Source organism: Pantoea phytobeneficialis (genome assembly GCF_009728735.1).
Lineage (GTDB): Bacteria > Pseudomonadota > Gammaproteobacteria > Enterobacterales > Enterobacteriaceae > Pantoea > Pantoea phytobeneficialis.
In genome coordinates this window covers 2,348,307-2,405,737 of sequence record NZ_CP024636.1, presented here as the reverse complement: position 1 = coordinate 2,405,737, position 57,431 = coordinate 2,348,307, and the positions used below count along the sequence as shown (strand labels likewise).

The window sequence follows — 57,431 nt, the reverse complement described above, 5'->3', positions numbered from 1 at the left end:
GGAACAGTTGCTGGTCAATGATCACCGCGACAATGGCAAAAAATACCGCCAGCAATGCAGTAAAGGGCAGAGCTTCGGTAAAGGCCTGGCCGAGAGTATGTTCATCGGTAAACCCGCACAGCGAGGTGGCGAGAATAATCACAGAAAGGCCGATCAACCCAACTTCGGCGAGATGAAAGGCGAGGGCGATAATTAGCCAAACGCCGATCAAAGCCTGCACCCACAATCTCAGCGTATCCTGGCGGGTGCGCTGCTCACTGGCCTGACGGTCGCTCTCCAGTAAAATCGCGCGTACGGCCTCAGGTAGCGTTTCACCGTAGCCAAACACCCGGAAGCGTTCCACCAGAATGCTGGTGATAATCCCACACAACAACACCGGAACGGTAACCGGCGCCATGCGCAGGAAAAACTCTGTGAAGTTCCACCCTGCGGCATGGGCAATGATCAGGTTCTGTGGTTCGCCGACCATTGTCATTACACCGCCAAGTGCGGTGCCGACACCGGCCTGCATCATCAGGCTGCGCAAAAAGGCGCGAAATTTTTCCAGGGTTTCCCGCTGGACAACTTCTTCATGGTGCGGCAGCCCGGACGAAGCCACGCGATGATAAATATCATAAAAACCCATCGCCACGCTGATCACCACCGCCAGTACGGTCAGCGCATCGAGGAAGGCGGAGAGAAACGCAGCGGCAAGACAGAAGGTCAGGCCGAGCAGCACTTTGCTGCGGATCGACAGCAAAATACGGGTGAATACGAATAACAGCAGTTGTTTCATAAAGAAGATCCCCGCCACCATAAAAATCAGCAGCAGCAACACTTCAATATTCCCGGCCAGTTCAGTTTTCACCTGTTCAGCACTGGCCATGCCAATGGCAATTGCCTCGACAGCCAACAAGCCACCGGGCAGCAGTGGGTGGCACTTTAACGCCATGCCAAGGGTAAAAATAAACTCGGCGACCAACACCCAACCCGCCAAAAACGGGCTGACAAAAAAGAACAACAGCGGATTGATGACCAGAAAAGTAATCAGTGTCAGTTTGTACCACTCGGGTGATTGCCCGAGAAAATTGCGTCTGAAGGCCTGCGCGTAGCTGAGTTCCATCGACTCTCCCTGAGATCTTGCATGTTATAAATTTTGCCAAGGGTAATGCGTCTCCAGGTGCTACGCAAATGGAGATCGTGTGGGTATTAAATGATATGGAAATTTGCGGCAGCGTGCGCTTTTAATCGGTTGCCAGGCTATATCCGCTATAGCCCCTCTGGTATGATGAGTCCAATTACGATAAAGAAAGCAACGAGAAATAAATGCTATGGTGATTAAGGCGCAAAGCCCCGCAGGATTTGCTGAAGAGTATATTATTGAAAGCATCTGGAACAGTCGTTTTCCGCCGGGGTCAATTCTACCTGCCGAACGTGAGCTTTCTGAATTGATCGGGGTGACCCGTACTACGCTGCGTGAAGTTTTACAGCGCCTGGCGCGTGATGGCTGGCTGACCATCCAGCACGGTAAACCTACGCGGGTGAATGATTTTTGGGAAACATCAGGTTTAAACATTCTCGAAACTCTGGCAAGGCTCGATCATGATAGCGTGCCGCAGCTGATTGATAATCTGTTGTCGGTACGAACCAATATTGCCTCTATCTTTATCAGCCGTGCCTTACGTCATCATCCGGACAAAGCGCGCGATGTGCTGGAAACGGCGCTGAATTCTGAGGATCAGGCAGATGCCTACACTGAGCTGGACTATCGTGTATTCCGTGGTCTGGCATTTGCTTCCGGTAACCCGATCTACGGTTTGATCCTCAATGGACTGAAAGGTCTGTATACCCGCGTTGGCCGCCACTACTTCTCCAATCCGGAAGCGCGTGAGTTGGCTCGCAGTTTCTACCGTCAACTGGCGGATCTGTGTGGGGTTAAACCGACGCAGGAGCAGATTGTCGATTGCGTGCGTGATTATGGTCGCCGCAGCGGTGAAATCTGGCATGGCATGCAGAAAAGTATGCCGGATGATTTGGGGACTAAGCGTTAATTCAACCTGCCTTTTGTCCAATAAAAAGCCGCCATCAACATGATGGCGGCTTTTTTGTGACCTTTACAGCGCCGGACCGCGTGCCGGGCTGCGATCCAGCAGTTCTACGCTGCCATCTTCATTCTGTTGTTCAAGGATGACATCAAAGCCCCACAGGCGATGTACGTGCTTCAGGACTTCGCGGCGGCTTTTATCTAACGGCGCACGTTGCTGCGGTACGTAACGCAGCGTCAGCGAGCGATCCCCGCGCAGATCGACGTTGTAAACCTGAATGTTGGGTTCCAGATTACTCAGGTTGTACTGCGCCGACAGCTGCTGGCGGATTGCCCGATAACCGGCTTCGTCATGAATCGCGGCAATTTCCAGATAGTTGTTACGATCATCATCCAGCACGGTGAACAAGCGGAAATCGCGCATTACTTTCGGCGACAGGAACTGGCTGATAAAGCTTTCATCCTTGAATTCCCGCATCGCGAAGTGCAACGTCTTTAACCAATCTGAACCGGCGATATCCGGGAACCAGTAACGATCTTCCTCAGTCGGGGACTGACAAATACGTTTGATATCCTGGAACATCGCAAAACCGAGAGCATAAGGGTTAATGCCGTTATACCACGGGCTGTTATAGGGCGGCTGGAAAACCACGTTGGTATGGCTATGCAAAAACTCCATCATGAAGCGTTCCGACACTTTCCCCTCGTCATACATATGGTTGAGGATGGTGTAATGCCAGAACGTTGCCCAGCCTTCGTTCATTACCTGGGTTTGCTTTTGTGGATAGAAGTACTGGCTAACCTTACGCACAATGCGCAACACCTCACGCTGCCAGGGTTCCAGCAACGGGGCATTCTTCTCCATAAAATAAAGCAAATTCTCTTGTGGCTCAGAGGGATAGCGAGCGGCTTCAACCTGTACCGACTCTTTCTCTTTACGCGGCAGGGTACGCCACAACGTATTGACCTGACTTTGTAGATACTCTTCACGGCTTTTTTGCCGCGCTTTCTCTTCCTGTAAGGAGATTTTTTGCGGGCGTTTATAACGATCCACGCCGTAGTTCATCAGGGCATGGCAGGAGTCGAGCAACCGCTCAACTTCCTCTACACCGTAACGTTCTTCACAGTCGGAGATGTAATTACGGGCAAACAGCAGGTAATCGACAATCGAACTGGCATCGGTCCAACTGCGGAACAGGTAATTATTTTTGAAGAAAGAGTTGTGACCATAGCAGGCATGCGCCATAACCAGCGCCTGCATCGTCATGGTGTTCTCTTCCATCAGATAGGCGATACAGGGGTTGGAGTTAATCACGATCTCATAAGCCAGGCCTTGTTGCCCGTGCTTATAGCGTTGCTCAGTCTCAATAAATTTCTTGCCGAAGGACCAGTGGGCATAGTTGATCGGCATACCCACGCTGGAGTAGGCGTCCATCATCTGCTCAGAGGTGATTACTTCAATTTGGTGCGGATAGGTATCCAGCCCATAGAGTTTGGCTACACGGTCAATTTCTGCCAGATAGACATCAAGCAACTCGAATGTCCAGTCAGGCCCGTCACTGAGTCGTTTACTGTTCCTGGTTGGCTCGTCAAAGATTGTCGTCATAGCGCACCTCTGTTTTGCAGAGTGGCAGGTAACGGAATGTCACCTGTCACGAACGTTTAAGGCTTCATCCTGAGAAAGACAGCCCAAAAAAACTGAGCGAACACATCAATGATAGTCCACTGTCGCTTATCCGAAACCGGAACTCAAACGAATTCTTTTGGCACAAAATCATTCAAAAAATCCTCGCAGCTGATTTCATAATTTCAAATATGGATTTGGTTTTATTTTGCAGAATATTATTCTGATTATAAGTGCATTGTATGACTGCGGCGCTTTCTCCTGAAAAAAGTGAAAATGACTGATTCCCGCATCATAAATTGCTGATTTATGACTTTTCAGCATAAAAAATCCTGATTTTGTCGTGATGGCATGATTTTAGTTACCAGAAAGGTAAAAAACATGTGAAATGATACTGTCAGATGTGAGGTGGTTTCCGGTGTCTGGTTATGCTGTGCCAGGCTTAATATATGGTCAATTATGCTTTTGTGGTGGTGGCGAGGGTCTTATGCGCGTAGTGATTCTGGGAAGTGGTGTGGTCGGCGTCGCAAGCGCCTGGTACCTGGCGCAGGCCGGGCATGAGGTTACCGTCATTGATCGTCAGCCGGGGGCAGCGCTGGAGACCAGCGCAGGTAATGCCGGACAAATTTCTCCCGGCTATGCTGCCCCCTGGGCCGCACCGGGTGTACCACTCAAAGCGGTTAAATGGATGTTCCAGCGTCATGCGCCATTGGCTATCCGCCTCGATGGCAGTCGCTTCCAACTGGAGTGGATGTGGAACATGCTGCGCAACTGCGATATGCGCCACTATCAGGAAAACAAAAGTCGCATGGTGCGGATTGCGGAATACAGCCGTGACTGCCTGAAAGCCTTGCGTGAATCGACCGGGATAGCTTACGAGGGACGTCAGGGCGGCACCCTGCAACTGTTTCGCACCCGCCAGCAATTCGAAAGCGCCAGCAAAGATATTGCGGTGCTGAAAGAAGCGGGAGTGCCTTACCAACTGCTGGAGTCCCACCAACTGGCGAGTGTTGAACCGGCGCTGGCGACAACGGCCCACAAACTGACCGGTGGTTTGCGTCTGCCAAACGATGAAACTGGCGATTGCCAGCTATTTACCCAGCGCCTCGCGGCGATGGCTGCCGCCGCTGGCGTCACCTTCCGCTTCGATACGCCGGTTGATCACCTGCTACGTGAAGGTAACCGTATCTACGGTGTGAAATGTGGGGATGAAGTGATCAAAGCCGATGCTTACGTGGTGGCGTTTGGTTCTTACTCGACCGCGCTGCTGAAAGATATTGTCAGCATTCCGGTGTATCCGTTGAAAGGTTATTCGCTGACGATTCCGATTAAAAACCCGGATGCGGCGCCGGTCTCTACCATTCTGGATGAAACCTATAAAGTGGCTGTCACACGCTTTGATGATCGTATCCGCGTGGGCGGCATGGCGGAAATTGTTGGTTTTAACACCAAACTGTTGCCAGCACGTCGTGAAACGCTGGAGATGGTGGTCAGCGATCTCTATCCTGAAGGCGGTTATGTTGAACAGGCCACGTTCTGGAGCGGATTGCGTCCGATGACGCCGGACGGCACGCCAATTGTTGGCCGTACGCCGCTCTCTAATCTCTATCTTAATACCGGTCATGGTACGCTGGGATGGACGATGGCCTGCGGTTCTGGCCAGTTGCTGGCCGATCTGATTTCCGGGAAGAAACCGGCCATCGCTTCTGACGATTTGTCAGTGCTGCGTTATTTACCCGGTTTTGAGCCAAACACATCGCCGTTGCGTAACGCTAACGTAACGCGTTGAGCATTCAGGGAGAGCAAGAGCATGTCACGTCCGATTGTCGCCACCATTAATCAACAGGCGCTGCGACATAATCTCACCGTCGTTCGTCAGGCGGCACCCGCATCACGCGTTTGGTCCGTGGTAAAGGCTAACGCTTATGGGCACGGTATCCGCCGCGTCTGGCAGAACCTGGCCGAAACCGACGGTTTCGCGTTACTGAACATGGAAGAAGCCATCCTGCTGCGTGAGCAGGGGTGGAAAAAACCGATTCTGCTGCTGGAAGGTTTTTTCCATGCAGAAGATCTGCAACTGATCGACCGCTATCGCCTGACGACCAGCGTGCACAGCAACTGGCAGATTCAGGCGCTGGCGCAGGTGCAACTCTCTGCGCCGATCGATATCTATGTGAAGGTGAACAGCGGCATGAATCGCCTCGGCTTCCGTCCTGAGCAGGTGAATGCCGCCTGGCAGGCGTTGCGGGCGTTACCCAATGTCGGCGAGATGACGCTGATGGCACACTTCGCTGATGCCGAGAATCCGCAGGGAATTATCGAGCCGATGAAGCGCATTGAACTGGCAGCAGAAGGGCTGAACTGCCCACGCTCGCTGTCGAATTCGGCGGCTACGTTGTGGCACCCGGAAGCGCATTTCGACTGGGTCCGTCCCGGCATTGTGTTGTACGGTGCCTCGCCGAGCGGTAACTGGCAGGATATCGCCAGCACCGGTCTTAAACCGGTGATGACCCTGACCAGCGAAATCATTGGTATTCAACAATTACAGGCGGGTGATGGTGTGGGCTACGGTTATCGCTATCACGCATCTGCCGCTCAGCGTATCGGTGTGGTGGCCTGCGGTTACGCCGATGGTTATCCGCGCCATGCGCCGACCGGGACACCGGTAAGTGTCAATGGAGTGATGACGCGAACCGTCGGCGCGATTTCGATGGATATGATTATGATTGATCTCGAACCTTGCCCGCAGGCCGGAATTGGTTCGAAAGTGGAACTGTGGGGCGAACAGGTGAAAATCGATGACGTGGCAAAAGCAGCCGGAACGGTGGGCTACGAGTTGATGTGCGCCCTGGCACCACGCGTTCCGGTGGAAATCATTTAACCGCGGTGAGTGAACCGTGCATACGTTTACTGCAGCGCCAGGCGATAAGCGCCAGCGCTGCACCTACCAGCATCATCAGTGCCAGCGCGGATTTCTCCGCCAGCGGTAAGGCCACCACCAACAGGCTGCCGCCTGCACCACAGGCCATCTGAATAAATCCCTGTAATGCCGCAGCAACGCCCGCCTGCTGTTGGTACGGTTCCAACGCATAGCTGGTGGCCGGGCCAACGGTAAAAGCCAGTCCGGCGACGGAGATGGCGACCGGGATCATGTACAACGCCCAATGCGTTTGCCAGGCCGCAGGTAACAGCGCCATTCCGCCGGTGAGCAGCAGCGCACCGACTAACATAGCGACAAAACCCATCGCCAGACAAAATGGCCGACCGGCTTTGCGGATGGTTTTATTCACAAAAGCACTCACCAGCATGATCCAGAACCCATTGGCACCAAAGGCAAAAGAGAACTGGAGTGGTGTCAGACCGCCTTCGGTCATCAGTACATGGGGGGCCAGCGACACATAGGTCAGCACCATGCCGAGTGCGCCTGCATTGGCAAAGGCGAATGCCAGAAAACGTGGCTCCCGCGCGATGGCGAGATATTGTCCCAGCGGTAATCCTGAGACACGCAGGGTATTGGCCGGGCGGGTTTCTGGCAGCCACAGCAGCACCACCGCAGTGATCACCACGGCATAGGCCGACAGAAACCAGAAGGGGGCACGCCAGCCCCAGGCATCGGCTAACAGGCCACCCAGCAACGGTGCCAGTGCGGGGACGATATTCAGTGCGCCATTGAGAAAACCGTAAGCGCGAGCAGCGGCATCACCGCTCAGTCGGTCGCGTACGCCGCTGAATGCCACCACCGCGGTGCAACATACCGCACAGCCCTGAATTAAGCGTGCCAGCATAAATATCGGCCAGACGCTGGCGGTGGCCGCTACGGCGCTACCGATGATGTAGAGCGCCAGCCCGATCAACGCGATGGGTTTACGGCCAAAATTATCGACCAATGGCCCGGTGATCAGTTGACCGATCCCCATTACCAGTAAAAACAGTGGGATGGTGGTCTGAATCAGACTCACCGGGCTGTTTAGCCCCTCGGCAATTTGCGGTAGCGTTGGCAGGTAGAGATCAATGCCGAGCGGTGCCAGCAGCACCAGGCTTAAAAGCAGCAGGGTAAATTTTTGCATCACAAACCAGAAACATCCTGTTAATCGAGCGGGAAGGGTAATGATTCAGAGGGCAAAAGGAAAGGATTAAAAAAGGCGATGTCTGCCAGACTGCAACAGACATCGCGTCGAGGGTATCAGTAGGCACCGTCGCGGCGCAGAACCACACCAGCGGTCTTGAACAGGATGGCGATGTCTGTCCATAACGCCCAGTTTTTCACGTACCAGGAGTCAAAATAGACGCGGGTATCGTAGTCGATATCGTTACGGCCGCTCACCTGCCATAACCCGGTCATGCCTGGTTTCGCCATCAGGTAGTAGTCCACATCTCCGGCATAACGCTCCAGTTCGGCCTCAATCACCGGTCGTGGTCCCACCAGACTCATTTCACCGCGAATCACGTTCCATAGCTGAGGTAATTCATCGAGGCTGGTTTTACGCAGGAAGCCCCCGATTTTGGTGATGCGCGGATCGTTTTTCAGCTTAAAGTCGCGGTCCCATTCGGCTCGCGCTTCCTCACTGGTCGCCAGCAGGTTTTGCAGCACTTCCTGTGAATTGGTCACCATCGAACGGAATTTCAGACAGTGAAACTTCTTGCCTTCGAAACCGACGCGCTCATGACCATAGATGGCGTTGCCGCCGTCACGTTTCACCATCCAGCACAGCAGCGCAAATACCGGGGCGAGGAACAGCAACAGCAATGAAGCGACGATAATGTCGAAGCTACGCTTAAGGAAGCGCGAAGAGCGTTTTGCCAGGTTGTTGCTGACGCGCAGGATCATCACTTCATGACTGAAGATAAACGACATATCCGTGCCGTACAGCGGCACACCGCGCAGTGTCGGGATAACGGAAACCGAACGGCATTGCATTTTGGAAAGGAACTTCAACCATTTATCCCGCACCACCTGCTGTTCGAACTCAGTGGCGACAATAAATTGGGTGTTATCACGATCAATGGTTTGCCAGTTAATATCTTCCCAGGTAATCACTGGCACGCCATTGACATGCTCCGGGTGCTTGTCGCTATCAAGGGCAATAAACGCCTGCACGTTATAGCCAAGAATCTCTTCACTTTGCAGGGCTGCATAGGCTTCCAGCGCATTTTTACCGGAACCGATAATAATGGTTTCTTTTTGCCATTGACCGGCGCGATTAATGGCTCGCTTCACTCCGGCACGCATCAGCGGCAGCAGCAGCAGGGCATAGCTCCAGCTAAACACCCACACCATGCGCGAGAAGTCCCATTTCGAGAAGGCAATCAGTGCCAGGTCGAGTAGGGAGAAAACGAAAAGGGTTTTGACGATCTCTTTCAGTTCAAACCAGAAAGGCTTGCGGTAGGTGTAATGACGGAGGCGCACCCAAAACCATAAAGTGCAAAGTAGTGAAAGGCCTAACTGCGCAACGAAGCGATATTCAATTTGATGCGGAGGAATAAAGGTGTCCAGTTCTCCCCAAATCCCCTGGATGGTGGCGGCGGATAAAAAAAGTGCCAGATTCAGTGCAATTAAATCAGAAATGCTTAGGGCTATTTTCGCAATAATGTTTTTTCGCAAGCCGCTCCATGAGCGGGCTGCATTATTTATTACCAATGTACTTGCCATAAAACCTGCTCTCTTTTCTTAAGTAAAAGATGGCCTGACCAGAATCAAGTACGCGCTCAGGTGTGGACCGCCGAAAGAAGAAGGCTTTTTATTTCAGCGAGATATAAATCAGCATTGCCATAAGCGCTGCACGATAAGGACCGTTTGTGGCGTGATTTTCGTCACAAAATAATGCAGCAACGTTTATGAGTATGCAGGAGATATTTGATGGCGTTAATATGGACATAGTCTGAAAAGAAAAGAATTGCCTGTGGAAGCGCCCATTTAACGTATTGAATAGAATGGATAAAATCAAAAAAACATCAGATATAGCGCTTGATTTTAAGACTGCTTTTAGGAATAACCGCCATATGAGCTGCATGGCGGTAATAAATTAACTCAGGCGGGTTTCTTTAATACCCAACGGTCTTGCTGTTTGTCATAGTGTCCGATCTCCAAATCGACGGGTTGGCCGTCAATCCACGCCGGTACACTGGTTTCATGATCCCAGCCGTCGAGCTGATAACTCAGGCCGGGATTGGTCAGGCAGGGAATGCTGACGGTTTCGAGCTTTCCCGCGTTCAATTCCGCATCGATGATCTCGTAACGACCAATCTTAACCACATGTCCCATCGTATTCTCCCGTTTCAGCAGGGTGGAATAGTGATCATAGTCGGTCCAGCGGGCTTTACTAATCGAATGCGCTCGGATTATTCCTTCTCTTCTGTCGGTCGCACACCAATTTTCAGGATATGGTTGTCCTCTTTCTCCGCCACCGTCCAGGTAAGCTGGTTCCATTCAACCTGGTCACCGACCACCGGCGTGCTGCCCAGCAACGACATCACCAACTGCCCCAGGGATTGTTGATCGTTGGTTTCTTCATCGAGATCCAACCCGTAAATTTGCGCCACATCGCGCAACCGGGCGTCAGCATCCAGGATAAAGTCACCAAAGAAACGTTGGTCGAGCGCCACCGGCGGTGACTGGCTGAACATCTTGCCGAGGGCAGGGAGATCGCGCTCGCGACCAATCACGCATAACACGTCACCTTCCTTCAGGCGCGTGCTGCCGTTGGGGTGCATCAAAACGTTGTCACGGAATAACGCCGCGATGCGGGTTTCGCGCGGCATTTGTAAGTCTCGCAGGGCGGCACCAATACACCATTTATCGGCGCTCAGCTGATACACGAACTGCTCCCACGGGTTCTCAGGATGAATATCCAGTCCAACCCGGCTGATTGGTGAGGCCGTCGGTGGAACCACCACTTTGGCTTTTCGCGCGGCGAAACCCAGTGACGTCCCCTGCAACATCAGCGATACCAGCACCACGAAGAAGGCGATATTAAAGTACAGCGATGAGTTCTCCAGCCCGGCCATCATCGGGAACACCGCCAGGATGATCGGCACCGCACCGCGTAATCCAACCCAACTAATAAAAATGCGTTCACGTCCGGTAAAGCCCTTAAATGGCAACAGGCCGACCAGAATCGACAACGGACGCGCCACCAGAATCAGCCACAGCGACAGCAGCATCGCCGGAATGGCGATATGCCACAAATCGGATGGCGTCACCAGCAGACCCAGCACAATGAACATGCCAATCTGGCTCAACCATGCCATACCATCGAAGGTTTGCAGAATGCCATGACGGTTGCGAATTGGGCTGTTACCCAACAGGAAACCACATAGATACACCGCCAAAATGCCGCTACCTTCCATCACCGTGGTCAGGGCAAACACGATGATACCGCCACTCAATGCCAGCAGGGGATAAAGTCCCTGCGCCAGATTGATGCGGTTAATCAGTTGCTGCAACGCCCAACCACCGCCCAGCCCCAGCACGATGCCCAGACCAAATTGCTGCACCAGATGCACGATAAACATCCAACTCAGCCCCGTTTGTCCCTGTTGAATCATGTCGATCAGGGTGATGGTCAGAAACACCGCCATCGGGTCATTGCTGCCGGATTCGATTTCCAACGTTGCGCTGACACGTTCGTTTAACCCTTTATCGCCGAGCAGAGAGAATACCGCAGCAGCATCGGTGGAGCCGATAATGGCGCCAATCAGAAAGCCCTGCATCAAATCGAGGTGGAACAGCCAGGCAGCGGCCAGACCGGTCAGACCGGCGGTGATCATCACCCCAACCGTTGCCAGCGACAACGCCGGGCCAAGCGCCACTTTGAATGAGCTGGCCTTGGTGCGCATACCGCCGTCAAGCAGGATAATCGCCAGCGCCAGGTTGGATACCAGGTAGGCCACCGGATAGTTATCAAAAGCGATACCGCCGATACCATCGACCCCGGTTAGCATCCCGAGCGCGAGGAAGATCACCAAAATTGGTATGCCCAGGCGCGAGGAAAAGGAGCTTAGCAGAATGCTTGCTGCAACCAGCACTGAACCAATAATGAATAAACTGTAAACCATGCTGGCATTCAACGGCGTTCTCCTGCGGCGGGTGGTGATCCAGGTGTAGTGTGTAAGCTTCACGCGAACAAAGACAAAAGATAATGCCTTATCAATAGCTTGTCAGCGGAAAATAACATATTTTTTTATATCGGCAGGTGTTGAGGCATCTGTAGTTAAATTTGCCAACAAAATCTGTATGGTGCAGAGGGTTTTAGCGGAAAGCAGAGAGTAAAAAGCCGGTCAGTGACCGGCTGCTTTTATCAGGATTCTGCCACTTGTTTGTGGAAAAGCTCCCTAAATACCGGGTAAATATCTTCCGGCTCGCGGATGTGCTGAATAGCGAAGTTATCAAACATCACCTGCAAATGCTCATACTCACGCCACAGGGTTTGGTGCGCGCGGCGAGTTATCTCGATATAGCTGTAATAACGCACCACCGGCAGGATATTTTTCGCCAGAATCTCGTGGCAGAGCGGGGAGTCATCCGCCCAGTTATCACCATCCGATGCCTGGGCAGCATAGATGTTCCACTGCGTCGGGTCATAACGCTCTTTTACCACCTCATCCATCAGCTTCAGGGCACTGGAGACAATGGTGCCGCCTGTTTCCTGTGAGTAGAAGAACTCCTGTTCGTCTACCTCTTTCGCCTGAGTATGGTGACGGATATAAACCACATCGACGTTTTTATAGGTTCGGCTCAGGAACAGGTAGAGCAGAATGTAAAAACGTTTCGCCATATCTTTGGTGGCCTGGTCCATCGAACCTGAAACGTCCATCAGGCAGAACATCACCGCCTGGCTTGACGGTTCCGGACGTTTCTCAAAATTTTTGTAACGCAGGTCAAAGGTATCGATAAACGGCACCCGCTCAATACGGGCACGCAGTTCGGCGATCTCTTTGCGCAGCCGTTCCTCTTCCAGCAGTTGCGCCGGTTCAGATTTTTCCACCTCGGTCAGCGTGGCTTCCAGTTCATGCAGCATGCGGCGTTTGCCCGCCGTCATGGCAGTCCGACGCGCCAGCGAGTTTTGCAGCGAACGCACCACGCTAATGTTGGCAGGTACCCCGTTAGAGGTGAAGCCAGCGCGATGAGTTTTATATTCATTTAATTGACGATGCTGATTTTTACGCAGGTTAGGCAGCGCAAGATCCTCGAACAGCAAATCGAGGTATTCATCTTTCGAAATCTGGAAGACGAACTCGTCCTGGCCTTCACCATCCTGACTGGCATTGCCCTGGCCGCCACCACCGCCTCCGCCGCCACCTTGTGGGCGTTCGACGCGGTCGTTCTGCACAAAGTGATCGTTACCGGGATGTACGCGATGACGGCTGCCCCCCCGGCCCTGATGGAAGATAGGTTCGTTAATATCTTCAATCGGAATGGAGACAGACTCACCGCTTTCCACGTCGGTAACCGAACGCTTATTAATGGCCTCGGAGATCGACTGCTTGATTTGCGACTTGTAACGGCGCAGAAAGCGTTGCCGGTTGACCGCGCTTTTGTTTTTGCCGTTCAGACGCCGATCGATGAAATAGGCCATAAAGTTCCCCCAAACTACAGTGCAAGCCAGGTCGGGACTTGCCCGACCTTCCTCTTCCGGCGTCTGGACGCCGTTTAGCTTACAAACCTAATTATGACGATTTACGCACCCGGAGATACCATTCGCACAGCAGGCGAACCTGTTTGCGGGTATAGCCTTTCTCCATCATGCGGTCGACAAAATCATCGTGTTTTTTCTGTTCGTCCGTTGAGGTTTTGGTATTGAACGAAATCACCGGCAGCAACTCTTCGGTATTCGAGAACATTTTCTTCTCGATGACCGTGCGCAGTTTTTCGTAGCTGGTCCAGTTCGGATTGCGTCCGCTGTTCTGCGCACGGGCGCGCAGCACAAAGTTGACAATCTCGTTGCGGAAATCTTTCGGGTTACTGATCCCGGCAGGTTTCTCGATTTTTTCCAGCTCGGCATTCAGTGATTCACGGTCAAACAGTTGTCCGGTATCGGGATCACGGTACTCCTGATCCTGAATCCAGAAGTCGGCGTAGGTGACATAGCGGTCAAAAATGTTCTGGCCGTATTCGGAGTAGGACTCCAGATAGGCGGTCTGAATCTCTTTGCCGATAAACTCCGCATACTTCGGAATCAGGTAACCTTTCAGGTGCTCCAGATATTTCTCTGCCTGCTCCTGTGGGAACTGCTCACGTTCAATCTGCTGTTCCAGCACATAGAACAGGTGCACCGGGTTGGCGGCCACTTCCGCATGGTCGAAGTTGAATACGCGTGACAGAATTTTGAAGGCGAAACGGGTAGAAAGACCGTTCATTCCCTCATCCACGCCAGCGTAATCGTGATACTCCTGCCATGACTTGGCTTTTGGATCAGTATCTTTCAGCGTTTCACCATCATAGACGCGCATTTTTGAGTAGATGCTGGAATTTTCCGGCTCTTTCAAACGCGACAGGATAGAGAAACGCGCCAGGGTTTCCAGTGTGCCTGGTGCGCATGGCGCGGTTGACAGTTCACTGTGATTAAGCAGTTTCTCGTAGATTTTGATCTCTTCGGAAACTCGCAGGCAGTAAGGCACTTTGACGATGTAAACACGGTCAAGGAACGCCTCGTTGTTTTTGTTGTTACGGAAGGTGACCCACTCAGATTCGTTAGAGTGCGCCAGAATGATGCCGTTAAACGGCAGCGCCGAAATACCTTCCGTACCGTTGTAGTTACCTTCCTGAGTGGCGGTCAACAGGGGATGCAGCACTTTAATCGGTGCTTTGAACATCTCAACGAATTCCATGATGCCCTGGTTGGCGCGGCACAGGGCACCGGAGTAACCGTAGGCATCGGGATCGTTCTGTGCGTGGTTTTCCAGTTTGCGGATATCCACTTTACCCACCAACGCAGAAATATCCTGGTTGTTTTCGTCACCCGGTTCAGTTTTGGCAATCGCCAACTGTTCGAGGATTGACGGCCAGACTTTCACAACTTTGAAACGGGTAATATCGCCGCCAAAATCGTGCAGGCGTTTAGCTGCCCACGGCGACATAATGGTGCCGAGGTAACGACGTGGAACACCATACTCTTTTTCGAGAATGTTCGCGTCTTCCTGTGGGTTAAACAGGCACAACGGATGGTCATTGACCGGGCTACGCTCACCGTCAGCGCTTAACACGTAAATCGGTACGCGCTGCATCAGGGATTTAAGGCGTTCAGCCAGGGATGATTTACCGCCACCAACCGGACCCAGCAGGTAAAGAATCTGTTTCTTCTCCTCCAGCCCTTGCGCAGCATGTTTCAGGTAAGAGACGATTTGTTCAATCGCTTCTTCCATGCCATAGAACTCTTCAAACGCAGGGTAGCGTCCAATGACGCGATTCGAGAATATTCTGGAAAGGCGTGGCTCCTGAGCAGTATCAACCATCACCGGCTCACCAATGGCCATCAACAGTCGCTCTGCAGCGTTGGCGTATGCACTGCGATCCTGCTTACAAATTGCGAGGAATTCCTGCAGTGTGAACTCTTCGTCCTTGGCAGCTTCATAACGCTGACGATAGTGATCGAATATATTCATAGCGATGCCCGTCCTTTCGTTTTTAGCACAGGTAAAGGAGCGTAATTAAGATGCTCTTGCAGCTCCCGGAAGATATTCTCTATTGAGTACAGCAACCCTTATGCCAACCTGACGATTTTTTATCGGGATACACAATTCTTATGGTTACTCTGCTCGTACAAAAAGTCTCGTCTTACTTTTAACTGTAGAAGGCATTTAAGAAATTTCCTCCGTTTCTTCTCCTTATTTAGCGATATATCAATAACAAAGTCTCATAAGGGACAGGGAACCGATCTCTCAAATCACAGCGGTATTGATGGTTTCAGACAATTCTGCTGCGGCTAACAACAACCCCCATTAAAAGTTAAACCCTGTGGAGAAATTGGTTAGACTCTGCGTGTGATTGTTATATTTATGGACTGAATAAATTGTGAACCATTTCAAACTTAAAGCGCTTGCTCTGCTCGCACCCTGCTATTTTGCGGCTTTCAGCACGTATGCCGATCCCTTATCTCTTGGGGCCTCTGTTATTTACGCCGAATCGCCCTACCGCGGGGGACAGGACCGATATATACCGGTGCCGGTGATTAATTATGAAGGCGACAGCTTCTGGTTCCATAGCCTACAGGGGGGTTACTACCTGTGGAAGGACCCGCAGGATCAACTGTCGTTGACGGTGCTCGGTTCGCCGCAGCAGTATGACCCGAAAGACAATGATCTGAGCGATATGAAGCGACTCGACAAGCGTCGCATGACGTTGATGGCGGGTGCCAGCTATCGCCATATCTCACAGTGGGGCATCTTACGCACCGCGCTGTTAGGGGATGTACTCAACAACAGCAACGGTGTGATGTGGGATATGACCTGGTTGTATCGTTTCGATTTTGGTGCGTTTAGCCTGACGCCGGGGATTGGTGCCTTGTGGAACAGCGCCAATCAAAACCGCTACTACTATGGCGTCTCATCACAGGAAAGTGCGCGTACCGGTATCGCGCGTTATCAACCGGATGACAGTTGGTCTCCCTACCTGGAAATGAACGCCAGTTACCAGATCAGCCAAAGCTGGAACGCGACGGTTTCCGGACGTTATACCCGATTTGGTAGTGACATCAAAGACAGTCCAATGGTGAATAAGAGCGGGCAAGTGACGCTTTGGACAGGTATCAGCTACAGCTTCTGATGGCTGCAATGAAACGCCCCAAAATGGGGCATTTTTATTGCTGCGCACCAAGGCTGCGCACCGTTATGGTTCATTTGGAGGTTTTATGACAAAGATGATTCAGTTCAGGGGAGAAGCACCCATCCCAGCCATTGGCCAGGGTACCTGGTACATGGGGGAGAGTCCGGCGACACATCAGCAGGAAGTTGCCGCGTTGCAGGCAGGCCTCGACCTTGGGCTTAAACTGATTGATACCGCCGAAATGTATGCGGAAGGCGGTGCCGAAATGGTTGTCGGCGAGGCGCTAAAAGGACGTCGCGATCAAGCCTGGCTGGTGTCAAAGGTCTATCCGTGGAATGCGGGAGAAGTCGATGCGATAGATGCCTGCGAACGCAGCTTGCGTCGTTTACAGACTGATTATCTGGATCTTTATTTGTTGCACTGGCGGGGCAATGTGCCGCTGGAGGAAACCATTCGCGCCATGGAGACACTGCAACAGCAGGGCAAGATTCGCCACTGGGGTGTCTCCAACTTTGACACCGAGGATATGCAGGAACTGTGGGGAGAGCCGGGTGGAGAGGCCTGTTTAACCAATCAGGTGCTTTACCATCTGGCGTCTCGCGGTATTGAGTATGATTTACTACCGGAATGCCAGTTACGTGATGTGCCGATTATGGCGTATTGCCCGTTGGCCCAGGCTGGACGTCTGCGCCAGACGCTCTTCAGTGACCCGCGCGTGCAGCAGATTGCACAACAGCAGGGCATTAGCGTAGCGCAATTGCTGCTGGCGTGGGTGATTCGCAAAGAGGGGGTGATCGCCATACCGAAAGCCAGCAGTGTGGCGCATGTCCAGGAAAATGCGGCAGCGCTTAATGTGGTGTTAAGTGGCGAACAACTGGCCATTCTGAATCAGGCCTTCCCACCACCGCAGGCTAAACTGCCGCTGGATGTGGTCTAACGGCGCATGCGCGCCGTTTTGTCAGACTTTATTGCGTAACCGGAAAGTTGTGGCGAGGCGAGCAGGGGATTCACCGGCGCTCACCAGTGGCTGGTTAATGCGTGCAGTTTCGACACACACCATAGTTTTGTAACCATCGTTAGCCATATCCCCCATGCTGCACGACAGCTCCGGACCAGGATTCCAGGTGACAACGTCACTTTGATAGTGATGGTACACTTCGATCTGTCGATTGCCCGCTTTATCATGAATCACGCTGCAATCTTCCGGCGCGGTAAAGACGCGATCGATACGACCCGGATAGGTCTGCTTACCATTGGATGTGCCGACCGCACTGTCATTCACTTTATCCACGAAGCTGTTACCCAGACCGCTGACTTCAGTTGCCGCAATATCGGTCACCTGGAAGTAGCTGTGCAGCGCGGCAGTTGCGGCGAAGTCGCCATGCGCTTCCAGCTCAATTTCGCAATGGGCACCAATACGGAAGCGGGCGAGCAGGGTAAAATCGTGCGGCCACAGTTTCAGCGTTTGTGCATTACTCTCCAGCGCAAAGGTCAGAATGACGCCTTCTTCATTCTCGTCATGCGCGGATAACGTCCAGGATTGATTACGGGCGAAACCGTGCGCAGGTTCACCCGCCGGGCCAAACCACGGCCAGCAGATCGGTACGCCACCACGAATCGCCTTGCCGACAGCAAAAGGCGTCTTCTCACTGAGCCAGAGGACCGGCTGTTGACCACTGGGTTGCCAGGCGAGCAGATGCGCACCTTGCAAGGTAATGGCTGCGCGCACGCGGGGATGGCTGACAATAATGACCGGCAGTTCACCAATCTGACGTTGTGACAGATAAGGGGTGATCTGCTGAACTACGGGTAGCGAAAAAAGCGACTCTTGCATACAAAATCCTTCTCTTAAGCTAGCCAAATAAAAAGGGCGACCTAAGTCGCCCCTTGTCTGATCTGTCTGTTGTGCTGGTTAGCTTATTTAGCAGAAACCAGAGCAATCAGATCGAGAACCTTGTTGGAGTAACCGGTTTCGTTATCGTACCAGGAAACCAGCTTCACAAAGTTGTCATTCAGCGCGATACCTGCTTTAGCATCGAATACTGAAGTCAGTACTTCGCCGTTGAAGTCGGTAGAAACCACGTCATCTTCAACATAACCCAGAACGTCTTTCATTTCGCCTTCAGCAGCGGCTTTGATCGCTGCACAAATTTCTTTGTAAGAAGCCGCTTTTTCCAGACGAACAGTCAGGTCAACAACAGATACGTTCGGAGTCGGAACACGGAACGCCATACCGGTCAGTTTGCCGTTCAGCTCTGGCAGAACTTTACCTACTGCTTTAGCAGCACCGGTAGAAGACGGGATGATGTTCTGAGAAGCGCCACGGCCGCCGCGCCAGTCTTTGTGAGACGGGCCATCAACGGTTTTCTGAGTCGCGGTGGTAGCGTGAACAGTGGTCATCAGACCTTCAACGATGCCGAACTTGTCGTTGATCACTTTTGCCAGCGGAGCCAGGCAGTTGGTGGTGCAGGATGCGTTAGAAACGATGTCCTGGCCGGCATATTTGTCGAAGTTAGCACCACGAACAAACATCGGGGTGTCATCTTTAGACGGGCCAGTCAGAACCACTTTCTTCGCACCCGCAGCGATGTGTTTACGTGCGGTTTCGTCGGTCAGGAAGATACCGGTTGCTTCAGCAACAACGTCAACACCCACTTCGTCCCATTTCAGGTTAGCCGGGTCTTTCTCAGCGGTAACACGGATTTTTTTACCGTTAACAATCAGCGCGCCGTCTTTAACTTCTACGGTGCCGTCAAAACGACCGTGCGTAGAGTCATACTTCAGCATGTAAGCCATGTAATCGGCGTCCAGCAGGTCGTTGATCGCGACGATTTCGATGTCAGAACGCTGCTGCGCAGCACGGAAAACGATGCGACCGATACGGCCAAAACCGTTGATACCTACTTTGATAGTCATATATTCCACCAGCTATTTGTTAGTGAATAAAAGGTTGGCTGTAAAATTACAAAAACCTTACCAGGCGTCAAGCGGAATCGTGTCAATTGTTGCGACAGGTCAATTCCAATGACAGGAATTATTCGTTGCGCAAACGCTTGCGCAACAGGGATTATTCCAAAGCCAGATTTGCCGATCGCCGACTATAAAGGGATGTGGGATCTAAAGGGTGATCGGCATCACAAATTCGTGCTGTCGTCAGCAGGACGGATGTGTTCGCACGAAAAAAGACCCGGATGATGTTATTCATTTGTTAGAATACTAGTCGATTTTTTCAGAATGACACTCCGGAATCCCAAAATGGCTAAAGACACCGCATCCGCGGAAAAAATCGCGCAGCTGTCGGAAATGCAGCGCTATGTAACTCAGCATCGCGGAACCGAACCCCCTTTTACAGGAGCCCTGCTGCATAACAAGCAGGAGGGCATCTACCACTGCCTGGTTTGTAACGCACCGCTGTTCCTCTCTGAAACCAAATATGACTCGGGCTGCGGTTGGCCGAGTTTCTATCAGCCGGTTAGTGATGACGCTATCCGCTACCTCGAAGATGATTCCCACGGTATGCACCGGGTTGAAATCCGCTGTGGCAACTGTGATGCGCATCTGGGGCATGTGTTCCCGGACGGCCCACAGCCAACAGGCGAGCGCTACTGTGTGAATTCGGCCTCGCTCAACTTTACCGACGAGCAAGGCAATCAACAACAGGGGTAAGCATGAAACAGGAACTGGAAGCGATGTTGGCGGCGATGACGCCAGAAGTTTACCAGCGTCTTGCCACGGCGGTGGAAACCGGCAAGTGGCCTGATGGGGTAGCGCTGACGCCCGAACAAAAAGAAAATTGCCTGCAACTGGTGATGCTCTGGCAGGCGCGCCATAACGATGCGCCGCAACATATGACCATCAGCAAAGGTGGTGAGATGGTGACGAAGTCGAAAAAAGAACTGAAAGAAGAGTTCGGTATTGAGACGGATATCACCCGCATCAACCTGCACTGAGTAAAAAGCAGGGCTGTAAAACCAGCCCTGCTTTTTCAGATAATGATGGCACCCTGGTTACGCATTTGCTCGATGGCAATGGCGCTGTCTTCAGGGTTGAGATTGACCCCACGACAACCTTCCTCCACCACCTCGACCTGGTAGCCCAGTTCCAGCGCATCCAGCACGCTATATTTAACGCAATAATCGGTTGCTAAACCCAGCACCACCAGATGGCTGATGTCACGCTCGCGCAGCCATCTATCCAGCTCAGTTTTGCGCCGGTGGCCGTTATCGAAAAAGGCGCTGTAGCTGTCAACGTCAACATCTTCGCCTTTATGGAATACGGCATCGATCAGCGTGCGATCCAGGTCAGGGTGGAAATCGGCACCCACCGAACCCTGAATGCCATGATCCGGCCACCAGATCTGCGCCAGCCCGTTCAGCTCACCCAGGGTATAAACCGGCTCACCCGATACCGACGCAAAGCTGCCATGATTATTCGGATGCCAGTCCTGCAATGCCACCACACACTCGCCCCGGGCACGAAACTCACGCGCGTAGCGATTCGCAACGGCAACGGTCAGGTCACCTTCGCGTACGGCCATGGGGCCGCCGGGGCAAAAATCGTTCTGTATATCGATGATTATCAGTGCCCGCTTCATCACATCTCGCTCCGTATCAGTCTTCTGTCAGTTCGCCACGTAAATTCTGTTGCATTCTGGCACGAATTTCCGCGCTGGTGAGGTTTTGACTCAGTAAAAAGTGAAGTTTTGTTAATGTCGCTTCCACGGTGAGATCAAAACCACTGATCACCCCGGCATGCTCCAGCGCATTCCCTGTGGCGTAACCACCCATATTCACCTTACCGGACATGCATTGCGTCAGGTTGACCACCACAATGCCGCGCTCGCTGGCCTGTTGCAGTTCAGCCAGAAACTCCGCGTTTTGTGGCGCATTGCCAACGCCGTAAGAACGCAGGATCAGGGCTTTCACCGGCTGACGCAGGAAGTTACGTACCACCTCGGCAGAGATCCCCGGATAAATCGTCACCACACCAATCGGCTGCGGGGTGATCGGGTGGACAATCAAGTCACCTGTTCCCTTAGGAGCTGGAGGGGTATTCAGGCGGCGAATATGGATACCGGCTTCCAACAGCGGCGACAGGTTAGGGGAGGCAAACGCATTAAAACCATCGGCGTGGGCTTTGGTGGTGCGGTTGCCACGGAACAACGTGTTATTAAAGAATAGCGCGACTTCATTAATCGGATAATTAGCCGCGACATACAATGAGTTAAGCAAGTTTTGCTGACCGTCTGAGCGTAACTCGGCCAGCGGGATTTGCGAGCCGGTCACAATCACTGGCTTGGCGAGATTCTCCAGCATAAAGGAGAGGGCCGAAGCGGTGAACGCCATGGTGTCTGTGCCATGCAGAATAACAAAGCCGTCGTATTGATCGTAATTCTGTTTGATATCATCGGCGATGGCCTGCCAGTCCTCCGGCGTCATATCGGAAGAATCCATCAACGGTTGGTACTCGTGGATGGTGAAATCGGGCATTTCCGGGCGATGGAACTCGGGCATATTCGCCAGTTGCTGTTGCAGATGGCCAGAAACCGGAATGTAGCCGTGTGCCGAACGCTGCATACCAATGGTCCCGCCCGTGTAGGCTACGTAGATATTTTTCTTTTGCATGAATGAACTCAGACTTGCCGTAAAACGCGCAGTATAAGGGGATTACCGGGGAAAAGCAGCCCGACCAGCGGCCGGGCTGTAAAGATTATTTTACCTGGCCACAGTTCAGGCAGAACGCGTAGCGATTTTGCGGATCGTTAAGGTTATCAAACAGACCGGGCTGTTTTTTCATTGCGCTCATGACATCCAACATCGGCGCAGGCAGCCACACTTTTAAGGCTTCCGGCATGATAGCGCTGGCAGACGCGCTCATCTGATTCAGCAGCAGATCCAGCATGCCCGGATCATCCTGATACCAGCTCAATTGCGGCGTGGTGATTTTAGCCAGTTCAGCGGCTTTGCTGACGGCATCATCAAAGTCACCCAGCGCATCCACCAGCCCGTTGGCTTTGGCATCGCTGCCGGTCCAGACATGGCCCTGGGCAATCTCATTGATCTGCTCTGGCGTCTTATGACGCGAAGCCGCCACTAAACCGACGAAGTTACGATAACCATTCTCGATGGTCAGCTGCATCAGTTGCTGTACTTCCGTCGGTAACGCTTTGGTGGTGGCGACGTCAGCCAACGGCGAGGTGGCAACGCCATCGGTATGCACACCAATGGTGCTCAGGCTGTTCTCAACGGTATTGATCACGCCGAAGATGCCAATCGAACCGGTCAGCGTGCTGGGGTTAGCCACAATGTAATCCGCCGGAGTGGAGATCCAGTAGCCACCAGACGCGGCCATCCCGCCCATCGACACCACTACCGGTTTACCTGCCGCATGGGCAGCAGCCAGTTCTTCGCGGATGGCTTCTGACGCGGTCACGCTGCCACCAGGGCTATTGACGCGCAAAATGATCGCTTTGATTTTCGGATCGAGACGCGCATCGCGGATCTGTGCAGCGGTGGTGTCGCCACCGACGTTTCCGGCGGTTTCTTCACCGTCCATAATCGCGCCACTCGCCATCACCACGGCGATATTGCCATCCTGCTGCGTGGGTTGCTTAACGGTGTAATCGTAAATGCTGACGTTACGATAATCGTTATTCTGTTTATCCCAGCCGAAGGTTTTAATCAGCTCCTGATCAGCAGAAGCACGGCTATCCAGCGCGTCGACCAACTTGTTGTTCAGCGCATATTTTGCCGTATCACCCTGTACCGCCTGCAAACCGCTGATGATACCGGCGGCACCCGGGAACAACTGTTCCGGGGTAATCTGACGGTTCGCGGAGACGGTGTTCAGATAGTTCTGCCACAGCTGACCGATCCAGCGGCTATCGGCATCGCGTGCTTCTGGTGACATATCGTCACGCAGGAACGGTTCGACCGCCGATTTATAGGTACCGACGCGGAAGACATGTGAGTTAACCTTCAGCTTGTCGAGCAAGGTTTTGTAGTACAGGCCGTTAGTGGCGAAACCGTGCAGATCAACGGTGCCCTGCGGCGAGAGATAAACTTTGTTGGCGTAACTCGCCAGATAATATTGTGCCTGGCTGTAACTATCGCCAATCGCGTAGACCGGTTTGCCGCTGTCACGGAATTCGCGCAGTGCTTTACCGACATATTGTAATGACGGCTGATCGCCACCGGCAAAATCACGCAGATCCAGCACGATGCCGGTGATGTTTTTGTCACTTTTTGCCTGACGAATGGCATCGACCACATCAAACAGCGAGTTTTCCTGGAGACGATCACTACTGGTACCCAGCAACTGACGGCCAATCCGGCTCAGACGGTTGCTGACCGAAGGTTTGTCCACCAGCACCCCGGTAAGATCGACTTTCAGCGCGCCCTGCTGGACCGGTTCGCTGCTGCCGGAACCGCTCACCTGTAACCAGATCCCCACACCCGCCAGGATCAACACAATCAGAAATAAATTAAGGATAAATTCCCGGATAAAATTCAGCACCCGCCAGCCCCAGCGGAACAGGCCAGCAATAATTCGCCACAATGTGCGCATAGACTCTCCATATTCACGTAGCCGAAGACAGCCAGCACGCCAGCCGCCTCGATATCGACCACATCCTAAAGAGCAGCGTGTTAAAAGTCAGCAGGAAATCGCGCCAGACTGTTACAAAAGATCGTGGTATGCCAGGATTAGACAACGTTTTTTCCAAGGGAGAAGATAATGGATGCACTTGATTTGTTAGTTAATCGCCGTTCAGCCTCACGTCTGGCGGATCCCGCCCCGGCAGGTGAGGTGCTGGAAAACATCCTGCGCGCCGGTATGCGCGCGCCGGACCACGGCACCCTGCAACCCTGGCGCTTCATCATCGTCGAGAAAGAGGGTCGTGAGCGCTTGAGCACGCTGCTGGAGCAGGCCGCGCGTGCCAGCGCGATGGATGACAAGGCCATCGAGAAAGCCAGCTCATCGCCGTTCCGGGCACCGATGATCATCACGGTGGTCGCACGTTGTGAAGAACATCCTAAAGTGCCACGCTGGGAACAGTTGATTTCCGCAGGTTGTGCGGTGATGGCGATGCAGATGGCGGCAGCCGCGCAGGGCTTCAATGGCATCTGGCGCAGCGGTCCCTGGACCGATCATCCGCAGGTGCGTGACGCCTTCGGCTGTCGGGAACAGGATGCGATTGTCGGTTTTCTGTATCTCGGTACGCCGCAGTTAAAATCCAGCACCACGGTTCTGCCCCCTGACACGGCGGAATTTGTCAGTTATTTCTGACAGACACCCGCGGGTTTCTCCGTCAGGCTGAGCGGCGTTGCAAATATTGCACACCGCGTGTGCGATTGATCGAGCTGTGATTGCGCACCACTTACCTCAGGCTGGCAGCCAGGCTAACATAGCGCTATCTGCCAGTGCATAAGGAACCTGCCATGAGTGACCCTGTTCGCCTGACCCAATACAGCCACGGCGCTGGCTGTGGCTGCAAAATCTCACCCCAGGTGCTGGAAACCATCCTGCATAGTGAACTGATCGCCTTCCACGATCCCCATCTGCTGGTGGGGAACGAAACCCGCGATGATGCCGCCGTTTATGACCTGGGCAATGGCAGTGCGGTGGTCAGCACCACCGACTTCTTTATGCCGATTGTTGACGATCCCCACACCTTTGGCCGTATCGCTGCCACCAATGCCATCAGCGATATCTATGCAATGGGCGGTAAGCCGATCATGGCGATCGCCATTCTTGGCTGGCCGGTGAATGTGCTGAGCCCCGAGGTCGCGCAGCAGGTGGTTGAGGGTGGTCGTGCGGCATGCCAGGCCGCCGGCATTGCGCTGGCGGGCGGTCATTCGATCGATTCACCTGAGCCGATTTTTGGCCTCGCCGTAACGGGCATCGTTGATGTGGCGCGGGTGAAGAAAAATAGCGCAGCCCAGCCTGGCTGCCAGCTGTTCCTGACCAAACCGCTCGGCATTGGTATTCTGACTACCGCCGAGAAAAAAGGGCTGTTACGACCGGAACATCACTCGCTGGCGGCGGAAGTGATGTGTCAGTTGAATAAGGTGGGTGCAGAGTTTGCCCAGCTCGCCGGAGTGACTGCAATGACCGATGTCACCGGTTTTGGTCTGCTGGGGCATTTAAGTGAAATCTGTCAGGGTTCCGGTTTACGTGCTGAGGTGAACGCGACCCAGGTGCCACGCCTGCCGGGAGTGGACGGGTATATCGCTGCCGGTGCCGTACCGGGAGGAACCAGTCGTAATTTTGCCAGCTACGGTCACCATGTGTCACCGTTGGATGACGCGACGCGTGCGCTACTGTGTGACCCACAAACCTCCGGTGGTTTACTGGTGGCGGTACAGCCTTCTGAAGTTGAAGCCTTTCACCGCTGTGCCATGCTGGCCGGTGTGACGCCCACCGCGATTGGCGAATTGTATGACGCCGAACCCAATCATCCGCTGATTACCGTAGTTAACTGACGTTTAAGGATCGACGCCATTCATGCGTTTGTTTATTGCAGAAAAACCGAGCCTCGGACGTGCCATCGCCGACGTGTTGCCTAAACCCCATCGACGCGGCGATGGTTATATTGCCTGCGGTAATGATCAGGTTGTCACCTGGTGCGTCGGGCATTTGCTGGAACAGGCGCAACCTGATAGCTACGACAGCCGTTATGCGCGCTGGAATCTGGCTGACTTGCCGATTATCCCTGAGAAGTGGCGGCTCCAGCCGCGTCCCTCGGTGGCGAAACAACTTAAAGTCATTGAAGGCTTGTTGGCGCAAGCGTCCGAAGTGGTTCACGCGGGCGACCCGGATCGCGAAGGACAATTGCTGGTGGATGAGGTGATTGATTACCTGCAATTGCCTGCGGAAAAGCGCCAGAAAGTACAACGTTGCCTGATTAATGACCTCAACCCGCAGGCGGTGGAACGCGCAGTGAGCCGCCTGCGTGAAAACCGTGAGTTTATCCCGTTGTGTGTTTCGGCGCTGGCACGCGCCCGTGCCGATTGGTTGTATGGCATCAATATGACCCGTGCCTGGACGCTGTTAGGGCGTAATGCTGGCTATGACGGTGTGTTGTCGGTCGGTCGGGTACAGACGCCGGTGCTTGGGCTGGTGGTACGACGCGATGAAGAGATTGAGAACTTTATCCCGAAGGACTATTTCGAAGTCAAAGCACATATTGTCACGCCAAAGGATGAGCGTTTTGTCGCCAGTTGGGTGCCGAGTGATGCCTGCGAACCCTGGCAGGATGAGGAAGGGCGCTTGCTGCACCGCCCACTGGCGGATCATGTGCTGGAGCGCATTAACGGCCAACCGGCGCTGGTCACCGCCTATAACGACAAACGGGAATCAGAAATCGCGCCGCTGCCGTTCTCCCTCTCCAGTTTGCAGATTGAAGCGGCAAAACGCTTCGGCCTGAGCGCACAAAACGTTCTGGATTGCTGCCAGCGGTTGTATGAAACCCACAAGCTGATCACCTATCCGCGTTCAGATTGCCGTTACCTGCCGGAAGAACACTTTGCCGGGCGTCATGCGGTGCTGAACGCCATTCAGGCCCATCAACCGGATATGACACCACCGGCTGATTTCAACCCTGAACAGCGCAACCGTTGCTGGGACGACAAGAAAGTCGATGCTCACCATGCCATCATCCCGACCGCACGCGCCAGTAAGGTGAATCTCAGTGAAAATGAAGCCAATATCTACGGCCTGATTGTGCGTCAGTATCTGATGCAGTTCTGTCCCGACGCGGTGTTTCGCAAGTGCGTCATTGATCTCGACATTGCGGGTGGCAAATTCGTTGCTAAGGCACGTTTCCTGGCGGAAGCGGGCTGGCGAGCGTTGCTTGGTAGCAAGGAGCGCGATGAAGAGAACGACGGCACGCCATTGCCGGTGGTCAGTAAAGGCGACGAACTGTTATGTGAACGTGGTGAAGTATTGGCAAAGCAGACGCAGCCGCCCCGTCCGTTCACTGATGCCACGTTGCTTTCGGCCATGACCGGCATCGCACGTTTTGTGCAGGATAAAGATCTAAAGAAAGTGCTACGTGCGACCGATGGTTTAGGAACGGAAGCGACGCGAGCCGGCATTATTGAATTATTGTTCCGGCGAACATTCCTGGTGAAAAAGGGCCGCTATATTCACTCTACCGAGGCGGGCAGGGCATTGATCCATGCGCTGCCGGAAATGGCGGCACGGCCTGATATGACTGCCCACTGGGAATCGACGCTAACCCGCATCAGTGAAAAAGCCTGTCGTTACGATGAGTTTATGCAACCGCTGGTCAGCACCTTAATTGGCCTGATTGGCCAGGCGCGCCAGCAGCCATCGCTACAGGCATTTCGTGGCATTGCCGCAAGCGGGGGCGCGAGTGAGAAAAAACGGACACGCAAACCTGCCCGGCGCAAAATGAAGGAGACCGAGTGATGCGATATCTGATGGTGTTGCTGAGTGGCGTTCTGTTGTTGAGCAGCGCGGCACAGGCGAATCGCACCCCTGATTCTGGCCGCACGGGTAACACCGACGTGGTGGTGGATATGCCACCAGAAGTTTGGACGCAGGGGCAAAATAATCAGCAGAGCAACTGTCTGCAATGCTGTACCTATGAGAACCGGAGCTACTCGGAGGGTGCGGTAGTCAAAGCGGAAGGTGTGCTGCTGCAATGTTCGCGCGATGAGAAAGTGATGGGTACTAATCCATTGATTTGGAAAATTATCAAATAAGTCGCGTGGCCTGAGTAGGCCACGCAGCGTCATCACAATTTAAAGGTTGACCATACCGGCGCATGGTCCGACGGTTTTTCCATGCTGCGGATGTCGTAATCAATACCGCTGTCGATACAACGCGATGCCAGAGGCTGACTGGCCAGCAGCAAATCGATACGCAGACCGCGGTTATCATCAAAGCCTTTGGAGCGGTAATCAAACCATGAGAAACGGTCAGTCGTTTCCGGGAATTGTGCACGCCAGGTATCAACCAGACCCCAGTTAAGCAGGCGGTCCATCCACTCACGCTCTTCCGGCAAGAATGAACATTTACCGGTGCGCAGCCAACGCTTACGGTTCTCTTCACCGATGCCGATGTCGAGATCGGTGCTGCTGATATTCATATCACCCATAATCAGCACCGGTTTGTCTGCTGCCAGTTGAGTTTGCAGGTAGCTTTGCAGATCCTGATAAAACTTCTCTTTTGCCGGGAATTTGATCGGATGGTCACGGCTTTCACCCTGCGGGAAGTAACCGTTGATCACCGTGATATTCCCAATCGGGCTGGGGATTTCAGCCATAATCAGACGGCGCTGGGCATCTTCGCCATCAAGCGGGAAGCCGCGATGTACCGCGACCGGCTCGGCTTTGGTCAGTAGCGCGACCCCGTAGTGGCCTTTTTGTCCATGATAAAAGACGTGGTAACCGAGTTTGCTGACCTCTTCAAGCGGGAACATGTCGTCATGGACCTTGGTTTCCTGCAAGCCAATCACGTCCGGCTGATGCTGTTCCACCAGCGCTTCAAGTTGATGAGGGCGTGCACGCAAACCATTGATGTTAAATGAGACAAATTTCATTTCGCTACCATTTTTATCCGCAAAAGTATGGCGGGATGGTAGCGAGTTTTGCGGTAAATGTCATGGTCAGAAGCGGCATTGCGTAGCGGCGCGATTTATCGCGCGTTTCTTCCGTGCTGAAAATGCGCGATAAATCACGCCGCTGTGCTTCAGAATCTGACAGCCCGGGCCAGTGCGGCAATCAATTCACTGCTGTTCATTCGCACGCAATAAGACGGCATGCCGCGTTCAAAACGCCAGCCTTCAGCCAGCGGCCCGGCATCAACGGCATCAAAGCCGAAGGCGTCGTACAACGCGACCGCGATTGCTTTACCTTCTGCATCGTCACCGGCTACCGGCAGGGCGCGTCGACCGGATGTGGCTGCGGCCTGACCGTCACTCTCCAACTGGGTCATTGGAATGGCGTTGAAGGCTTTGGTGATCCGCGCCTCTGGCAGGTAACGGGCCAGCAGTTCGCTGGTGGTAGTGGCGCGGGAAGATAATTCGGCGATGTCGCCGTCGCGTTCGCGATAGTAATTCACCGCATCAAGGACGGGCTTGCTGCCAATCTCAGTGGCAGGCAGAGCATCAATGGCGGTCAGCGGCACCGCTATAATGACGATATCACCGAAGCTGGCGGCTTCGCGTGCTGTGCCGATCTCACAACCGATCATCGGGCGCAGGCTGAACAGCGTTTGTGGGTCGCGTGAGTTACTGAGCATGACCTGATGACCGGCCTGAATGGCTAATTTGGCGATCGCCCGGCCTACGAATCCTGCGCCAATAATTCCTGTCTTCATTTTTCACTCCATCGGGTTGTTGTGAGTTGTAATATGATTCCCTCCCATAAGAAGATAAATCGCATTAATGTTGTTTTAAAAACAACTCTCAGGAGGGAATCATGGACAAACTGGCCGGGATGAAGGTGTTCGTCAAAGCCGCTGAATTAGGGTCATTTGCCGCTGTTGCTGATGCACTGGAGATGTCACCACAGATGGTGGCTAAACACATTGCAGCGCTTGAGACACGACTGGGTGCCGCACTAATCAACCGTACCACGCGACGTCAGCATTTGACTGAAATCGGCCGTCGCTACTATGAGCGTTGCCGCGTGGTGCTGACCGAAGTGGAGGAGGCGGATGCCGTAGTGTTGAATATGCAGGCCACGCCTTCCGGTATTATCCGTGTGAATGCCCCGGTGACCTTTGGGTCATACACACTCTCGCCTTTCATCAGTCGTTACCTCGCTGCCTGGCCACAAGTACAGGTCGAACTGACGTTGAGTGACAGAATCATCAATGCCACCGAAGAAGAAGCGGAGGTTTTGATCCGCATTGGGGAGTTGACCGATAGCTCTATGGTAGCCTGGCCGCTGGCACCCTATCGATTGATTGCCTGTGCAGCCCCGTCTTACATTGCGCGTCATGGCATGCCCCAGACACCGGCAGAACTGCAACACCACGCCTGCCTGGTTTATGGCTACTGGTCTGCCACGATGCCCTGTCGCTGGATCTTTCATAAAGCGGGCAAGATTGAAGAAGTCAGGCCGGAAGGGCGCTTACGCTCCAACGACTGGAAAGCCCTGATGCATGCTGCACTTGAGGGTTATGGTGTGACTCTTGGACCAGAAGATGTGCTTAAAGAGGAAATCGATAAAGGACGTCTGGTGCGGGTGCTGCCGGATTACAGCGGACCCTCTCGCCCAATGCATATACTGGTGCCATCGGCGCGTAAGCAAACGACCAAGATACGTTGTTTTGTTGATGCGGTGAGGACTGAGTTTGCGAATAAATAAGGGAGAATATTTGGATGGTGGTGGGAGAAGGATTCGAACCTTCGAAGTCTGTGACGGCAGATTTACAGTCTGCTCCCTTTGGCCGCTCGGGAATCCCACCAGGGATAAGGCATATTGTGGCAACAGGTCGCGGCGATTCAGATGGTGGTGGGAGAAGGATTCGAACCTTCGAAGTCTGTGACGGCAGATTTACAGTCTGCTCCCTTTGGCCGCTCGGGAATCCCACCACTGGCCTGAATCATTACGCCTGAAAGCGGGGCGCATAATACCAAATGCGCTTCATCTGTAAAGCGCCCGCACTAAATTTATGAATCGATTGCCCACTTTTTACTCGTGGCGCTGAAGGCTTGTGCAGTTCAGCGCCAAAGTGGTTAAAGAATGATCGTGCGGTTGCCGTATACAAATACGCGTTGACCCAGCACTTTATACAGTGCACGGCTCAAAACGTTCTTCTCTACATCGCGACCGGCGCGCATCATCTCTTCAGCGGTGTAGCTGTGATCAACGTTGATCACATCCTGCATAATGATCGGGCCTTCATCGAGATTGTCGTTCACATAATGCGCGGTCGCACCGATGATTTTCACACCACGTTCATACGCCTGATGATAGGGGCGTGCACCGATAAACGCCGGCAGGAAGGAGTGGTGAATGTTGATGATCTGGTTCGGATAGCGTTGCACAAACGCGGGCGTCAGGACGCGCATATATTTCGCCAGCACCACATAATCGGGTTGATAACGATCAATCTCATCCGCCATGCGGTTGTCGTGTTCTTCGCGCGTCAGACCTTCATGGCTGACCAGCACAAAGGGAATATCAAAGCGTTCAACCAACGAGCGCAGCGTTTCATGGTTGCCAATCACCGCAGCGATTTCCATATCAAGACCACCAAAGGCGCTTTTCATCAACAGATCGCCAAGGCAGTGCGCCTCTTTGGTCACCAGGATCACCACACGACGGCGACCTGCGCTGTTCAGTTCGCGAATTGAACCCGCCGGTAAGGCGCTATCAAGATCCGCAAGCAGGGTGTTGTCGTTGAAAATGCCTTCAAGCTCTGTGCGCATAAAAAAGCGCCCGGTACGGTGATCGACAAATTCGTTGTTCTGCACGATGTTGAGTTCATGCTTGTAACAAATGTTGGTGATTTTGGCGATCAGACCTTTCGCATCGGGGCAAATGGTACGTAAAACTTTTCGTTGCATGGTTTGCGCTTGCATCTCGATCAGAGTCCTGTCAAAGCGATGAATGGTAATGCTGTTGGGCTGATGTCCACATCAGCCACAACATTTTTTGTATTTTTTATCGGAGCCACAAGGACAGCGATCGTTTCGCCCCAGCGGGGGCGTTGTTCCGTCCACATAGTACCAGCGTTGATCCTCACGAAGAAAGCGTGAACATTCATAGATGGCCGATGTGCGTCCTTTTTCGAGGTATCGCGCAAAAAAGGTCACGAATGCTTCATTCTGATGGCTTCCCTGATTACAACGGGTTACATTCAGGCCCAGCCATTCAGTACCGGAAAAACTTTCAGATAATAACGTCTCAAGTTCGGCCACACGTTGGCTGGAGTGCCAGGTTGTGACCAACCATGCCGCGTTTTTCTCCACGTATGCCGTGTAGCGTGAGCGCATCAGCTGTTCGGCGCTTGCCGGGGTAGCCTGCCCGGTCAGAAAGGGTTGGCAACATAGGCTATACTGCTTTCCGCTACAGCAGGGGCACGTTTCGGACACGTCATCTCCACAAGGTGATTAAAGTTAAAGATTGCGCGCTATGGTAGCTGACTGTCGGGCGCGAAGCTACGTACCAGGTAAATCCCGAGGTGAGATGAGAAAGGTGAGGATCGGGCTGGCCCTGGGTTCAGGTGCCGCCAAAGGCTGGTCGCATATTGGCGTGATCAATGCGTTAGAACGGGCCGGGGTGGAGATTGATGTGGTTGCCGGCTGTTCGGTGGGGGCGCTGGTGGGATCAGCGTATGTCAGTGGCCGTCTTGGTATGATGGAACGCTGGGTCAGCGCCTTTCGCTACTGGGATGTGATTCGCCTGATGGACCTTTCATGGCAACGTGGCGGGCTATTGCGCGGTGATCGCGTGTTCAGCCATGTTCGGCAGCTGATACCCCATGAATTAATTGAGCAATGCGAAAAACCTTTCGGTGTCGTTGCCACCAATCTTAGTACCGGTCGTGAGTTGTGGTTAACCGATGGCGACCTGCATCAGGCGGTACGCGCATCATGCAGTATGCCAGGCTTATTACCACCCGTTGGCTACAATGGGTACTGGCTGGTCGATGGTGCGGTGGTCAACCCGGTACCCATTTCGCTTACGCGTGCGTTAGGGGCTGACATCGTGATTGCTGTCGATCTCCAGCATGATGCGCATCTGATGCAGCAGGATTTACTGTCAGTGACGCCGCAGAGTGGTGAGGAGCAGGCGGCAGCAGAAGCATTGAGCTGGGGTAAAAAATTACGTCAGCGACTACTGGGACTTACCCAGCGTCGTGCAAATCAAACGCCTGGTGCCATGGAGATTATGTCGACCTCCATCCAGGTGCTGGAAAATCGCCTGAAGCGCAATCGTATGGCAGGCGATCCGCCGGATGTGCTGATTCAACCCTTTTGTCCGCAAATTTCTACGCTGGACTTTCACCGGGCTGAAGAGGCCATTGCGGCAGGCAAGGCCGCCGTCGAGAAAAAAATGGATGAACTATTACCGCTGGTCCGTAGCAGATAGTCAGGTTGTTCATTCACAGGTGTTGTGACTTCGGTTAATTCTGAAAGGCACAACTGCGTTTTATGAACCACTATTGAAATGTCTGGTACGCAGGGGGAGAGAATGGAAAAACCGCTAATCGGCAAAAAGATACTCATTGTCGAAGATGAGGTCGTTTTCCGTTCGTTGCTTGATAACTTTTTAATCAGTCTTGGCGCGCAGACCATGCAGGCCGGAGATGGTCTTGATGGGCTGACGCTGCTCACCGCACAGGCGGTTGATCTGGTCATATGCGATCTGGAAATGCCGCGTATGGGTGGAATTCAGTTCGTGGAACGCATCCGCAGCCGGGGTAACAGCGTGCCAATCCTCATCATATCCGCTACCCAGAACATGGCGGATATTGCCCATGTGTTACGCCTTGGCGTTCAGGATGTACTGCTTAAACCGCTGAGAAATCTCGATCGTTTTCGCGAAGCGGTGTACGAATGTCTCTATCCTTCGATGTTTACCTCAAAAGTTGAGGAAGACGAACAACTTTTTCAGGACTGGGATGCGCTGGTGAGCGATCCTCTGGCGGCGGCAAAGTTACTGAAACAATTGCAGCCTCCGGTCCAACAAAATATTGCCAATTGCCGAATCAATTACCGACAACTCACTATGGCAGAACAGCCTGGCCTGGTGTTGGATATTGCTGCCCTGTCAGATAAAGATCTGGCGTTTTATTGTCTGGACGTCACCCGGGCGGGCGATAATGGCGTACTGGCGGCCTTGTTGCTGCGTGCGTTATTCAATGGCTTGTTGCAGGAACAACTTTCCGGTCAAAAGCAGCGGTTGCCCGAGTTAAATGGTCTGCTGCGCCAGGTCAATATGTTGTTGCGGCAGGCAAACCTTAATGGTCAATTCCCGCTGCTGGTCGGTTATTACCATCGGCAGCTGAAAAACCTTATTCTGGTGTCAGCCGGTCTGAATGCCACCCTGCACATTAACACCCATCAAATTCAACTCAGTAATGGCGTACCGCTTGGCACTATGGGGAGTACGCATCTTAATCAAATTAGCCAACGTGCCGAGTCCTGGCAGTGCCATGTATGGGGCGCTGGTGGCCGACTCCGCCTGATGTTATCGGCTGAAGAATAAACGATTACATTTATATTTTTCGCGGGTTGAAGACAGGACCAGGGCTTAGCTTTACACTTGGGTAATAGTCTTAAATTCCGCGGATTAACTTCATCCAGGATAAATCCGTCAAAGAGTAACTGATATACTCAATTTCGATTTTTAAACCGACATATCAAGTATTAACTTGAGCGGCCTATAAGAGAGGTATCTTGATGTCTGCCTTTAAGTCAAAAGTAAAAAAAGCGGTAATCCCTGTAGCTGGCCTGGGCACGCGTATGCTGCCAGCCACCAAAGCTATCCCGAAAGAAATGTTACCGCTGGTTGATAAGCCGTTGATCCAGTATGTCGTGAACGAGTGTATCGCTGCCGGCATTAATGAGATCGTGCTGGTCACCCATTCCTCTAAAAACGCCATCGAGAACCACTTTGATACCAGTTTTGAGCTGGAGTCGATGCTGGAAAAACGTGTTAAGCGTCAGCTGCTGGATGAAATCCAGTCTATTTGCCCACCGCATGTCACCATCATGCAGGTTCGTCAGGGCATCGCCAAAGGTCTGGGCCACGCTGTGATGTGTGCACACCCGCTGGTTGGTGATGAGCCGGTTGCAGTCATTCTGCCGGACGTGATCATCGATGAGTACGAGTCCGACCCGACGAAAGACAACCTGGCAGAAATGCTGTCTCGCTATGAAGAAAGTGGCCGTAGCCAGATTATGGTTGAGCCGGTTGCCGACGTGACGGCATACGGCGTGGTTGACTGCAAAGGTGCCGATCTGGCTCCGGGTCAAAGCGCACCGATGGTCGGTGTGGTTGAGAAGCCGAAAGCCGCTGAAGCCCCGTCAAATCTGGCGGTAGTGGGGCGTTATGTACTGTCTGCTGACATCTGGCCTTTGCTGGCAAAAACCCCTCCGGGTGCAGGTGGTGAAGTTCAGCTGACTGACTCCATTGCCATGCTGATGGAAAAAGAGACCGTTGAAGCTTACCACCTGAAAGGTGTGAGCCACGACTGCGGTAACAAATTGGGTTATATGCAGGCTTTTGTTGAATACGGTGTTCGTCATCCGGTTCTGGGTAAAGATTTCACCCAATGGCTTGAAGGCGCTGTAGGAAACAAAAAGTAATCCATTAAAAACAGGATAATTCAATGAAAGTCACTGTATTTGGTATCGGCTATGTCGGTCTGGTTCAGGCTGCGGTGTTAGCCGAAGTCGGACATGACGTTCTCTGTATTGATGTCGACGCGAAAAAAGTCGAAAACCTGAAAAAAGGCATCATTCCGATTTATGAACCCGGTTTAACCCCGCTGGTGATGTCGAACTATGAGGCAGGTCGCCTTAAGTTCAGCACCAACGCGGAAGAGGGTGTCAACCACGGTGTGATGCAGTTCATCGCGGTGGGGACGCCCCCGGATGAGGACGGTTCTGCCGATCTGAAATATGTGACTGCGGTTGCGCGTACCATTGCGCAACATATGAATGATCACAAAGTGGTTATCGATAAGTCGACAGTACCGGTCGGTACTGCTGATAAAGTGCGCGCAGTGATGACCGAAACCCTGAAAAAACGTGATGCTAATATCGCGTTTGATGTGGTTTCAAACCCGGAATTCCTCAAGGAAGGTGCAGCGGTTAATGACTGCATGCGTCCTGAGCGCATTGTTATTGGCACCGACAATGACGACGTGGTCGAGCTGTTACGCGAGCTGTATGAGCCGTTCAACCGTAATCACGATCGTATGATTTTGATGGACATCCGTAGTGCAGAGCTGACCAAATACGCAGCAAACTGCATGCTTGCCACCAAAATCAGCTTTATGAACGAGATGTCTAACCTGGCTGAACGACTGGGTGCGGATATTGAGAAGGTGCGTCAGGGTATCGGTTCTGATTCCCGTATTGGCTACCACTTTATCTATCCGGGCTGTGGCTACGGTGGTTCCTGTTTCCCGAAAGATGTGCAGGCGCTGATCCGCACAGCAGAGTCTATCGGTTACAAACCCCGTCTGTTGCAGGCGGTTGAAGATGTGAATGACTCGCAGAAAAGCAAGCTGCCTGGCTTTATCAAACGTCACTTCGGCGATGATTTGCGTGGTAAAACGTTTGCTCTGTGGGGGCTGGCATTTAAACCGAATACCGATGATATGCGTGAAGCCTCCAGCCGTGTACTGATTGAAACGTTATGGGAAGCAGGTGCTACCGTTCAGGCGTTCGATCCGGAAGCGATGGATGAAGCACAGCGTATCTACGGACACCGTAGCGACCTGAAGCTTATGGGTACCAAAGAAGCGGCGTTGCAGGGAGCTGATGGCCTGGTGATTTGCACTGAATGGCAAAACTTCCGTGCCCCTGATTTTGATGTGATTAAAACAGCATTAAAACAACCCGTGATTTTTGATGGTCGTAACCTGTATGATCCGGAGCGTATCAGCAAACGCGGTTTCGTTTATTATGCAATCGGCCGCGGGGCTTCAATTCAAATTGCGTAATAGATGAGGGATGTATGAAGTTTCTGGTTACCGGTGTAGCAGGTTTTATTGGATTTCATGTGAGTCAGCGTCTGCTGGCTGCCGGTCACCAGGTTGTCGGCATCGACAACCTTAATGACTATTATGATGTCGGCTTGAAACAAGCCCGCCTTGACCAGATAGCGCAACATCCCGCATTCAGCTTTAGCAAAATGGACCTGGCAGATCGCCAGGCCATTTCTTCTTTATTTGAGCAGCAAGGTTTCGACCGGGTTATTCATTTAGGCGCGCAGGCAGGGGTGCGATATTCCATAGAAAATCCACATGCCTATGCCGATGCAAACTTGATCGGGCACCTGAATATTCTTGAAGGTTGTCGCCACCATAAAATTGGGCATTTGCTTTACGCCTCGTCCAGTTCAGTTTATGGTCTGAACCGCAAAATGCCTTTTTCAACTGATGATTCGGTTGACCATCCTGTTTCACTTTATGCGGCGACCAAAAAAGCTAATGAGCTGATGTCGCACACCTATTCGCATCTCTACCAATTGCCCACTACAGGTTTACGTTTCTTCACGGTATACGGTCCGTGGGGACGTCCTGATATGGCGTTGTTTAAATTTACGCGCGCAATGCTGGCAGGTGAGCGCATTGATGTTTACAACAACGGGCAAATGAAACGCGACTTCACCTACATTGATGATATTGCCGAGGCCATTGTGCGTTTGCAGGATGTGATTCCGCAACCCGATGAGCAATGGACGGTGGAGACCGGAACGCCAGCAAGCAGTTCAGCACCTTATCGCGTGTATAACATCGGGAATAGCCAGCCAGTGAGCCTGATGGATTATATCAAGGCACTGGAGAATGCCCTGGGCATCGAAGCAAATAAGAATTTGATGCCGATGCAGCCGGGAGATGTGCTGGAGACCAGCGCGGATACGCAACCATTGTATGATGCGATCAATTTCCGGCCACAAACCAGCGTCGCTGAAGGCGTGCAGCAATTTGTTAACTGGTATCGTGAATTTTACCACTCGTAATCATGCATGAAAAAAGGAAGCCTCAGGCTTCCTTTTTTTACCTGGTGAATTCACCAAATGGGTGTGTAATCACAAAAATTGCTAAGCACTGGTGGGGTTACAGCAGGAAATCGTCCAACTGTTTGCCTTGTTCTTCAATCGCTTTTTTAATCACGGCTGGTGTACGACCCTGACCAGTCCAGGTACGGGTTTCACCATTTTCGTCAACATACTGATATTTTGCCGGACGAGCTGCGCGCTTGGTTTTACCCGCAACTTTAGTTTCTGATAAAGCCTGCAATAACTCATTCGGGTCGATACCATCAGCAATCAGCATCTCACGATATTGTTCGAGTTTACGCGTACGCTCGGCATTTTCTGCTTGCGCATGAGACTCTTCTTCACGACGTTCATTCACCACAACTTCGAGTTTCTCCAGCATCTCTTCCAGAGTTTCCAGAGTGCATTCCCGAGCCTGTGCGCGCAATGTACGGATATTATTAAGAATTTTAAGTGCTTCGCTCATTGTCCTAATCTCAAAATATATTTAATGGGAGTTGTTCTGCCAGCTCATAATAGTGGCGGAAAAAAATAACTGCAATAGCCTGATTAAAAAGTAAAACGTAAATTAAAACGCAGAAGGCATTTTTAGCGACAGATGTAGTCTATTTAACTTGTCACATTGTATTCGATAGCCCTTAAAGTTTGTGGTTCAAAGGTGCGGTGAAGGCATGCAGTTGATCCGCTAAAGGAATAAAAATGAATAAAAAGTCGGCATGGCCACTCCTTTATCATTGAGTGCTATTTGCGTGCTCAAGCGGCATTCTGTTAAGTGAACTTATGCTGTTAATTTGAGCAAATGATAAAAACAATCCTACGCTACAGCGTGATACCTTTATGGTAGACTTGCGCGCATCTGATTTTGGCCCTGAAGAGATTTACCAATGGCTCAACTCTATTTTTATTACTCAGCGATGAACGCGGGCAAATCAACGGCGCTGCTACAGTCATCCTATAATTATCAGGAGCGTGGTATGCGCACCCTGGTCTATACCGCTGAAATTGACGATCGCTTTGGTGCGGGCAAGGTAAGTTCACGTATCGGTCTGTCATCACCTGCCTGCTTATATAATGCAGAAACTCAACTCGATGTGGAAATAGCCGCAGAACATGCCCGTCAACCGCTTCATTGTGTATTGGTCGACGAAAGCCAGTTTCTGACGCGCGAGCAGGTCAGGGCGTTGTCGGATGTGGTCGACAATATGGATATTCCGGTGCTGTGCTATGGATTACGCACCGATTTCCGTGGCGAATTATTTGTCGGTAGCCAATATCTGTTGGCATGGGCTGATAAGTTGGTTGAGCTGAAAACCATCTGCCATTGTGGACGTAAAGCCAGCATGGTTTTACGCCTCGACGCCAGCGGTAAGCCTTTTAGTGAAGGTGAGCAGGTGGTGATCGGTGGAAATGAGCGATATATATCTGTCTGCCGTAAACATTATAAACAGGCGATTGATGAAGGATCATTAAAAGCCATATACGGTAATCGCCAGCCCGAATTATAAAATTGCATACATAAAAAAACCCGCCGAGGCGGGTTTTTTTATTATTCAAACTCAGGCTTTTTTGGTTTTTTTCTCTGCTTTCACCACTTTCACCGGTTGTAAGTCAACGGCTTCCGCCACTTCGGCTGTCGCTTCGACAAACTCACGGCCGTAGAAGGTATCCAGCATGATTTGTTTCAGCTCAGCAATCAGCGGATAACGCGGGTTCGCACCGGTACACTGGTCATCGAAGGCATCGTCAGCCAGCTTATCCACTTTCGCGAGGAAATCGGCTTCCTGTACCCCGGCTTCACGAATTGAGGTCGGAATACCCAACTGGGTTTTCATCTCTTCCAGCCACGCCAGCAATTTCTCAATTTTCTGCGCGGTACGGTCGCCATCGGCACTCAGACCCAGATGATCAGCGATTTCAGCGTAACGACGACGTGCCTGCGGGCGGTCATACTGGCTGAAGGCGGTCTGCTTGGTTGGGTTGTCATTGGCGTTGTAGCGAATGACGTTACAAATCAGCAGGGCGTTCGCCAGACCATGTGGAATATGGAACTCAGAACCCAGTTTGTGGGCCATTGAGTGACATACACCAAGGAAGGCGTTAGCAAACGCGATACCGGCGATGGTGGCCGCATTGTGCACACGCTCACGCGCTACCGGGTTTTTCGCACCTTCTTTATAACTGGCTGGCAGATTCTCTTTCAGCAGTTTCAGTGCCTGGAGCGCCTGGCCGTCAGAGTATTCATTGGCAAGGACGGAAACGTAGGCTTCCAGCGAATGGGTTACCGCATCCAGGCCACCGAAGGCGCAGAGTGAACGCGGCATATCCATCACCAGGTTCGCATCGACAATTGCCATATCCGGAGTCAGCGCATAGTCAGCCAGTGGGTATTTCTGACCGGTCGCGTCATCCGTTACCACAGCAAACGGCGTTACTTCAGAACCGGTACCGGAAGTGGTGGTGATGGCGATCATGCGTGCTTTCACACCCATTTTCGGGAATTTGTAGATACGTTTACGGATGTCCATAAAGCGCAGGGCCAGTTCTTCAAAATGGGTTTCCGGATGTTCATACATCACCCACATGATTTTTGCCGCATCCATCGGTGAACCACCACCCAGGGCGATAATCACGTCAGGTTTAAAGCTGTTCATCTGCTCAGCGCCTTTGCGCACAATGCTGAGCGTTGGGTCAGCTTCGACTTCGAAGAACACTTCAGTCTCGATACCGTGTGATTTCAGCACGCGGGTGACCTGGTCAGCATAGCCATTGTTGAACAGGAAACGGTCAGTAACGATGAAGGCGCGTTTGGCCCCATCCGTTGCCACTTCTTCGAGTGCAATTGGCAGAGAACCACGACGGAAGTAGATGGACTTCGGAAGTTTATGCCACAACATATTTTCAGCTCGCTTGGCCACGGTTTTCTTGTTGATGAGATGTTTGGGTCCCACGTTTTCAGAAATGGAGTTACCGCCCCATGAACCGCAACCGAGCGTGAGTGACGGAGCCAGTTTGAAGTTATACAGGTCACCGATACCACCCTGTGAGGCCGGGGTATTGATCAGAATACGCGCCGTTTTCATCTTGTCGCCGAAGTAGTGTACGCGCTCACCCTGGTTATCCTGGTCGGTATAGAGACAGGAGGTGTGGCCGATACCGCCCATAGCAACCAGTTTTTCCGCTTTACCCACCGCGTCTTCGAAATCTTTGGCACGATACATCGCCAGAGTCGGGGACAATTTTTCATGCGCGAAAGGTTCTGATTCATCAACCAGTTTTACTTCACCAATCAGGATTTTGGTGTTAGCCGGGACGGTGATACCGGCCATTTCCGCAATTTTAGGCGCTGGCTGTCCAACAATGGCGGCATTCAGTGCGCCATTTTTCAGGATGATATCCTGAACGGCTTTCAGCTCTTTACCCTGCAACAGATAGCCGCCGTGGGTGGCAAAACGCTCACGCACTGCTTCATAAACGGAGTCAACGACAATCACTGACTGTTCAGAAGCACAGATCACACCGTTATCAAAGGTTTTGGACATCAGTATGGAAGCAACAGCACGTTTAATATCCGCTGTTTCGTCCACCACTACCGGGGTATTACCGGCACCCACACCAATGGCAGGTTTACCTGAGCTGTAAGCGGCTTTCACCATGCCCGGTCCACCGGTTGCCAGGATCAGGTTGATATCCGGGTGATGCATCAGCTGATTTGACAGCTCAACAGACGGGGCATCGATCCAGCCGATAATGTCTTTCGGTGCGCCTGCGGCGATAGCTGCCTGCAACACGATATCTGCGGCTTTGTTGGTGGCATCCTTAGCACGCGGATGTGGTGAGAAGATAATACCGTTACGTGTTTTCAGGCTAATCAGTGCTTTGAAGATGGCGGTAGAGGTCGGGTTGGTGGTTGGAACAATACCGCAAATCAGGCCGATAGGTTCAGCGATGGTGATAGTCCCGAAAGTGTCATCAGTTTCGAGCACACCACAGGTTTTTTCATCTTTATAAGCGTTGTAGATATATTCGGAAGCAAAGTGGTTTTTGATTACTTTATCTTCAATGATGCCCATGCCGGATTCGGCAACGGCCATCTTAGCCAGAGGGATACGTGCATCAGCAGCAGCGAGCGCGGCAGCACGGAAGATTGCATCAACTTGTTCCTGACTAAAGTTGGCGTATTCACGCTGTGCCTTTTTAACACGTTCTACCAGTGCATTAAGTTCGGCGACATTAGTTACGGCCATGGTGTTCTCCTGAAGGAAGTTAAACTTTTTTAGTAAACAAGCCTGGATCCAGAAGTATAGTCGTGCACTGGTCAGGAGAAGCGAGGGAACTCGCAGTTGCTTACTAAAAAGGTTTTCCGGTCTGGATACTAAAGCCTCAGGATTCTGTTTCGATGGGGTAAGATTACCCCCGATGAGGTAGGAGAATTATGATGCAGATCAATTTTGCCCCAAGCTGACACCTTTCAGCACCCACTTTCGCAAGTAAAGTAATCGCGGGCGCCACAAAATGACGACTGCTCAGCAGCAAAGTGGTAACTCACCATTAACGCCAGTCAGATGCACTGGATTAAAGGTAAAAAAGCAGCATAGTTTTCTGCTTAAACCACTGGTTTTTCTCCCGGCTTTTGCACTACATTAAGCGCGATTTTCACTGTGACCATTTCTGGAGCTGACTGTGACCCCCGTGCTACTTGATCTATCCGGCTATATTAAGTTTTTTGTCGGTTTGTTCGCCCTGGTGAACCCGGTGGGCATCATTCCGGTGTTTATCAGCATGACCAGCTACCAGGGGGCTGCGGAGCGCAATAAAACCAATCTTACGGCTAACCTTGCAGTGGCGATCATCCTGTGGACCTCGCTGTTTCTTGGTGATGCGATTTTGCATCTGTTCGGCATCTCCATTGATTCCTTCCGCATTGCTGGTGGCATCCTGGTGGTGACCATTGCCATGTCGATGATCAGCGGTAAGTTGGGTGAGGATAAGCAGAACAAGCAGGAGAAATCAGAAACCGCGATTCGCGAAAGCATTGGTGTGGTGCCTCTGGCATTGCCGCTGATGGCCGGTCCCGGCGCCATCAGTTCCACCATCGTCTGGAGTACCCGGTATCACAACTGGCAAAATCTGCTGGGATTCACCGTCGCTATTGCCATATTCGCCTTTTGCTGTTGGCTGTTGTTTCGAGCGGCACCGTTAATGGTTCGCGTACTTGGCCAGACCGGAATCAACGTTATTACCCGTATTATGGGTTTGCTGTTGATGGCGTTAGGAATTGAATTTGTAGTCACCGGACTAAAAGCCATTTTCCCTGGTTTATTAAGTTAAAAATTGGCTTAATTTTTCTCACGTCATCAATGGATGATCCTGAATGGTGCAATCAGGTAAAATATTGCACCATTTAAGTGCTTTTATTCATCGTGCTTAACAGCGCAGTGCTGATATCAATTTTGCTACTGCCGTCTCCTTCCCTTGTGTGATTCTCGTTTTTTATTGTGATAATTATCACAGCATCATATCTGGCATAATTGCCAATGATATAAATAAAACCTCTGTATGTGGTTATTTTAGTGAATTTATATGCCATTGGAATGCTAACTAATGGCATATAACGCATTTAAGATATAAGCCAGTCGCGCATGCGCATAATGTCAGCAAAAATTGATATAAATAAATTAAAATCAATGAATTATGTGATAATTCTGGTTAAGAATTAACACTTTTCCTTCTCACCAGGACGTGATAAAAGAGAATTAGCTAACATTTTTGCGGTTTAGCTTTGGCGTGCGGGTATTTGTTCTGATAATTTTCGGACCATCACAATTTTTTTATCTGATAGTCAAAAATGTGTACGGTTCTTGCTTACACGCTATCAGGTTTATGTTTAGGGTTGATTTCTGTTGATGAAATGGAAGGTAGCGAAGGTCACGGCGTTTTCACCTCTCGCCTTTTGCCTGTGGGGTTTGTTTAGCCAAAGCCAGGCGGCTGAGATTCCTGTGGGGACACAATTATCCGACACCCAGCGCATTGTGATTAATAATGGCAGCGAAGTGGCGTCCCTTGATCCGCAAAAAATCGAAGGCGTACCGGAATCCAATGTGATCCAAAGCCTGCTTGATGGTCTGGTCAACACTGACAACAACGGGAAGATTGTGCCCGGCGTCGCGGAAAAGTGGCAGAACGATCAGGGACGCGTCTGGACCTTTACCCTGCGTGATAACGCGCGCTGGAGCAACGGTGAACCCGTAACGGCGCAGGATTTTGTCTACAGTTGGCAGCGTCTGGCTGATCCCAAAACCGCTTCCCCCTATGCCAGCTATTTACAGGCGGCGCATGTGGAGAATATTGATGCGGTGATGTCGGGGAAAGCCAAACCTACAGCGCTGGGCGTCAAAGCACTGGATGCCCGTCATTTCCAGGTTACGCTCTCTGAACCGGTTCCCTATTTCCTTTCAATGGTCGCCAACACTGCGATGAAGCCGGTTTATCGTCCGGCGGTGGAGCAGTGGGGCGAACAATGGACTCAGCCTGAACACTACGTCAGTAATGGTCCTTATACCCTGAGCCAGTGGGTGGTGAATGAAAAAATCGTGGTAAAGCGTAATCCACTGTACTGGGACAACGCCCACACGGTGATTGAAGAGGGTGTTTATCTGCCCTTGTCGTCGGAAAACAGCGACGTTAATCGCTATCGCAGCGGCGGCACGGACATGACCAACAGCGTTGTGCCGCCCGATATGTTCCATAAATTGCAGCAGGACCTGGGTGATGAGGTCAAAGTCAGCCCGCTACTGTGCACCTTCTATTACGAAATCAATAACAAGAAAGCACCGTTTACCGATGCACGGGTGCGTACTGCGCTGAAGCTGACGCTGGATCGTGACATCATCGCGCAGAAAGTAATGGGGCAGGGGCAAATTCCCGCGTATAGCCTGACGCCGCCGTTTACCGATGGCATCACGCTTTCCCCGCCCGCCTGGTTTAAGCAGACGCAGGCGGAACGGAATGCCGCAGCCAAAAAGCTGTTGGCTGAAGCCGGCTTTAATGATCAGCACCCGCTGCGTTTCACGCTGTTGTACAACACCTCCGAGCAAAATAAAAAACAGGCGATTGCTGCGGCTTCTATGTGGCAGAAAAACCTTGGTGCGGTGGTGACGCTACAGAATCAGGAGTGGAAAACGCTACTCGAAACACGTCATCAGGCGCAATACGACGTGGTGCGCGCGACCTGGTGCGCTGATTACAACGAACCATCGACCTTTCTGAATATGTTGCTGACTGGTGCTTCAATTAACACCGCGTTTTACAGCAGCCCGGTTTTTGACCAGTTGATGAATAAAACCCTCACGGTGCCGGATGCGGCAGCGCGTGCGGCGCTTTATCAACAGGCTGAGACGCAACTGGATAAAGACTCGGCGATCATTCCGGTCTATTACCGTGTCAGCGTGCGACTGGTGAAACCTTGGGTGGGGGGCTTTACCGGCCAGGACCCGCAGGATCTCATCAATCTGAAATACTATTACATAAAGAAACATTGAGTAATGGGCTGATCCGGCGCTACAGTCGGGCGGCACGTTACCGTGGCAACACCTGAAAAGGTGATTGCGATCTCTGACCAGACAGGGCGGAGATCTCCCGGATACGGGGTACGCCGGGCGGTGTTAACTTCCCGGTGACGATAATAAAACTGGAGCGTAATAATGAACAACATCACGAAAAAAAGCCTGATCGCCTTAGGTGTGGTTGCGGCGATTGGCGCGCTGGCAGGGAATGCCGCGCTGGCAGCAAATGTGCCAGCAGGCGTTGAATTGGCAGCAAAGCAGGAGCTGGTGCGCGGTAATGGCGACGAGGTCCAATCTCTGGACCCGCATAAAATTGAGGGTGTGCCGGAAGACAACGTGGCGCGCGATCTGTATGAAGGTCTGTTGGTCAGCGACAGCGATGGCAAACCGGTTCCGGGTGTTGCTGAAAGCTGGGAAAATAAAGACTTTAAAGTCTGGACTTTCCATCTGCGTAAAAATGCCAAATGGTCCAATGGCGCGCCGGTAACAGCACAGGACTTCGTTTACAGCTGGGAGCGTCTGGTTGATCCCAAAACCGCGTCACCGTACGCCAGCTATCCGCAATATGGTCACATCGCCAACGTTGATGACATCATTGCCGGTAAAAAACCGATTACCGATCTGGGCGTGAAAGCGCTTGACGATCATACGCTGGAAGTGACCCTCAGCGAGCCGGTGCCTTATTTCGACAAACTGCTGATCAACTCCGTGATGTCTCCGGTGTACAAACCGGCAATTGAAAAATTTGGCGACCAGTGGACGCAGCCGCAAAACTGGGTGGGTAACGGCGCCTTTAAATTACAGGACCATGTGATCAACGAGCGTATTACGCTGGTACGTAACCCGGAATATTGGGACAACGCACATACCGTGCTGAACAAGGTCACTTTCCTGCCGATCAACTCAGAAGTCAGTGATGTGAACCGTTTCTTCTCCGAGAACGGCAGCGACATGACTTACAACAACATGCCGATCGAGCTGTTCAAAAAGCTGCAACGTGATAACCCGAAAGAACTGCATGTAGATCCGTATCTGTGTACTTACTACTACGAAATTAACAACCAGAAAGCACCGTTCACTGACCCGCGTGTGCGTGCTGCGCTGAAACTCGGCCTTGATCGCGACATCATGGTGAACAAAGTTCTGGCACAGGGCCAGCAGCCAGCCTACAGCTTCACCCCGCCAGCCACCGATGGCATGGAGATTCTGCCGCCAGACTGGTTCAAGTGGTCACAGGAAAAACGTAACGCAGAAGCGAAGAAACTGCTGGCTGAAGCCGGTTATACCGCTGATAAACCGCTGACGTTTAACCTGCTGTACAACACCTCCGATCTGCATAAAAAACTGGCGATCGCAGCGGCATCTATCTGGAAGAAAAACATTGGCGTGAACATCAAACTGGAAAACCAGGAGTGGAAAACCTTCCTGGATACCCGTCATCAGGGCAACTTTGATGTGTCCCGTGCCGCCTGGTGTGCAGACTATAACGAACCAACGTCGTTCCTGAACATCATGGTATCTGACAGCAGCAGTAACACCTCGCATTATAAGAGCGCAGAATTTGACAAGGTGATCAAAGACGCAATTAAAGCGCCTGACGCCAAAGGTCGTGCTGCCGATTATCAGAAAGCCGAGCAGATCCTGGATAAAGACAGCACCATCGTGCCGGTTTACTACTACGTGAACGCGCGTCTGGTGAAAACCTATGTGGGTGGTTACACCGGCAAAGATCCGCTGGATAAAACCCTCGATAAGAACTTTTATATAATTAAACACTAATAGCACACAGGCTATCAGACAGAGGCGGTGCTGCGGCACCGCCCATTACTTTGTGAAGCAACAGCCTGGTAGGTACGGCAATGTTAAAATTCATCCTGCGCCGGATTCTTGAAGCGATTCCGACGCTCTTTGTTCTAATCACCATCTCCTTCTTTATGATGAGACTGGCCCCCGGCAGCCCCTTTACCGGTGAGCGTACCCTGGCGCCCGAAGTCATGGCCAATATCGAAGCCAAATATCATCTCAACGACCCCATCGGCAAACAGTACGTTGATTACCTGATCCAGTTGGCGCACGGCGACTTTGGTCCCTCCTTTAAATATAAGGATTACAGCGTTAACTATCTGGTGGGACATGCCTTCCCGGTATCAGCCAAGCTCGGGCTTGCCGCCTTTGTGCTGGCAATGGTGCTGGGCATTGCGGCGGGCGTGATAGCCGCGTTAAAACAGAACAGTTTATGGGATTACGCGGTGATGGGGGTCGCCATGACCGGCGTGGTGATACCCAGTTTTGTGGTAGCGCCATTGCTGGTGCTGATCTTCGCCATCACCCTGCGCTGGCTGCCTGGCGGCGGCTGGAATGGTGGGCAACTGCAATATATGCTGCTGCCGATGGTAGCGCTGTCGTTAGCGTATATCGCCAGCATCGCACGTATCACGCGTGGTTCAATGATTGAAGTGATGCACTCCAACTTTATCCGCACCGCGCGGGCGAAGGGGCTGCCGCTGCGTCGTATCGTGCTGCGTCATGCGCTGAAACCGGCACTGCTGCCCGTCATCTCCTATATGGGACCGGCTTTCGTCGGTATCATCACCGGTTCAATGGTGATCGAGTCGATTTACGGCCTGCCGGGTATTGGTCAGCTGTTTGTGAATGGTGCGTTGAACCGTGACTATTCGCTGGTGATGAGCCTGACCATTCTGGTTGGTGTGCTGACTATTGTGTTTAACGCGGTCGTTGACGTGCTGTATGCCGTTATCGATCCGAAGATTCGCTACTGACGCCGGAGTTCGCCCATGATGTTAAGTAAGAAAAACAGCGAAGCTCTGGATGCCTTCAGTGAAAAGCTGGAAGTGGAAGGGCGCAGCCTGTGGCAGGATGCGCGTCGTCGCTTTATTCATAACCGCGCCGCGCTACTCAGTTTGCTGGTGCTGGTGCTGATCGCGCTGTTTGTGATTTTTGCGCCGATGCTGTCGCAATTCCGCTACGACGATACCGATTGGGGCATGATGTCGGCTCCGCCGGATACCACTTCGGGTCACTGGTTCGGTACCGACTCTTCCGGGCGTGATCTGCTGGTGCGCGTGGCCATCGGTGGCCGTATCTCGCTGATGGTGGGGATTGCCTCTGCGTTGATTGCGGTGCTGGTCGGCACCTTGTACGGTTCGGCTGCCGGTTATCTTGGCGGTAAAACCGACTCGGTGATGATGCGTATTCTGGAGATCCTCAACTCCTTCCCGTTTATGTTCTTCGTCATTCTGCTGGTGACCTTCTTTGGCCGTAATATCCTGCTGATTTTTGTCGCCATCGGCATGGTGTCGTGGCTGGATATGGCACGTATCGTGCGCGGGCAAACCCTGGGCCTGAAACGCAAAGAGTTTATCGAAGCCGCGCAGGTTGGTGGGGTATCAACGATGAACATCGTGTTGCGCCATATCGTACCTAACGTCCTCGGGGTGGTGGTGGTGTATGCCTCGCTGCTGGTACCCAGCATGATCCTGTTCGAATCCTTCCTCAGCTTCCTCGGCCTGGGTACGCAGGAGCCGCTGAGCAGTTGGGGGGCGTTGTTAAGCGACGGGGCAAACTCGATGGAAGTTTCCCCCTGGTTGCTGATGTTCCCGGCGGGTTTCCTTGTGATCACGTTGTTCTGTTTTAACTTTATCGGCGATGGCCTGCGTGATGCCCTCGACCCGAAAGATCGTTGAGGAGTTTCCCGATGACCATTCATGAATTTCAGCCAGCAATGGCGGCCCGTGCGGGAAGCAACCTGTTGTTAGATGTTAAAGATCTGCGTGTCACCTTTGGTACGCACGATGGCGATGTCACTGCGGTCAACGATCTCAACTTCTCGCTGCGAGCCGGTGAAACCCTCGGTATCGTTGGCGAGTCGGGTTCCGGTAAATCGCAGACCGCGTTTGCGCTGATGGGGCTGCTGGCGAAAAACGGTCGCATTGGCGGATCTGCCAAATTTAACGGCCAGGAGATCCTCAACCTGCCGGAAAATACGCTGAATAAACTGCGCGCCGAGCAGATCGCGATGATCTTCCAGGACCCGATGACCTCGCTGAACCCTTACATGCGCGTTGGCGAACAGCTGATGGAAGTACTGAAGCTGCATAAAGGGATGAGCAACGCCCAGGCGTTTGAAGAGTCAGTGCGTATGCTGGATGCGGTAAAAATGCCGGAAGCACGCAAACGCATGAAAATGTATCCGCATGAATTCTCAGGCGGGATGCGCCAGCGCGTAATGATTGCTATGGCGTTGCTGTGTCGTCCGAAATTATTGATTGCCGATGAACCCACCACCGCATTAGACGTGACGGTACAGGCGCAAATCATGACGCTGCTGAACGAACTGAAGCGCGAGTTCAACACGGCGATCATCATGATTACGCACGATCTGGGCGTGGTTGCCGGGATCTGCGACAAGGTGCTGGTGATGTATGCCGGGCGTACTATGGAGTATGGCCGGGCGCGTGATGTGTTCTATCAACCGGCGCATCCGTACTCGATTGGTCTGCTGAGCGCGGTACCGCGTCTCGATGCCGAAGGGGAGTCGCTGATGACGATTCCGGGTAACCCGCCCAACCTGTTGCGTCTGCCGCAGGGCTGTCCGTTCCAACCGCGATGCCCGCATGCGATGGATGTCTGTGCCAAAGTCCCGGCACTGGAACCTTTTGGTGAAGGTCGTCTGCGCGCCTGCTTCAAGCCGGTGGAGGAGTTAGTATGAACGCCGTAGCTGAGAAAAAAGTGTTACTGGAAATCGCCGATCTGAAGGTGCATTTCGATATCAAAGATGGCAAGCAGTGGTTCTGGCAACCCGCCAAAACCCTGAAGGCGGTGGATGGCGTGAGCCTGCGCCTGTACGAGGGGGAAACCCTCGGCGTGGTGGGTGAATCCGGCTGTGGTAAATCGACGCTGGCACGCGCAATCATCGGGTTGGTGAAGGCCACTGATGGTCGTGTGGCATGGCTGGGACGCGATTTGCTGGGACAGAGTCAGGAAGAGTGGCGCAAAGCGCGCAGTGATATCCAGATGATCTTCCAGGACCCGCTGGCGTCGCTCAACCCGCGTATGACCATCGGCGATATCATTGCGGAGCCGCTGCGCACCTATCATCCGAAGATGCCGCGTCAGGAAGTGAAGGACAAGGTCAAAAACATGATGATGAAGGTTGGCCTGCTGCCCAACCTCATCAACCGTTATCCGCATGAGTTTTCGGGCGGTCAGTGTCAACGTATCGGCATTGCGCGTGCGTTGATCCTCGAACCGAAGCTGATTATTTGTGATGAACCCGTTTCTGCGCTCGATGTGTCGATTCAGGCGCAGGTGGTGAACCTGTTGCAGCAGCTGCAACGTGAGATGGGGCTGTCGCTGATCTTCATCGCGCACGATCTGGCGGTGGTTAAACACATTTCTGACCGTGTGTTGGTGATGTATCTCGGTCATGCGGTGGAGCTGGGGACTTACGATGAGGTCTACAGCAATCCGCAGCACCCGTATACGCGTGCGTTGATGTCAGCGGTGCCGATTCCCGACCCGGATCTGGAGAAGAACAAACAGATTCAGCTACTGGAAGGGGAACTGCCGTCGCCGATCAATCCGCCATCAGGTTGCGTATTCCGCACTCGTTGTCCGATAGCCGGGCCGGAGTGTGCCAAAACGCGTCCATTGCTGGAAGGCAGCTTCCGTCATGCGGTGTCTTGTCTGAAGGTCGATCCGCTATAAAACACAACGCCGGGCAAGTGCCCGGCGTTCATTATCGTGCTGCGATCATTCGCGCCAGAGAATATGGCACAACTTGTGGTCTTTCTCGCGGCACAGCAGAATACGCGCGAACACATCGGTAATCGGCTCACCATCGGCTTCACCGAGACCAATCACCACCTCAGAGAAAAAGTCAGGGTTCAGGTCAAAATCGACATGCTCCTGCCAGTCTTCTGACGGATCGAACAGCTCTGCGCCACCGCGTTCCTCAAATTGCAGGTTGAACAAAATGATATCTGCGGGATCGAGATTGTCGCCTGCCAGCTCAAGAAAAATATCGTAAGCCTGCTCCAGCGTTTCATCTTCGGTAAGGCGGTTATTTAAATCCATAGTCATTGGCGTGCCCTGCGGCGGTAAATATTTCCGCTCGTTTTACAGTAAAGGACTGAAGAAGTAAAACAGTCGTTCGACGATGCGTTGCCACCAGGCACGTTTTGCCCAGCGAGCGCCATCCAGCAGGCGTGAACGCGCGATGTAATCATCCTGTACGCAGGCGAGATCGCTACCAAAACCGGCGTCATCCACCACCAAAGTAATCTCAAAATTGAGCCACAGGCTGCGCATATCCAGATTCACCGTACCCACCAGGCTGAGCTGACCATCAACCAGCACGCTTTTGGTATGCAGCAGGCCATCTTCAAACTGGTAAATCTTCACCCCCGCCTCCAGCAGCTCGGTGAAAAAGGCACGACTGGCCCAGCCCACCAGCAGCGAATCATTATGGCGTGGCACCACAATGCTGACCTCGACCCCGCGCAGTGCAGCGGTACAAATGGCATGCAGCAAGTCATCGCTCGGCACGAAATACGGCGTGGTCATGATCAACTGATGACGAGCCGAGTAAACGGCAGTCAGCAACGCCTGATGAATCATGTCCTCGGGGAATCCTGGACCAGAAGCGATCACCTGAATGGTGTGGCCACTCTCTTTCTCAAACGGCATGATATTGGTATCGGGTGCCGGGGGCAGGATACGTTTGCCGGTTTCAATCTCCCAGTCGCACGAGTAGACAATCCCCATGGTGGTCGCCACCGGGCCTTCCATACGTGCCATCACATCAATCCATTGACCGACTCCAGCATCTTGTTTAAAGAAGCGCGGATCGACCAGGTTCATGCTGCCGGTGTACGCGATGTAGTTATCAATCAACACTACTTTGCGATGCTGACGCAAATCCATCCGGCGCAGGAATACACGCAGCAGGCTGACCTGTAACGCTTCCACCACGTCGATACCGGCATTGCGCATCATGCCGACCCACGGGCTACGGAAGAAGGCGACGCTGCCTGCGGAGTCGAGCATCAGGCGGCAATGGACACCACGGCGTGAGGCGGCCATCAGCGATTCTGCCACTTCATCGGCGAGACCGCCGGGTTGCCAGATATAAAACACCATCTCGATGTTATGGCGTGCCAGTTGGATGTCGCGAATTAACGCATGCATGACATCGTCGGAGTTGGTCAGCAACTGCAACTGGTTACCTTTAACCCCGGCGATGCCCTGGCGGTGATGACAAAGCTGAAACAGCGACAGCGCCACGTCGCTATGTTCGGTGGCAAAAATATGGCGACATTGTTTCAGGTCGTTCAGCCATTTGGCGGTAGAAGGCCACATGGTGCGCGCGCGTTCCGCACGGCGTTTACCCAGATGCAGTTCACCAAATGACAAATACGCAATGATACCCACCAGCGGCAGAATATAAATGATCAGCAACCAGGCCATTGCGGAGGTGACGGCACGGCGTTTCATCAGAATACGCAGCGTCACCCCGGCGATAAGCAACCAGTAGCCAAAAAGCAGCAACCAACTGATAAGGGTATAAAATGTGGTCATTAAGTGGACGTCCCGTTCGCGCTTTGATGAGCAAAGTTTACGTGTTGCTGAACGGTAGCGAAACCTTTAATCATAACGGGGTAACGATAAGCGATTCGAATTGGCATTTTATGGCAGATCACTATAATGCGTGCCGGTGATTAGCCTGTCTGAGAGGATGTGATGAGACGAAGCAGAAATGAAGTGGCTCGCTGGAGAATGTTACGTCAGGTGCAGCGTCGTCGTGCGCGCTGGCTGGAAGGGCAATCACGTCGTTACAAGCGTATTCACGCTATTCGTCATCAGGTCGCGCAGCAGCATCGCCGCTCCATCCTGTTTATCACCCAGAATGCCTGACAAGCAAGCGTTAACACAGGCATCTGATGTTCGGATGAATAATAAACAGCGCGATTAACCGCGCTGTTTTCCAATTTTGTATCTCTTAATGTGATCGGTATCGATTCTTTATTGTATCAGCGTTGTTGTGGTCGCATTTAGGATTGCATGAAATTGCAGTTTAGTAGTTCCAGGGATAACTTTATAAAAAGCCCCTCTGGAAGCAATATCATGTTAAACAAAATCAAGTCAAATCTTCTCGTTACAACATTATGTCTAATGTTGTCATCCACATATGTATTTGCAAATCCGGGTAATGGCAATGGACACGGCAATGGGAATGGACACGCAAACAATAGTGGGAATAGTAAGAAAGGATATAATGACAGCAGTTATAGTTCGGGTGTAAAAGGAAAAAATCCACGTAATGCAGACACCGAAGTTTCATTTTCATTTGCAAGAGGTTTAGCCATTGATATGGGGATGACGGGTTATAAGTCGTTGCCTCCGGGAATTGCGAAAAATCTGGCGAGAGGTAAACCGTTACCGCCAGGAATCGCGAAGCGGTATGTTCCCAAATCAATGCTCAGTGAACTGCCTTACTATCCAGGTTATGAATGGCGTATTGTTGGTGACGACCTTGTTCTTATTGCGCTAAGTACTGCGGTGGTGACTGCAATTATAAATGGCGTTTTTGATTAACTGTCCCTCAGCACATTTACCCATAATAGAAAAGAGGGGGTGATAAATATCACCCCCTCTTTTCTCCAGAAAATGGTTGCGGAACCGAACTGTGGTTTCACCACAATTTCAATAAGCTCATGCCATTACTTAGGATAATAAATGGTGCACTCATGGGCTAACGGGCCATCTGTCAGAGTATTACCACTACAACAGTCTAAACCATCTCTTCCAACATAAGTGTTATTTCTGCATGCGGCGGGTAATAATTTTCTCCATGTTTTACCATCGCTATTTTTTCCCGTACCATAGCGTTCATAGGCACACTTTTCTGACCGCATATCTACCTTAGTTACCCCTCGATTATAAGATGTCTCGCCCTGGGTGAGACATTGTTTATATTTCTCAGTATCTTTGGTTTTTTCCTTATTTGCACTCATCATAATGTTTACACAAACATCTTTGCTGGGGTTTTGTATGCAATTGATTCTTGTGTTGAGTCTACTTGCACTCTTTTGCATAGATGAGCACATCTCAAGTAATAGTCTTTGCGTTGGGTTTTTACCACAAGCTTGTATGTAGAATGCAGGTGTGAAATCGAACGTGTTTTTGTGGGGACCAGGTCCGCGATACATTACATTCAAGCATTGCTTCCCTCCTGACTCCAGACAAATACGACATTCGCTGTTAGGTTTACACGGTTCATATTGAGTATTTGGCTTGTAAGCGAATTCAGTACCATTCATTCGCTTATCAAAGACAACATGTGCATCGCAATTTGCAGGGCAGGAAACACCATCTGAATAAATTGTTATCTTCTTTTGCTCTGCATGCGTAAATGTCGATGATGAAAAAAGGAAAGCAAAGCAGATGATCATGCGTATAACCATGATTACATCTCCGATGTGTGTTGAGATGAATTCATAGTAGCAAATGAGTATGGTTTTCGTGTTTATTATTTTTTATTGTATTTTAATTTTTCTGATAATTATTTTATTATAAATAATTAGCAAGGTGCTTATTGCGTATCTTTCAAAATGAACGGTTGCAATTTACATGCAACCGTTTGTTCTTTATCGTAAAGGTATATTTAGAATACCCGTTTAAACGGCTTTACTGCCACCTGCTTGTACACGCCCGCCGCGATATAAGGGTCGTCATTGGCCCAGGATTGTGCCGCTTCCAGTGACGGGAACTCTGCAATAACCGTAGAACCGGTAAAACCGGCCGCGCCAGGATCGTTGCTGTCGACGGCGGGCATTGGGCCAGCCACAATCAAACGCCCTTCATCCTGCAACAATTGCAGACGTGCCAGATGGGCAGGGCGTACAGCGGTGCGTTTTTCGAGCGAGTCAGCATTGTCTTCCGCATAAATGACATAAAGCACGATAGGGAACTCCCGTTAGACTGGTCTGATTTGCCGAACACGTTAAGTGATCGTTAATCAGAGTGCAAACGAAAGATAATCCCACTGCCATCCAGCGCAAATGAGGCTAAAAAAGGCATTTACGGTAAACACTTAACTCTGCTTGTTGAAACTGATTGCTATTTGCATTTAAAATCTGCGCTTCACTCAATGAACATGACTGTTATGACGACGCTGACTACGCCTTTTCCCAAACGTACCCCGGTTTCTGTGCTGTTATCTGTGGTTCTTCACGGTACGGTAATTGCCGGCATTCTTTATGCATCGTTTCATCAGGTCATTGAGGTTCCGAAAGCATCCCAACCGATCAGCGTTACAATGGTGGCGCCTGAAGTGCAGCCTGAACCTGCGCCAACCGTGCAGACCCCGCCGCCACCAGAGCCAGAACCCACTCCTGAGCCAGTACCAGAAGTCGCGCCGGAACCACCAAAAGCCGAGCCAGTTCCGATCCCGATTCCAAAACCTGAGCCGAAGCCAAAACCCAAGCCGAAGGTAGAGAAGAAGCATGAGCCGAAACGTGAGGTGAAACCACGCGAAGAGGCGAAGCCGCAGGCTCCGGTGAAAACTGACGCCCCAACTACCCAGACGCGCCCGACGACCGCACCGCGAACCACGCCAACCTCCACGCCTTCGGTTTCTGATGGTCCGAAAGCGATGAGTGTCAGTAAGCCAGCCTATCCGGCACGCGCCTTCGCGCTGCGCGTTGAGGGACGGGTGCGGGTACAGTTCGATGTGGATAGTGACGGTCGTGTCGATAACATTCAGATTCTGTCTGCGGAACCGCGCAACATGTTTGAACGTGAAGTGAAGCAGGCGATGAAGAAATGGCGCTATCAGCCAGGGCGTCCCGGCACCAACCTGACGATGAATATCGTGTTCCGCATCAACGGTGGCGCGAATATCGAATAAGAAAAAAGCGGTCAATGACCGCTTTTTTTAGCGCTGTTAATCACTCAGATTGGCTTTACCCGGTGGCAGTGGTCGTGACTTGCCGGAGTTATCAATAGCGACATAAATAAACACCGCTTGGGTCGCACAATATGTCTGACCAATCGGTTCCGACGAGACTTTTTTGATCCACACTTCCACGTTGATGGTCATCGAGCTGTTACCGGTGCGAATGCAGCGGCAATAGCAGCTCACCACATCACCTACCGCAACGGGTTTCAGGAAACTCATGCCATCCACCCGTACTGTTGCGACACGGCCCTCAGCAATCTCTTTTGCCAGGATGGCACCGCCCATATCCATCTGCGACATCAGCCAGCCGCCAAAAATATCACCGTTGGCGTTGGTATCTGCTGGCATCGCCAGCGTGCGCAGCACCATTTCGCCTTGCGGCAATTTATGTTTTTCGTCCATTGCTTCAGTTCTTATGCAGGTGAGGCGGCAAGCGCCAAAAAACCCGGCAGAGCCGGGCATCAGAGATTATTTTTCTTCTTGTTGTGGCATGTGTCGCCAGATGTATGCGCCACTTAACAGGGTAAACAGCAGGGTAAGACCTGTCAGACCAAACACCTTAAAGTTAACCCAAAACTCCTGTGATAACCAAAATGCAACATAAATATTCGCCATGCCACAGGCGAGGAAGAAAATCGCCCAGGCAATATTCAGACGACGCCAGACCGAATCCGGGAGCTGCAACTCTTTACCCAGCATGCTTTGAATCAGCGGTTGCTGCATAAACCATTGGCTGTAGAGCAACGCCAGCGCAAACAG

53 protein-coding genes and 2 tRNA genes (2 of these 55 cut by a window edge) are annotated in these 57,431 nt (G+C 52.1%); 28 read left to right on the top strand and 27 right to left on the bottom strand.

Going from position 1 to position 57,431, the window contains the following annotated elements; all coding sequences use genetic code 11:
- Positions 1-1,102: the 5' portion of a sodium/proton antiporter NhaB gene (gene nhaB, locus CTZ24_RS11185; RefSeq protein ID WP_208723549.1), read on the bottom strand. 428 nt of this gene lie to the left of the window's left edge; the window shows 1,102 of its 1,530 coding nt (coding positions 1-1,102); it begins with the start codon at positions 1,100-1,102; the stop codon falls past the left edge of the window.
- 208 nt (positions 1,103-1,310) lie between these two features.
- On the opposite strand from nhaB, the gene fadR reads away from it, so the two are divergent.
- Positions 1,311-2,030 carry a fatty acid metabolism transcriptional regulator FadR gene (fadR, locus tag CTZ24_RS11180; RefSeq protein ID WP_208723548.1) on the top strand — a complete coding sequence of 240 codons (720 nt, stop codon included), beginning with the start codon at positions 1,311-1,313 and terminating at the stop codon, positions 2,028-2,030.
- Between the two features lie 63 nt (positions 2,031-2,093).
- On the opposite strand, the gene CTZ24_RS11175 is transcribed toward fadR, so the two are convergent.
- Entirely contained in the window at positions 2,094-3,629 is a 1,536-nt protein-coding gene (locus tag CTZ24_RS11175) for a SpoVR family protein (protein ID WP_036624998.1), read from the bottom strand.
- 505 nt (positions 3,630-4,134) lie between these two features.
- On the opposite strand from CTZ24_RS11175, the gene CTZ24_RS11170 reads away from it, so the two are divergent.
- Together CTZ24_RS11170 and dadX are read left to right on the top strand one after the other, a co-directional pair.
- On the top strand, positions 4,135-5,436 hold the full coding sequence (locus CTZ24_RS11170; RefSeq protein WP_021183028.1) for a D-amino acid dehydrogenase: 1,302 nt from the start codon (positions 4,135-4,137) through the stop codon (positions 5,434-5,436).
- 21 nt (positions 5,437-5,457) lie between these two features.
- Complete coding sequence (gene dadX, locus CTZ24_RS11165) at positions 5,458-6,528, top strand: catabolic alanine racemase DadX (protein WP_208723547.1); 1,071 nt, start codon at positions 5,458-5,460, stop codon at positions 6,526-6,528.
- On the opposite strand, the gene CTZ24_RS11160 is transcribed toward dadX, so the two are convergent.
- From CTZ24_RS11160 to yeaG, 6 genes are all read right to left on the bottom strand, one after another.
- The gene (locus tag CTZ24_RS11160) at positions 6,521-7,714 is read right to left on the bottom strand and encodes a multidrug effflux MFS transporter (protein ID WP_208725542.1); all 1,194 of its coding nucleotides are present in this window, start codon (positions 7,712-7,714) and stop codon (positions 6,521-6,523) included. The genes dadX and CTZ24_RS11160 overlap by 8 nt on opposite strands.
- Positions 7,715-7,830: 116 nt before the next feature.
- Positions 7,831-9,297 (bottom strand): undecaprenyl-phosphate galactose phosphotransferase WbaP, encoded by a 1,467-nt coding sequence (wbaP, locus tag CTZ24_RS11155; RefSeq protein WP_208723546.1) that lies wholly within the window; start codon positions 9,295-9,297, stop codon positions 7,831-7,833.
- 378 nt (positions 9,298-9,675) lie between these two features.
- Entirely contained in the window at positions 9,676-9,909 is a 234-nt protein-coding gene (locus tag CTZ24_RS11150; RefSeq protein WP_021183032.1) for a DUF1480 family protein, read from the bottom strand.
- A gap of 77 nt (positions 9,910-9,986) precedes the next feature.
- Positions 9,987-11,714, bottom strand: coding sequence for a potassium/proton antiporter (locus CTZ24_RS11145; protein WP_208723545.1), 1,728 nt, complete (start codon positions 11,712-11,714; stop codon positions 9,987-9,989).
- Between the two features lie 230 nt (positions 11,715-11,944).
- Complete coding sequence (locus CTZ24_RS11140) at positions 11,945-13,222, bottom strand: YeaH/YhbH family protein (RefSeq protein ID WP_208723544.1); 1,278 nt, start codon at positions 13,220-13,222, stop codon at positions 11,945-11,947.
- Between the two features lie 91 nt (positions 13,223-13,313).
- Positions 13,314-15,248, bottom strand: coding sequence for a protein kinase YeaG (yeaG, locus tag CTZ24_RS11135; protein WP_021183035.1), 1,935 nt, complete (start codon positions 15,246-15,248; stop codon positions 13,314-13,316).
- Between the two features lie 409 nt (positions 15,249-15,657).
- On the opposite strand from yeaG, the gene CTZ24_RS11130 reads away from it, so the two are divergent.
- Both CTZ24_RS11130 and CTZ24_RS11125 read left to right on the top strand, forming a co-directional pair.
- Positions 15,658-16,407, top strand: a complete 750-nt coding sequence (locus CTZ24_RS11130; protein ID WP_036625007.1) for a MipA/OmpV family protein — start codon at positions 15,658-15,660, stop codon at positions 16,405-16,407.
- A gap of 85 nt (positions 16,408-16,492) precedes the next feature.
- A complete protein-coding gene (locus tag CTZ24_RS11125) occupies positions 16,493-17,344 on the top strand; it encodes an aldo/keto reductase (RefSeq protein ID WP_208723543.1) in 852 nt (283 codons plus the stop codon).
- 21 nt (positions 17,345-17,365) lie between these two features.
- Here the strand turns inward: CTZ24_RS11125 and CTZ24_RS11120 are convergent, their stop codons facing one another.
- Positions 17,366-18,241: a D-hexose-6-phosphate mutarotase gene (locus tag CTZ24_RS11120; protein ID WP_208723542.1), complete on the bottom strand. Its 876-nt coding sequence runs from the start codon at positions 18,239-18,241 to the stop codon at positions 17,366-17,368.
- An 83-nt stretch (positions 18,242-18,324) separates the two neighbouring features.
- Positions 18,325-19,323, bottom strand: coding sequence for a glyceraldehyde-3-phosphate dehydrogenase (gene gapA, locus CTZ24_RS11115; RefSeq protein WP_021183039.1), 999 nt, complete (start codon positions 19,321-19,323; stop codon positions 18,325-18,327).
- Positions 19,324-19,662: 339 nt separating this feature from the next.
- Between gapA and msrB the strand changes: the two genes are divergently transcribed.
- Positions 19,663-20,073, top strand: a complete 411-nt coding sequence (msrB, locus tag CTZ24_RS11110) for a peptide-methionine (R)-S-oxide reductase MsrB (RefSeq protein ID WP_208723541.1) — start codon at positions 19,663-19,665, stop codon at positions 20,071-20,073.
- Between the two features lie 2 nt (positions 20,074-20,075).
- On the top strand, positions 20,076-20,357 hold the full coding sequence (locus tag CTZ24_RS11105; RefSeq protein ID WP_021183041.1) for a YeaC family protein: 282 nt from the start codon (positions 20,076-20,078) through the stop codon (positions 20,355-20,357).
- Positions 20,358-20,392: 35 nt separating this feature from the next.
- Here CTZ24_RS11105 and pncA read toward each other — a convergent pair whose 3' ends face one another.
- The 3 genes from pncA to sppA all read right to left on the bottom strand — a co-directional run bounded on the left by pncA (position 20,393) and on the right by sppA (position 23,973).
- Positions 20,393-21,001, bottom strand: a complete 609-nt coding sequence (gene pncA / locus CTZ24_RS11100; RefSeq protein ID WP_208725541.1) for a bifunctional nicotinamidase/pyrazinamidase — start codon at positions 20,999-21,001, stop codon at positions 20,393-20,395.
- Between the two features lie 16 nt (positions 21,002-21,017).
- Positions 21,018-22,031, bottom strand: a complete 1,014-nt coding sequence (gene ansA / locus CTZ24_RS11095) for an asparaginase (RefSeq protein ID WP_036625011.1) — start codon at positions 22,029-22,031, stop codon at positions 21,018-21,020.
- Between the two features lie 85 nt (positions 22,032-22,116).
- Positions 22,117-23,973 (bottom strand): signal peptide peptidase SppA, encoded by a 1,857-nt coding sequence (sppA, locus tag CTZ24_RS11090; RefSeq protein WP_208723540.1) that lies wholly within the window; start codon positions 23,971-23,973, stop codon positions 22,117-22,119.
- Between the two features lie 168 nt (positions 23,974-24,141).
- Here sppA and CTZ24_RS11085 point away from each other — a divergent pair, with 168 nt between their 5' ends.
- The 4 genes from CTZ24_RS11085 to CTZ24_RS11070 all read left to right on the top strand — a co-directional run bounded on the left by CTZ24_RS11085 (position 24,142) and on the right by CTZ24_RS11070 (position 28,136).
- Positions 24,142-24,693: an NAD(P)H nitroreductase gene (locus tag CTZ24_RS11085; protein WP_021183045.1), complete on the top strand. Its 552-nt coding sequence runs from the start codon at positions 24,142-24,144 to the stop codon at positions 24,691-24,693.
- 152 nt (positions 24,694-24,845) lie between these two features.
- Positions 24,846-25,889: a selenide, water dikinase SelD gene (gene selD, locus CTZ24_RS11080; protein WP_208723539.1), complete on the top strand. Its 1,044-nt coding sequence runs from the start codon at positions 24,846-24,848 to the stop codon at positions 25,887-25,889.
- Between the two features lie 22 nt (positions 25,890-25,911).
- Positions 25,912-27,840, top strand: a complete 1,929-nt coding sequence (locus CTZ24_RS11075) for a DNA topoisomerase III (RefSeq protein WP_208723538.1) — start codon at positions 25,912-25,914, stop codon at positions 27,838-27,840.
- Positions 27,840-28,136 carry a YnjH family protein gene (locus tag CTZ24_RS11070; RefSeq protein WP_021183048.1) on the top strand — a complete coding sequence of 99 codons (297 nt, stop codon included), beginning with the start codon at positions 27,840-27,842 and terminating at the stop codon, positions 28,134-28,136. The genes CTZ24_RS11075 and CTZ24_RS11070 overlap by 1 nt, the downstream gene beginning before the upstream one ends.
- A 32-nt stretch (positions 28,137-28,168) precedes the next feature.
- On the opposite strand, the gene xthA is transcribed toward CTZ24_RS11070, so the two are convergent.
- Positions 28,169-28,975, bottom strand: coding sequence for an exodeoxyribonuclease III (gene xthA, locus CTZ24_RS11065; RefSeq protein ID WP_021183049.1), 807 nt, complete (start codon positions 28,973-28,975; stop codon positions 28,169-28,171).
- A gap of 149 nt (positions 28,976-29,124) precedes the next feature.
- Positions 29,125-29,754 (bottom strand): NADPH-dependent F420 reductase, encoded by a 630-nt coding sequence (locus CTZ24_RS11060; protein WP_021183050.1) that lies wholly within the window; start codon positions 29,752-29,754, stop codon positions 29,125-29,127.
- Between the two features lie 101 nt (positions 29,755-29,855).
- On the opposite strand from CTZ24_RS11060, the gene CTZ24_RS11055 reads away from it, so the two are divergent.
- Complete coding sequence (locus CTZ24_RS11055) at positions 29,856-30,749, top strand: LysR family transcriptional regulator (protein ID WP_208723537.1); 894 nt, start codon at positions 29,856-29,858, stop codon at positions 30,747-30,749.
- Between the two features lie 15 nt (positions 30,750-30,764).
- On the opposite strand, the gene CTZ24_RS11050 is transcribed toward CTZ24_RS11055, so the two are convergent.
- From CTZ24_RS11050 to CTZ24_RS11035, 4 genes are all read right to left on the bottom strand, one after another.
- Positions 30,765-30,849, bottom strand: a tRNA-Tyr gene (locus tag CTZ24_RS11050).
- Positions 30,850-30,891: 42 nt separating this feature from the next.
- Positions 30,892-30,976: transfer RNA gene (locus tag CTZ24_RS11045), tRNA-Tyr, on the bottom strand.
- A gap of 144 nt (positions 30,977-31,120) precedes the next feature.
- Entirely contained in the window at positions 31,121-31,969 is an 849-nt protein-coding gene (purU, locus tag CTZ24_RS11040; protein WP_021183052.1) for a formyltetrahydrofolate deformylase, read from the bottom strand.
- A 57-nt stretch (positions 31,970-32,026) separates the two neighbouring features.
- On the bottom strand, positions 32,027-32,482 hold the full coding sequence (locus tag CTZ24_RS11035; RefSeq protein ID WP_208723536.1) for a YchJ family protein: 456 nt from the start codon (positions 32,480-32,482) through the stop codon (positions 32,027-32,029).
- Between the two features lie 94 nt (positions 32,483-32,576).
- On the opposite strand from CTZ24_RS11035, the gene rssA reads away from it, so the two are divergent.
- The 5 genes from rssA to CTZ24_RS11010 all read left to right on the top strand — a co-directional run bounded on the left by rssA (position 32,577) and on the right by CTZ24_RS11010 (position 38,090).
- Positions 32,577-33,482 carry a patatin-like phospholipase RssA gene (gene rssA, locus CTZ24_RS11030; RefSeq protein WP_036625018.1) on the top strand — a complete coding sequence of 302 codons (906 nt, stop codon included), beginning with the start codon at positions 32,577-32,579 and terminating at the stop codon, positions 33,480-33,482.
- A 102-nt stretch (positions 33,483-33,584) separates the two neighbouring features.
- Complete coding sequence (gene rssB, locus CTZ24_RS11025) at positions 33,585-34,601, top strand: two-component system response regulator RssB (RefSeq protein WP_021183054.1); 1,017 nt, start codon at positions 33,585-33,587, stop codon at positions 34,599-34,601.
- A gap of 194 nt (positions 34,602-34,795) precedes the next feature.
- Positions 34,796-35,704: a UTP--glucose-1-phosphate uridylyltransferase GalU gene (galU, locus tag CTZ24_RS11020; RefSeq protein WP_021183055.1), complete on the top strand. Its 909-nt coding sequence runs from the start codon at positions 34,796-34,798 to the stop codon at positions 35,702-35,704.
- 23 nt (positions 35,705-35,727) lie between these two features.
- Positions 35,728-37,068 (top strand): UDP-glucose dehydrogenase family protein, encoded by a 1,341-nt coding sequence (locus CTZ24_RS11015; protein ID WP_208723535.1) that lies wholly within the window; start codon positions 35,728-35,730, stop codon positions 37,066-37,068.
- A 14-nt stretch (positions 37,069-37,082) separates the two neighbouring features.
- Positions 37,083-38,090, top strand: coding sequence for an NAD-dependent epimerase (locus tag CTZ24_RS11010; RefSeq protein ID WP_208723534.1), 1,008 nt, complete (start codon positions 37,083-37,085; stop codon positions 38,088-38,090).
- Positions 38,091-38,187: 97 nt separating this feature from the next.
- On the opposite strand, the gene hns is transcribed toward CTZ24_RS11010, so the two are convergent.
- Positions 38,188-38,595 (bottom strand): histone-like nucleoid-structuring protein H-NS, encoded by a 408-nt coding sequence (hns, locus tag CTZ24_RS11005; RefSeq protein WP_036625038.1) that lies wholly within the window; start codon positions 38,593-38,595, stop codon positions 38,188-38,190.
- Between the two features lie 418 nt (positions 38,596-39,013).
- On the opposite strand from hns, the gene tdk reads away from it, so the two are divergent.
- The gene (gene tdk, locus CTZ24_RS11000) at positions 39,014-39,634 is read left to right on the top strand and encodes a thymidine kinase (protein ID WP_021183059.1); all 621 of its coding nucleotides are present in this window, start codon (positions 39,014-39,016) and stop codon (positions 39,632-39,634) included.
- 51 nt (positions 39,635-39,685) lie between these two features.
- On the opposite strand, the gene adhE is transcribed toward tdk, so the two are convergent.
- A complete protein-coding gene (adhE, locus tag CTZ24_RS10995) occupies positions 39,686-42,373 on the bottom strand; it encodes a bifunctional acetaldehyde-CoA/alcohol dehydrogenase (protein ID WP_021183060.1) in 2,688 nt (895 codons plus the stop codon).
- Positions 42,374-42,809: 436 nt separating this feature from the next.
- Between adhE and CTZ24_RS10990 the strand changes: the two genes are divergently transcribed.
- The 7 genes from CTZ24_RS10990 (at position 42,810) to oppF (ending at position 51,418) form a co-directional block, all read left to right on the top strand.
- A complete protein-coding gene (locus tag CTZ24_RS10990) occupies positions 42,810-43,457 on the top strand; it encodes a YchE family NAAT transporter (RefSeq protein ID WP_021183061.1) in 648 nt (215 codons plus the stop codon).
- 575 nt (positions 43,458-44,032) lie between these two features.
- On the top strand, positions 44,033-45,667 hold the full coding sequence (locus CTZ24_RS10985; protein ID WP_208723533.1) for an ABC transporter substrate-binding protein: 1,635 nt from the start codon (positions 44,033-44,035) through the stop codon (positions 45,665-45,667).
- Positions 45,668-45,829: 162 nt separating this feature from the next.
- Positions 45,830-47,470, top strand: a complete 1,641-nt coding sequence (gene oppA, locus CTZ24_RS10980) for an oligopeptide ABC transporter substrate-binding protein OppA (protein WP_208723532.1) — start codon at positions 45,830-45,832, stop codon at positions 47,468-47,470.
- An 80-nt stretch (positions 47,471-47,550) separates the two neighbouring features.
- Complete coding sequence (oppB, locus tag CTZ24_RS10975; protein WP_013509342.1) at positions 47,551-48,471, top strand: oligopeptide ABC transporter permease OppB; 921 nt, start codon at positions 47,551-47,553, stop codon at positions 48,469-48,471.
- A 15-nt stretch (positions 48,472-48,486) separates the two neighbouring features.
- A complete protein-coding gene (gene oppC, locus CTZ24_RS10970) occupies positions 48,487-49,395 on the top strand; it encodes an oligopeptide ABC transporter permease OppC (protein ID WP_036625040.1) in 909 nt (302 codons plus the stop codon).
- Between the two features lie 11 nt (positions 49,396-49,406).
- Positions 49,407-50,420: an ABC transporter ATP-binding protein gene (locus tag CTZ24_RS10965; protein WP_208723531.1), complete on the top strand. Its 1,014-nt coding sequence runs from the start codon at positions 49,407-49,409 to the stop codon at positions 50,418-50,420.
- Positions 50,417-51,418 (top strand): murein tripeptide/oligopeptide ABC transporter ATP binding protein OppF, encoded by a 1,002-nt coding sequence (gene oppF / locus CTZ24_RS10960; RefSeq protein WP_021183066.1) that lies wholly within the window; start codon positions 50,417-50,419, stop codon positions 51,416-51,418. Before CTZ24_RS10965 ends, oppF begins: the two co-directional genes overlap by 4 nt.
- 45 nt (positions 51,419-51,463) lie before the next feature.
- On the opposite strand, the gene CTZ24_RS10955 is transcribed toward oppF, so the two are convergent.
- Both CTZ24_RS10955 and cls read right to left on the bottom strand, forming a co-directional pair.
- Entirely contained in the window at positions 51,464-51,793 is a 330-nt protein-coding gene (locus CTZ24_RS10955; RefSeq protein ID WP_013509338.1) for an HI1450 family dsDNA-mimic protein, read from the bottom strand.
- Between the two features lie 36 nt (positions 51,794-51,829).
- Positions 51,830-53,290, bottom strand: coding sequence for a cardiolipin synthase (gene cls, locus CTZ24_RS10950; RefSeq protein WP_021183067.1), 1,461 nt, complete (start codon positions 53,288-53,290; stop codon positions 51,830-51,832).
- 162 nt (positions 53,291-53,452) lie between these two features.
- Here cls and CTZ24_RS10945 point away from each other — a divergent pair, with 162 nt between their 5' ends.
- Together CTZ24_RS10945 and CTZ24_RS10940 are read left to right on the top strand one after the other, a co-directional pair.
- Positions 53,453-53,626 carry a YciY family protein gene (locus tag CTZ24_RS10945; RefSeq protein ID WP_152521863.1) on the top strand — a complete coding sequence of 58 codons (174 nt, stop codon included), beginning with the start codon at positions 53,453-53,455 and terminating at the stop codon, positions 53,624-53,626.
- A 210-nt stretch (positions 53,627-53,836) separates the two neighbouring features.
- Positions 53,837-54,307, top strand: coding sequence for an anti-virulence regulator CigR family protein (locus CTZ24_RS10940; RefSeq protein ID WP_208723530.1), 471 nt, complete (start codon positions 53,837-53,839; stop codon positions 54,305-54,307).
- Between the two features lie 125 nt (positions 54,308-54,432).
- On the opposite strand, the gene CTZ24_RS10935 is transcribed toward CTZ24_RS10940, so the two are convergent.
- Positions 54,433-55,176: a hypothetical protein gene (locus CTZ24_RS10935; protein WP_208723529.1), complete on the bottom strand. Its 744-nt coding sequence runs from the start codon at positions 55,174-55,176 to the stop codon at positions 54,433-54,435.
- Between the two features lie 200 nt (positions 55,177-55,376).
- On the bottom strand, positions 55,377-55,673 hold the full coding sequence (locus tag CTZ24_RS10930) for a YciI family protein (protein ID WP_021183070.1): 297 nt from the start codon (positions 55,671-55,673) through the stop codon (positions 55,377-55,379).
- Between the two features lie 204 nt (positions 55,674-55,877).
- Between CTZ24_RS10930 and tonB the strand changes: the two genes are divergently transcribed.
- On the top strand, positions 55,878-56,621 hold the full coding sequence (gene tonB / locus CTZ24_RS10925; protein ID WP_208723528.1) for a TonB system transport protein TonB: 744 nt from the start codon (positions 55,878-55,880) through the stop codon (positions 56,619-56,621).
- A gap of 36 nt (positions 56,622-56,657) precedes the next feature.
- Here the strand turns inward: tonB and yciA are convergent, their stop codons facing one another.
- Both yciA and CTZ24_RS10915 read right to left on the bottom strand, forming a co-directional pair.
- Positions 56,658-57,074: an acyl-CoA thioester hydrolase YciA gene (gene yciA, locus CTZ24_RS10920; RefSeq protein ID WP_208723527.1), complete on the bottom strand. Its 417-nt coding sequence runs from the start codon at positions 57,072-57,074 to the stop codon at positions 56,658-56,660.
- A 66-nt stretch (positions 57,075-57,140) separates the two neighbouring features.
- Positions 57,141-57,431, bottom strand: partial view of a septation protein A gene (locus CTZ24_RS10915; RefSeq protein WP_208723526.1) — the 3' portion only. 249 nt of this gene lie beyond the right edge of the window; the window shows 291 of its 540 coding nt (coding positions 250-540); its start codon lies off the right edge, out of view — the gene reads right to left on this strand; its stop codon occupies positions 57,141-57,143.

What these genes read in the sequence shown, in the direction of transcription:
- CTZ24_RS11170 (WP_021183028.1), top strand. Translation starts at nt 4,135, where the DNA reads ATGCGCGTAGTGATTCTGGGAAGTGGTGTGGTCGGCGTCGCAAGCGCC.
- CTZ24_RS11105 (WP_021183041.1), top strand. Translation starts at nt 20,076, where the DNA reads ATGAAACAGGAACTGGAAGCGATGTTGGCGGCGATGACGCCAGAAGTT.
- gapA (WP_021183039.1), bottom strand. Translation starts at nt 19,323, where the DNA reads ATGACTATCAAAGTAGGTATCAACGGTTTTGGCCGTATCGGTCGCATC.
- CTZ24_RS11055 (WP_208723537.1), top strand. Translation starts at nt 29,856, where the DNA reads ATGGACAAACTGGCCGGGATGAAGGTGTTCGTCAAAGCCGCTGAATTA.
- CTZ24_RS11015 (WP_208723535.1), top strand. Translation starts at nt 35,728, where the DNA reads ATGAAAGTCACTGTATTTGGTATCGGCTATGTCGGTCTGGTTCAGGCT.
- CTZ24_RS10955 (WP_013509338.1), bottom strand. Translation starts at nt 51,793, where the DNA reads ATGACTATGGATTTAAATAACCGCCTTACCGAAGATGAAACGCTGGAG.
- CTZ24_RS11085 (WP_021183045.1), top strand. Translation starts at nt 24,142, where the DNA reads ATGGATGCACTTGATTTGTTAGTTAATCGCCGTTCAGCCTCACGTCTG.
- purU (WP_021183052.1), bottom strand. Translation starts at nt 31,969, where the DNA reads ATGCAAGCGCAAACCATGCAACGAAAAGTTTTACGTACCATTTGCCCC.
- CTZ24_RS10935 (WP_208723529.1), bottom strand. Translation starts at nt 55,176, where the DNA reads ATGGTTATACGCATGATCATCTGCTTTGCTTTCCTTTTTTCATCATCG.
- yeaG (WP_021183035.1), bottom strand. Translation starts at nt 15,248, where the DNA reads ATGAATATATTCGATCACTATCGTCAGCGTTATGAAGCTGCCAAGGAC.
- yciA (WP_208723527.1), bottom strand. Translation starts at nt 57,074, where the DNA reads ATGGACGAAAAACATAAATTGCCGCAAGGCGAAATGGTGCTGCGCACG.
- xthA (WP_021183049.1), bottom strand. Translation starts at nt 28,975, where the DNA reads ATGAAATTTGTCTCATTTAACATCAATGGTTTGCGTGCACGCCCTCAT.
- hns (WP_036625038.1), bottom strand. Translation starts at nt 38,595, where the DNA reads ATGAGCGAAGCACTTAAAATTCTTAATAATATCCGTACATTGCGCGCA.
- CTZ24_RS11075 (WP_208723538.1), top strand. Translation starts at nt 25,912, where the DNA reads ATGCGTTTGTTTATTGCAGAAAAACCGAGCCTCGGACGTGCCATCGCC.
- CTZ24_RS11070 (WP_021183048.1), top strand. Translation starts at nt 27,840, where the DNA reads ATGCGATATCTGATGGTGTTGCTGAGTGGCGTTCTGTTGTTGAGCAGC.
- rssA (WP_036625018.1), top strand. Translation starts at nt 32,577, where the DNA reads ATGAGAAAGGTGAGGATCGGGCTGGCCCTGGGTTCAGGTGCCGCCAAA.
- wbaP (WP_208723546.1), bottom strand. Translation starts at nt 9,297, where the DNA reads ATGGCAAGTACATTGGTAATAAATAATGCAGCCCGCTCATGGAGCGGC.
- CTZ24_RS10945 (WP_152521863.1), top strand. Translation starts at nt 53,453, where the DNA reads ATGAGACGAAGCAGAAATGAAGTGGCTCGCTGGAGAATGTTACGTCAG.
- oppF (WP_021183066.1), top strand. Translation starts at nt 50,417, where the DNA reads ATGAACGCCGTAGCTGAGAAAAAAGTGTTACTGGAAATCGCCGATCTG.
- galU (WP_021183055.1), top strand. Translation starts at nt 34,796, where the DNA reads ATGTCTGCCTTTAAGTCAAAAGTAAAAAAAGCGGTAATCCCTGTAGCT.
- cls (WP_021183067.1), bottom strand. Translation starts at nt 53,290, where the DNA reads ATGACCACATTTTATACCCTTATCAGTTGGTTGCTGCTTTTTGGCTAC.
- oppA (WP_208723532.1), top strand. Translation starts at nt 45,830, where the DNA reads ATGAACAACATCACGAAAAAAAGCCTGATCGCCTTAGGTGTGGTTGCG.
- oppC (WP_036625040.1), top strand. Translation starts at nt 48,487, where the DNA reads ATGATGTTAAGTAAGAAAAACAGCGAAGCTCTGGATGCCTTCAGTGAA.
- CTZ24_RS10965 (WP_208723531.1), top strand. Translation starts at nt 49,407, where the DNA reads ATGACCATTCATGAATTTCAGCCAGCAATGGCGGCCCGTGCGGGAAGC.
- CTZ24_RS11175 (WP_036624998.1), bottom strand. Translation starts at nt 3,629, where the DNA reads ATGACGACAATCTTTGACGAGCCAACCAGGAACAGTAAACGACTCAGT.
- dadX (WP_208723547.1), top strand. Translation starts at nt 5,458, where the DNA reads ATGTCACGTCCGATTGTCGCCACCATTAATCAACAGGCGCTGCGACAT.
- sppA (WP_208723540.1), bottom strand. Translation starts at nt 23,973, where the DNA reads ATGCGCACATTGTGGCGAATTATTGCTGGCCTGTTCCGCTGGGGCTGG.
- CTZ24_RS11125 (WP_208723543.1), top strand. Translation starts at nt 16,493, where the DNA reads ATGACAAAGATGATTCAGTTCAGGGGAGAAGCACCCATCCCAGCCATT.
- msrB (WP_208723541.1), top strand. Translation starts at nt 19,663, where the DNA reads ATGGCTAAAGACACCGCATCCGCGGAAAAAATCGCGCAGCTGTCGGAA.
- tonB (WP_208723528.1), top strand. Translation starts at nt 55,878, where the DNA reads ATGACGACGCTGACTACGCCTTTTCCCAAACGTACCCCGGTTTCTGTG.
- rssB (WP_021183054.1), top strand. Translation starts at nt 33,585, where the DNA reads ATGGAAAAACCGCTAATCGGCAAAAAGATACTCATTGTCGAAGATGAG.
- CTZ24_RS11160 (WP_208725542.1), bottom strand. Translation starts at nt 7,714, where the DNA reads ATGCAAAAATTTACCCTGCTGCTTTTAAGCCTGGTGCTGCTGGCACCG.
- selD (WP_208723539.1), top strand. Translation starts at nt 24,846, where the DNA reads ATGAGTGACCCTGTTCGCCTGACCCAATACAGCCACGGCGCTGGCTGT.
- ansA (WP_036625011.1), bottom strand. Translation starts at nt 22,031, where the DNA reads ATGCAAAAGAAAAATATCTACGTAGCCTACACGGGCGGGACCATTGGT.
- CTZ24_RS11150 (WP_021183032.1), bottom strand. Translation starts at nt 9,909, where the DNA reads ATGGGACATGTGGTTAAGATTGGTCGTTACGAGATCATCGATGCGGAA.
- CTZ24_RS11010 (WP_208723534.1), top strand. Translation starts at nt 37,083, where the DNA reads ATGAAGTTTCTGGTTACCGGTGTAGCAGGTTTTATTGGATTTCATGTG.
- CTZ24_RS11060 (WP_021183050.1), bottom strand. Translation starts at nt 29,754, where the DNA reads ATGAAGACAGGAATTATTGGCGCAGGATTCGTAGGCCGGGCGATCGCC.
- CTZ24_RS10940 (WP_208723530.1), top strand. Translation starts at nt 53,837, where the DNA reads ATGTTAAACAAAATCAAGTCAAATCTTCTCGTTACAACATTATGTCTA.
- adhE (WP_021183060.1), bottom strand. Translation starts at nt 42,373, where the DNA reads ATGGCCGTAACTAATGTCGCCGAACTTAATGCACTGGTAGAACGTGTT.
- fadR (WP_208723548.1), top strand. Translation starts at nt 1,311, where the DNA reads ATGGTGATTAAGGCGCAAAGCCCCGCAGGATTTGCTGAAGAGTATATT.
- tdk (WP_021183059.1), top strand. Translation starts at nt 39,014, where the DNA reads ATGGCTCAACTCTATTTTTATTACTCAGCGATGAACGCGGGCAAATCA.
- CTZ24_RS11120 (WP_208723542.1), bottom strand. Translation starts at nt 18,241, where the DNA reads ATGCAAGAGTCGCTTTTTTCGCTACCCGTAGTTCAGCAGATCACCCCT.
- CTZ24_RS11140 (WP_208723544.1), bottom strand. Translation starts at nt 13,222, where the DNA reads ATGGCCTATTTCATCGATCGGCGTCTGAACGGCAAAAACAAAAGCGCG.
- CTZ24_RS10985 (WP_208723533.1), top strand. Translation starts at nt 44,033, where the DNA reads ATGAAATGGAAGGTAGCGAAGGTCACGGCGTTTTCACCTCTCGCCTTT.
- oppB (WP_013509342.1), top strand. Translation starts at nt 47,551, where the DNA reads ATGTTAAAATTCATCCTGCGCCGGATTCTTGAAGCGATTCCGACGCTC.
- pncA (WP_208725541.1), bottom strand. Translation starts at nt 21,001, where the DNA reads ATGAAGCGGGCACTGATAATCATCGATATACAGAACGATTTTTGCCCC.